This window comes from Halomonas flagellata (assembly GCF_022487945.1).
Classification (GTDB): Bacteria; Pseudomonadota; Gammaproteobacteria; order Pseudomonadales; family Halomonadaceae; genus Halomonas; species Halomonas flagellata.
On the sequence record NZ_JAKVPY010000029.1, the window covers coordinates 1 to 46779 of the forward strand.

Genomic DNA, 46779 nt, shown 5'->3' on the forward strand with positions numbered 1-46779 from the left:
CGGAACCGTAGACGAAGTAGGTGCCGCCCTGACTGGCGGTGCCCACGGTGAAGTTGTCCGGCCATTCGGAGCGGTCGGCGTGGGCCGAGGCCGCGACCAGCAGGGCGCCGGCCAGGGTGCCGGTGAGGATCCGTGAGGTTGCGTTGCGCATGGCGTGTCTCCTGTATGCGGTTGTGCTCTTGTCATTTGCCCGGGCCGTCGTGCCCCGGGGCTGCCTGCCGTCGTCCCCCAGTATGGTCACCGGTTGCGGGATTTGCCGCGATCCAGGCCGGGGTGGCATCAACACACATGACAAGGCAATGGCCATGCCTTCTTGTTGAAATATCTGGTATTTCATATGGTTATGATAATGTCATTCGACCTTGGTCGAGGCGACATTGGCGGGGCCGGGCCGGGATCTCGCACGGGGCAGCTGTAGCGGTGTGCGGATCTTCGCACAGCACCTCGCGCCGGGGCGCCGTCAGGCGTCGGTGTCGTGCCTAACACCGGCGAAGTGGTCGAGACCCGCGGCGGCAATCAGAAGACCCTGAAGGCGTGGAAGGACGAGCACGGCGCCGAAACCGTGGAAGAGTGGCTGGTCAGGACTGAAGCCTGAACTCAAGGAAGGATGAACCCAGCGCGGCAAGACGGCGCTGGGTCATGGTATGGGGGGAAGGAGGTTTCAATTGAATGGCTGCCTTCGGCCTAAAGCGATAAATCGCCTATAGCTAATATAATGCCAGAGCAAATCGTCTCTCGGCGCGCCAGGGCAAGACGTTCTGCTTGATTGAGCTATTAGACACAACAAACACTGAACGGTCTTGCAGGACCGACAGCATGAAGCGAACCGCGTTTAAGCGCCGTCCGCTTGCCGATTACGGGCGGCCAGTCGTTGATCTGATCGCGGGATGTACCGCCGTCGAGGACTGACGTCATTTCGTCGACCCGCACGCTGCCGTAGTCAGCTAGGGCGAGAGCAGGAATAAAGGTTAGAGCAGCTATCAACTTAGCTTTCTTGTGACCGTGCAGTGGCACACATCGCCGTCGATACTATCAATGCGAACAACAACTGGTCGATCCTCAGCCGGGTCTTCGGTAAACAGGAGCCAGCTATTGGAATCGAGCCCCCGGACATATTCCCTGCCCACCTCAGGCTCCTTCACCTGATCCGTGCCAATCTTTGTGGTCATGCCAACCTCAAGTCGTCTTATATCTTGCATGGACTTCTCCTATGTCAAAGAAAACAGAATTACCACCTGCCAAGGCGTCCGCTCTGGTTCATAATCTGCTTTACCTATACCATCAGGGTAGACTAACGTTCCCCATTCGGCCAAGAGCGGAACATCAGCGTTAGCTGATTATATGCTGTAAAGACCGGACGCAAAAAGTCTAGCGCAGTCTTTGCAGGTCCGAGTTGATTTTCCTCGTGATTAGTTACTACGGTGGGGCTCGCTTCGTCCATGAGGCCTGCCGAGCCACTGGAGTCTACTCCTCATTGCCCCGCGGCTTTAGCTCGGCGGGCTCCAGGCGCTGCGGATGACCATCGGGGCGAAAGAGTAACGACCTCGTCATCAGGGCCTGTCTCTGATTAGATACGTCTTTGGTGACACTCGTCCCTGACGACATGCATCCCCATCGACACCCCGGAGCCCGCTCATGTCTCGCGCTATCGACATTCCTGCCGCCGACGGCACCATCGACGCCCATGTCTTCACGCCCGGGGGCGCCGATGGCCCACTGCCAGCCGTGGTGCTGTTCACCGATATCGGCGGCCTGCGCCCCTGCTATCACGAGAAGGCCCAGCAGAACGCGGACAACGGCTATGCCGTGTTGATGCCCAACGTCTATTACCGCAATGCGAGCGGCCCCGTCGTGCCGGAGGGCAAGTCCTTCCGCGATCCGGATGTGCGTCCGACGCTGTTCGAGTATGCCGGCCACCTGACGCCCGAAGCGCAATCCCGAGATTTCGCCGCCCTCCTCGACTGCATCGATGGCGAGGCCGAGTTCGCGGATGGCAAGTTGGGCGTGGTCGGCTACTGCATGACTGGCGCCTTCGCGTTGCGCATGGCGGCCGAACACCCCGACCGCGTCGCCGCCGCGGCCGGCTTTCACTCGGCCCGGCTGGCGGGCGTGGACGACCCGTACAGCCCAGTCCACGTGGTCGGCACCGTCGAGGGGCGTGTCTATCTCGGCCACGCCGACAAGGATGAGCTGCTGCCCCCCGAGCAGATCGCCCGCATGGATGAGGCGCTGGCCAAGGCCGGCGTGCACTTCACCACGGAGCTCTACAAGGGTGCAGCCCACGGCTTCACGGCCAAGGACGCCCCCGCCTACGACGCGACCGCCGACGCCCTGCATCACAAGCGGCTCGCCATGTTCCTGGAAGAGACGCTGTAACGGGACCTTCCCCGCTTTTCATCAGCGGTCCCGCTGTATGGGGCCGCGATGGCGGGAGCAAAACCCGCCTTTGAGGAAGGTAAATGGGAACCTGTCCCCGATTACCCAACTTATACCTTCTCTCGGCCAGAAGCGGTCTTTCAGCAAGTCATGATGTAACGGAAAGTATGAGGCGCGGCTGAGAAACAGCCGTCGCGCCCCATGCTGGAGTTAGGCGTCTTGTTCTTGTTGCACCCCGAAGTTGGACTCACTCCTTTCCTTCCGACCGGCCGGACGGCTTGCCAGTGAAAACCGCCAACTGAGCGTCAAAAGCACGCATAAAGGCCGGCCGCGCTTCGCCGCGGGCGACATAGGCACAGAGGTTCGGATAGTCCTCAATCAAACTCGATCCGTTCAGCCTTCGCAGCACCTGCACCATTAGGAGGTCTCCAGCGCTAAATGCATCGTCGAGCCACTCAGCGCCCCCAAGTCGATTAGATAGCTCGTCCAGCCGGCCATGGATGCGATCCTCGAGGATAGGTAGACGCTGCTCATACCAAGCCTCGTCGTATTCCAAGTACCTGGCGATTTCACGCTGAACGATCGGTGGCTCCACCGTGCTGAGCGCAGCGAACATCCACGTAATCGCGCGCGCCCGGGCATTCGCATCATGTGGCAGGAGGCCTGGATGGCGCTCGGCGATATGGAACACGATCGCACCCGACTCGAACAAGGCGAGGTCGCCTTCTTCATAGGTCGGTATTTGTCCGAAAGGATGAAGCGCAAGATGAGTAGCTTCCTTCATTGCACTAAATGAAACCAGACGAACGTCATAAGGCTGGCCGACTTCCTCAAGAGCCCAGCGCACGGGCATGTCACGTGCCAGCCCCTGGCCGCGATCAGGCGACTGTTCAAAGGCAGTGATGGTCGGGATCATTCGAAAACTCCAGTTGCGCACATTGCTGCTGCCTTCATTAGTCGAATGCCGCAATACAAAATCGACAACTCCCACAGATAGCCAGCTGTGAGCCTAACGCTTGAGTTAAGCCGCGCCGCGAAGTGGCATCGGCTTGAACGCATTGTCTAGAGTTTCTCGTTCTACGATGGGCCAAGACGACCCAGAGACGAGATCGACCTCAACCTCGATGCGCCGCCTCAATCGCCGCGATGTCGATCTTTGTCATCTGCATCATCGCATCGAATGCGCGCTTGGCGGCAGCCGGATCGGGATCGGTGATCGCTTCTGTCAGGGCGATCGGCGTGATCTGCCAGGACAGTCCCCATTTGTCCTTGCACCAGCCGCACGCGCTCTCCTGGCCACCGTTGGCCACGATTGCATCCCAGTAGCGATCCGTTTCGGCTTGGTCAGCGGTTGCGACTTGAAACGAGAACGCTTCGTTGTGCTTGAACGCGGGGCCGCCGTTGAGCCCCAAGCACGGAATCCCCATCACGGTGAACCAGACAGTCAACACGTCCCCTTGCTTCCCCGACGGAAAGTCTCCCGGGGCGCGGTGCATGGTGCCGACGGACGAATTGGGGAAGGTCTTGGCGTAAAACCGCGCCGCCTCCTCGGCGTCGCCATCGTACCAAAGGCAAATCGTGTTCTTCGCGGGTTTTACCATATCACTCCTCCATTGAGATGAGCTGCCCGACACCGGGCCTGCAACGCCGAACTGTTCAGCATTTATTCGCCGTGCGGAGCATGGCGGATAAATGCCTGTTGGACCAAGCCGCCCATCAGGCGGCTATACAGCTTCTATAGGGTATTGTATTTGCCGGAGTGCGGCCTGAAGCATCAGGTCGCGTGCGCACGGATCTGTGGTGACGCGTTCGGGCGGCAGTGATGTGGGTCATGATCCCAGTCTCCTCCGGGCCCAATTTACCCCAACGTAGCGCGCCTGCTGGTCAAAATCCATCGCCGGGACGATCGCCGCCGCGGCCCGCGACCGGGCCGGATAGCCGATCCGGCGATCCGGCGATCCGGCGATCCGGCCGATTTCCAGCTCGATGACTGCCGTACGCAACGCCATCTCTCGGACGAAGGGCGGGCCCAGTCCCGCACCATGGGCGAGCTGTTCTGCGCGAACGGCATCACGTCGGCAAGGTTCCTCTGCCTTTCTGATCGATGATCATTGGCTAGCGCGAGCCGGCACCGGATGCGCCTGTTTCGCGCGGGCACCTTGCCGTTCCTCCCGCGCCTGGGATATCCGCGGCAGATTATCCTCGATCCAATCGGCGAGGAGGCGCACTTTCTCCGCCGCCTCGCGCCCCAATGGCGTGAGGCTATATTCCACGTGCGGCGGCACGACATCATAGGCGACGCGGTCGACCAGCCCGTCGCTCTCCAGGCATTGCAGTGTCTGCGCCAGCATCCGCTCGCTCACTCCATTGATCTTGCGCCTCAGTTCACTGAAACGCTGCATTCCAGATTCCAGCGCGATCAACGCCAGGATGCCCCGGCGGCTCGTGACGTGCTGCAGCACTTCACGGGCGGGGCAGGTCGCGGCCATCACATTACCGCGTCGCAGCTTTTCCGAAACCTTCATCACATCACCATGAAAGAAGACACTTACCAAAGTGCAAGTACCTGCTAATTAGTTCGCAAGGGTCACGGAATGGGCGTCTAGGTGAATTCCGGAGCCTTGACCATGAATCGTAGGGACATTCTTCAATTCACTGCAGCAGGCGCAGCCCTTGCCGTGCTCCCCGCACACGCCCAGTCTCAGGGAACTGCCGACGCGGGGCCCGATAACAAGGACGGCGCTGCCGCTGAATTCCTCCGATCACGGGATGCGCTATTTTCCGTGCCGGGTGGCTGATGATGATCTGGAGCGGCAGCATCGTCTCGGTCAACCGGGTGTCACCGACCTGACAGGTGCTGGCCGCAACCGAGCTGAACCAGCACGCTCAGATGAGTTCTGATCAGGGAAGCGCCTTGGCGATGCGGTCATACTAAAAATGGGGAGCTGTCTCTGAGGGGCCCCCAGATATTTTACTGATAAATCAGCATGTTGAGGGTGTTTAGGCGGTGAGCTGCCAGCGCTGGGAGGCCCTAGGGGGTCAGACCCCGGCAGTGTCGAATCCGCTCGCCATGTGCACGATGACCCGCCTGGCAACTCGGCTGGGGTCTGACCCCATAGGGGCGGGCCTCGGCGTCTTTATTCGGCGAATATGCCGCCATCATCGTGAAATTCGTGGGGCATTGCCCTTGGGGAGGGACGAATGCACTCTGATGCTCAGTGGCAGTGAACAGCGCCAGCTCTGTTATCCATGTGGCAACACTGCCCCGGGGGCGAGCTTTTGCGTCCCCCCTCCATGGGCAAGAGCTGTGCTACTAAAAACCAGTAGCGTTAATGCAAGAATAATTGTTTTCATAATCACCTCTCCGCACCCTGCTATTTGGTTCCGCCAGGAACAGGATAAATTAGTATCTAACGCCGCCCAGCACGCGCGGCTGCGGAATAGAGGCGAAGCCGCAGTGGAGTAGCCGTTGCCGTGATTGTTAACTACACACAGCCTCCTTGATAGATCGCACTCTCGGGTCAGCCAAAATTGCTCCTTTGAGTATCAAAATGTGAGCATTGACATGCTCTTTATATGATGCGTACTCACCCACAACCTCGTACGGAATAAGCAGCGCCTCAATGACATTAAAGCTCTCATCATAAATCACCGCAGCCAAGATATCAAAATCCCTTTCGGCGTACTTTCGGATCGCGCTGAGCTGCCGCGAATTGTTATGAGGGGTAACACGTCGCCCTTTTATCTGGAAACGCACCCCATCCTTGGCAATACCGTCATACCCTGCCTTAGAATTGGGCTGAAGCTCAAGGCCTAAAGCCGTTGAAACGAGCCACTCGGTATAATCACCAAGGGGATTATTCTGAGTTCTGACTACACTCCTGCGCTTGAGCTCATTGGTCGCGAATGCCTGCAACTGTAGAAGCTCTTTTACTGTCAATTCTTTGATGTTCACTCTATCTCCCATTCAGCTAACGCTCGGCACACGTGCCGGTTTGGAGCCGCTACGCGGCGGAAATCGTTCACCGCGCTGCTGCTTGTTAGCCAAATTAAGTGCTAGCTTTCCAATCTTGCATTCATTAGCTCTTCAACAATAGACCTAGCCTTTACAGCAGCCTGTAGATCTCCCAAGACGTGAGCCTGAACTATAGCCCCTTCTTTCAATGTTGCAATTGCTTCCGAAATTGTAATCACCGCCTTTTCATCAGAAAAAACCTTGGAGGCATGGCTTTTTATCAAACTAAGCATCGCTTTTTTATGACGGGCACACTGTTGATGTATTGGATGATTAAAGTCACTAAATTCAGCACTAACATTTATGAAATAGCAGCCGTAAAAAGGACAAACCTGTTTGTCCCGTTCATTAAACCAGTCATCAAGCGCGCCAAACATTTCATATAATGCTCCCTGTCCATCTGGTGCCTTCTGAGTACGCCCCTCAATCCAAGAGGAAAATTGTCGATCACGATAGTCAACAGTTGCAGCTACCAACTCTTCTTTGCTAGGAAAGGGCGTCATGAAACACAGCAAGGAAGTAGCAGCATTCCATGACGCCCGTACTTTCCACCTTAGTTATACGACGGTGGTAGCACGCCCCCGGTTATTCCTTCTGCCGCAAAGGAATCACATAGCTTGTTGGATACTCCCGATGCTTGTCTGTAATTGCGTCAGTGATGCCAAAATCAATGAACACTGCGCTAGCTACGATTTTGGCACCCACAGTGCTAGGTATTGACCCGAATGCCTCTCGACCATCCGACGATCTACAATTGTACCTCAACGGATCGTCTGACCTGCGCACGGCATAGATTGATGGAATCGTCGCCTCCCAAGCCCCGCGCTTGTTCTGCAACTGGCATTGACCGTTTGAACCGTCACTAAACGATAGTGCAACAGGTGTCATGGCATCATTCGTGATCGTTGCACAGCCCGTAGTGCCGATTGCGAATAGTACAGGAATCATCATTCTCATTGTTTTTCCCCAGTGTGGTCTTTAATTGATCCCTTGCTTAAGTAGAGCTTGTTTAGACTCGATTTTTCTCAAGGCTCCTCTTCCTGCATTACAGTGATTGGAAAGCATGCACGAATACTTGAATGCACGTGCATGCCGCATTTCCCGAGACATCCCCTGGGGTCGCCCCCAGTCACACCATGACCCCGGCTCTCGGGTTGAAATTTCCGAGCTGGAGGCACGCTACCGCCAGGCAGTACCACTTTACGTCGCTTCCTCGGCCATTTGGCCACGCCAATGTCTCCATGTGGAGACATCTAAATCCCACACCGAAACATCCAGTAACACTCAGGTTACCAAAGATACCTCCTGGTTGCGTAATCGAATACTGAGAAAAAAGTCGTAGGGGGTTGGTGCGCAAGGCTGGCAGAGAGCTGCCGTTGGGTGTGCTGCCCTTCGCCTGACGAATCGGCCTTTTGGACACCGTTGCCATGATCAGCCATCAGCCGGTCGCCTCCATCGTGAAAACCGCCCACTATGAGATGATCTGGAGCGGCAGCATCGTCTCGGTCAACCAGGTGTCACCGACCTGACGGGGTGCTGGCCGCAACCGAGCTGAACCAGCACGCTCAGATGAGTTCTGATCAGGGAAGAGCCTCGACGATGCGGTCATACTGGAAATGAGGGTCTCCTCATTCTCCACAGTCATTGACTCCGTGCCGGGTAAGCAGCGATGCAGGAGTATCAGGACCAGTGTCGGGCGATGGTGTCGTCTTCGCGTGGCCGCGGCATACCGCCGGCCACCGACGGCGCTGTCATCGCGCTGGTGCTGGCGTTACTGTCACCGGTGGCCGAGCCCGGGGAAAGCACCGAGATCGTCTGGCACGCTGCCCTGGAGGTAGCCACCGGAGAGGCCCACAGGGGTCCCTGGCGCATGAACGCGTCGGATTTCCGCTACGTGGATGACGCTTCGGTAGCGTTGCACGAAGACGGCATGGCAGCGGTCGTCTGGGCCGACCAGGCGCAGCAGGAGGTGTTCCTGCAGCGCTACGACCGCGCCGGCGAACCGCAACTCGATGCTCCGACCAACATATCGCGCAGCGCCGATACGTTCTCCTGGCTCCCGCGCGTGATCATGGCCGCCAACACACCGGACAGCGTTTACGTGCTCTGGCAGGAGATCATCTTCTCTGGTGGCACTCACGGCGGCGAGATCCTGTTCGCCCGTTCGCAAGACGGCGGCGCGTCGTTCAGTGTGCCGATCAATCTCTCCAACACGCAGAACGGAGCAGGCAAGGGACGGCTGACCACCCGGCGCTGGGACAACGGCAGCCTGGATCTGACGGAAGGGCCCGACGGGGAGGTCTGGGTGGCCTGGACGGAGTATGAAGGCAGGCTGCGGATCAGCCGTTCCAGCGATGGCGGCCGCACCTTCTCGGACCCGAAGCATATCGCCGGTGGTGGCGACCTCCCCGCCCGCGCGCCGAGTCTCGCCGTGGACGGCGACGGACGGGTACATCTGGCATGGACCGTCGGCGAGGACCCGACAGCCGATATTCGCTACACGATTTCCGACAGCCGGGGCGAGTCGTTCGAGGCGCCCCGTACCGTGGACGCGACCGGTGGACATGCGGACGCGCCGAAACTCGCGGTGGACGGCGACGATATCGTGCACCTGGTGTACGCCGAAAGTCCGGACGGCCCCTGGCAACGGGCGCATATTCGCTACACCCGGGCACGCGCCGGCGAGCGCTTCCGCGCGCCGGAGGACATTTCCAGCGCGCATGCCGAACGGTTCGCCAGCGTCGGCTTTCCGTCGCTGGCGGTTTCAGGCGCTAACCTGTATGTGCTCTGGGAGTTGTTCCCCCGTCCGGGCCATCGGTCCCGAGGGCTCGGCATGACGCGTTCAACGGATGGCGGTGAACACTTCGCTGCGCCGGAGATCGTGCCGCACAGCGGGGCGTCGGATCCGGGATTCAACGGCAGCCTGCAGGGGATGCTGATGCGCAAGCTTGCCGTGAGCGATGCCGGGGACATTGCCGTGGTGAACAGCACCTTCCAGCCAGGCGAGAGGAGTCTTGTGCGGTTGATTCGCGGACACCTCGAACGCTGACAGGATTCGACTGGCTCGAGCGCCGGAGTGTCTACCGGACCGGGAAAGCCCGGCTACTATCGATAGCGGGCGGCGGTGATGAACTGTGCAAACGACTCGCACCATACGATGACGGTGTTGTAACGCGCCGGATCCACCGATTCGGGCACGGCGACGAGGAAATTCTCGAAGGTCCTGACGTCGCCAACCCGCACCATGTGCTCCCTGAGACGCTCGAACTCTGCCTCGGTTTCGACGAACTCGGGCGAGAGGTACAGCTTGTAGTCTGGCCCCGGGGCGAGCTTGCCAACGAAGACGATGCTCTGGCGTCCAACCGACACGCGACCTTCCCCCCAGTGCAGCAGATCGCTGCCCTCGAGGTCACGCTGGAACTCCCCTGTGTATACGGCCTGCTGGCTGTGCGTCTCCAGCTCCTCCGGCGACGGAGGCGGCGGCGCGATCAGGATGGGTAGCGCGTAGATACCAATGGCGAACCCCACCGCCCCAACCAGCACATGCGAAACCACGAGGAATAGAATTTTTTTCATCAGCAAAGCCCTCAAACACCGTCAGCAATACAGTGCATCGCCTCGGTGTAGGCCAGATAGGCGGCGTGCATCTGGCCCCTCTCCTCCTTGGGCAGGCTCAGCATGACGGTCTCGTTCTGGTAGATCAGTAGCAGGTACTTCACCTTTCCTCGATATTTCTGAGCACAGGCTTGATGTCGATGATCGGTGTGCCGTCGATTGCCTCCATGGGCGCAACCCTCAGCCTCTGCCCGGCGACCTCCAGGACCGCAACCCGATGCAGCCCCACGGGGTTGGGGCGATCCGGCGAGCGTGTCGCGAAGACGCCAATCAACGACGCCTCGCGCCTCCGGCGTGGATGCACCTTGAGCACATCGCGGCGCGCGCGGTGAAGCCAGGTCAGAACGATAAGCTCGTCGCCGGCCGTGATGCCGTCAAGCCCTTCCGCCACCGGAGTGATAAGCTCCAGCCACGCCTCCGGAGCCCCTTCATCACCTTGGCGGGGCGCTTCCTTGCGACTGGTCAGCGGAGAACGTATCACCCCAATGGGTTCAAACGTGTAGCGGTTTTCGTTCATGTCCCGTCGCTGTTCAAGCGCCTCGCTACTTTCGTTGCCACGGTGGCGGAGATAGCACGGCGCCTCACCGCACTCCTCCTCCCACATTAGCGGGCGTACGGATCAGGTACCACGGCAATGCTGGATCGGCTGTCTACAAGCTAATAAAGCAATTACTAACAGGCAGAAACCGGCCAGAAGCGGCCATTGAGATTTTTCTGATCTAGAACGCTTGCAGCATGCGCGCCCTTGGAATGGAGCCTAGGGCGAAATGAAAAGGGCGTCGCTGTGCCTGCACTGGTTATACCTAGATTTCAGCTAAGACAGCGTGCCCGAATTGCTCAACTGCAAATACCCAGTCATTCACTGTGCGATGACCGATTGACGTAACACGATGGTTACCCCGGCCTACTGCATTGTCATCTTGGTCCGCACGATGGACTATCTGATGACGCCTTTTCATAACTAGATCTATTTTATTAAAATGTGGTCGAATATTTTCCACGTCAATCTGCACATTGGAAAGGAACGAGGCGACCTCATCTGTATTATTGTAGTTTGAGCGTTCCAAATAGCCGTTTATGGATGATTCAATTACCTCATCAACTGTTTGGCCTCTATGTGCAGACAATGCACCCAAATTAAACTTAGTTGCCGGAGCTGCGGAGACGAGTGGTATGCCCGAAAGCACCTCTGCAGGTGCCAAGGGAAGTTTCCAGTAAGCGATGCTTCGGAGGAGATCTTCCATCGATGCATGAAGCATTACAACCGCAGCACGAAGCACATCAGTTTTCGCATGCCCTCGTCTACCAGGGCCGTCTCCCATTAGATACTCGCTGTAGAGATCAACCAAGTTCCTAACTCGACTGATGTTCTGATCAAATCGAGATTCAATCGTCGCTTTCATGTAAATCCTTCCCGATATAACGCTTGGCTCTGCGACGTGCCGAAGCGCAGCGTAGGTTCGTCCGACAAAAGCCACTGGTCATCTCTGACTATCGGGTGAATAGTTTTGAAGCGTCACCCGCCGTTCTCTTAACTGCTGCCATTACAGATTGATGCTCACTATGAGCGACTAACAAACCACTGGGGCGATGGAAATTTGCTATACGGTCACCAGTGCCAACATCGTAAACTCTGACTGTTGAGAACCCGTTCAGACTACCCATTGTTTTATGGCTTGTAACTTTCCCCATCACCAAGACGTCATACCCACGCTCCCGTGAGACGGTCAATGCGATTTCAACGGGAGCCAAATTCCCCCCGCTTGCGATATCGGTGGATTCCTGTCTCAGAGCGCTACCCTGCACGATTCTATTATCAATGGAGCTCTCAAGTATGGACACAAAATAATCAGTGCTTTCCTCAACAAAAATTGGATTACCCTCAAACCTAGGAACAAAAATTATAGCATTTGATGGAATGTCAGACACCATTCGCTCTCGAACATTTACTATGGATGGGTTTGCACAAGCCTGAAGCAATATCAACGCGAGCAAAGAAACTAGTCGAAAAATTTTCATGCCACTCCTCATAGAAAATAGGAAAATAGACAGCGCCTTATATGATTGGAATAATATATGGATGATACTGGCCGGCCTTGTCAACTTTTCAATGCAAAATTCCATTACGCTTAAGTTCTCTTACTTTTTCTTCAATAGAGCGAGCCTGCATATGAATACCATAATTCAAAATATTCTCACAACGTTCAGAAAGCGGCATACTGCTCTGCGAGTCTGAAGCCCAAATAACAGCTGCTCTGCTGACATATCTATTTGGATCTTGCCCCCAGCGCCAGTCTTTAGATTCCTGGAGGTATTTGCTAAAAACGGCAGAAGAATGAAGAGCCTCATCGTTGATTAAATCTTTATTGGTTAACATGCAATAACTCGTTGTGAGCTCGGCATCAACAATGTCATCGATGAGATCATCAACTTCGCCAGCTTGAGCTGTCATTGCACACCAAGCAAATACTGATAGAATTACCTTTTTCACTATATTCTCCTTGTGCAGACAACACGGATAAATATGCGGACCTTATTTCCCGGAACTTCCGCTTTGGGTCGTTATGCAAAGTCCTCGGTTATGGAAAGCAGCTACCGCGATAGCAGCTCGGAGTGCGGCAGGAAGCGGAATGGTCGGCAGTAGGTCAGCGGCGAGCTTGACATAATTTTTGGGGTCTTCTGGAGGGGTAGTTCAACCTCAGGAGACCCTCATGAGCAAAGATACTCAATGGCCCGCCCCGGTCGGGCAGTCCGCCAGCATATCTATCCGCCATGTCGACGAAGAACTGCAGGACTACGACACGTACCTACGGGACCTGCGTGGGCTGTCGCCGGGTAGTCGGCAGCGCAGCTTGGGTGTGGTCCGCCGACTATTGCGGCAAAAGTTTGGTGATGGCGTCGTCGACATTGCCCGACTGCATCCAGACGATGTGCGCCAGTTTCTTGCCGACCAACTGGCCGCGCGCCGAACGCCTTCCAACGCATCCCTTTTGGCCTCGGGGCTGCGCAGCTACCTCCGTTACCGAAGCACTTGCGGCGATGCCGTCAGTCCACTGGCCGCTGTCATTTCGTCACCGGCGCACTGGAAGCTGGCGGTTTTGCCGCGTGCGTTGACGGTGGAAGAGGTCGAGCAACTCCTGAGCTCCTTCAGGTTTGCCCGACGGTGGCCGAAACGCGGGTATGCCATGGTTCGCTGCGCGCTGGACTTGGGGTTGCGGTCCGGAGAGATCGCCCGCTTGAAGATCGACGACATAGACTGGCAGGCCGGGACGGTAACGCTGAGGGGCACGAAGTCGTTTCGACAGGACATTCTTCCCCTGCCGGTCGAGACCGGGCAAGCGATTGCGGACTATCTGCAGCACGAGCGTCCTCCGAGCGCGAGTTCAGCCATCTTTGTCCGCCCTCAGGCGCCACGCGGTGAGCCCTGCACGGCAGTCGCGGTGCAGAAGATCATCACGCGTGCGTATCGGCGATCCGGCATCCCACATTCGGGGTCGCATGCATTGCGCCACACGTTCGCGTGCCGTCTTGTCGAGCACGGCTGTTCCCTCAAAGAAGTCGCCGATCTCCTGCACCACCGTTCGCTGACCACGGCTCAGATCTACGCCAAGCTCGACACGCCGCAACTCTCGACAGTGCCGCTTCCGTGGCCGGGGGGCGAGTCATGAGCGCGCACATCCGCCTGCAGACGAGAGTTGACGATTACCTGGCTGAGCGCCGTCGGCTGGGTTTCGACCTCCGCTCCCACGACACACTTCTCGCCGACTTTGTGAAGTTCGTTGCGGATCACCATCACCACGGTCCCTTGACCGTTGAGCTGATGGCCGATTGGGTGCGCACGGGTAAAGGGGGACTTGGCACACCGGAGACCTGGTATCGCCGAATGGAGAAGTTGCGCCGCTTCATCCGTTATCTGCGACAGTTCGAGCCGCAAACCGAGCTGCCTGACGCATCGATCTACGGTCCGGAGCCCGGTCGGGTGGCACCCCATATCTATCGTGAAGACGAGCTTGTCGAACTCTTGGCAGCGGCCCGCAAGCTCGGGCCACGCGGCAGCTTGCGCCCGGTGACCTTCGAGACCTTGTTTGGCCTGATGGCTTCGACTGGAGTGCGCATCTCCGAGGCCCTGCATCTGCGGGATGCCGACGTTGATCTCAGACGGGGGATCCTGATCGTTCGGCAGACCAAGTTTGCCAAGTCGCGCCAATTGCCTTTGCATCCGAGCACCAGCGAGGTGCTGGCGCACTACCGCCGGCAACGTATGCGGCAGGTGCCAACGCCAGCGGACACTTCCTTCTTCGTTGGCTGCCGGGGTCAGCAGCGGGGCCAACCGCTCCACGCTCGGCAGGTCCATCGTGTCTTCAATGGGTTACGCGATGGACTTGGCTGGGTCAATCGGGGGGCGCACGCCGCACCACGCCTTCATGATCTACGCCATACCTTTGCCGTCAGGCGCTTGATCCGCTGGTATCGCGCGGGCACCGATGTCGACCAGATGATGCTGGCTCTTTCGACCTACCTGGGTCACACCAAGATCTCTTACACGTACTGGTATCTCTCGGCGGTCCCGGAATTGATGACACTGGCCGGTGGCAAGTTCGAGCACTTCTTCGAGTCAGGAGGAGCCGACGATGAGTAAGCCCCCCAATCAGCCGCCGTCATTCGCCGCGCTTGTACAGGCCTACTTCGCCGAGTATCTGACCCAGCAACGAGCGCTCAGTCCGCAGACCGTCGCCGCCTACCGCGATGCTTTTGTGCTGTTCCTCGAGTTCGCACAGTCCCGACTGGGCAAGCTGCCCGTTGCGATCGCGCTTGCGGACATGACGCCAGAGTTGATCACGGCGTTCCTCAATCATCTTGAACAGCAGCGCCATAACTGTGTGCGCAGTCGTAACGCCCGCTTGGCTGCGTTGCGGTCATTCCTCAAGTTCGCCGGCCGCCGGGATGTGTCGTCCCTTCAGGTGGTCGAACATGCGCTTGTCATCCCCATGAAGCGTTTCGAGCGCCCCATGTTCGGCTATCTGTCCCGGGAGGAAATGCTGGCCGTGATCGACGCGCCCGATGAAACCTGGATCGGCCGCCGTGACCATGCGCTGTTCCTGCTGCTCTACAACACGGGCGCGCGCGTGTCCGAGATCACCGCCGTCAAGATCGGCGATGTGGTGCTGGAGGATCGTGCCGCGTGCGTTCATCTACTCGGCAAGGGCCGTAAACAGCGCAGCGTTCCACTGTGGCGTTCGACGGTCAGGACCCTACGCGCGTGGCTGCGGCAGAATCCTCAGCTCGAGGCAGAATCCCCGTTGCTGCCCAATCAGCACGGGCATGCGATGACGCGCACCAACGTCGCTCTCCGGCTGGCCTTGGCGGTGCAAGCCGCGACCCGGTCCCATCCGGATCTGGGAAAGCGCCAGATCTCGCCACACGTCATTCGGCATACTACAGCGATGCATCTCTTGCAGGCCGGCGTCGACATCAGCGTCATCGCTCTCTGGCTGGGCCACGAAAGCCCGGTGACGACCCATCAATACGTTGAGGCCGATCTGGCCATGAAGGAGCGTGCATTGGCCAGGACCCACGAACCCGACGCCAGAATCCAACGCTACCGGGCCCCTGACTCACTCATCGACTTCCTCAAGACCCTGTGATTATGGAAAGGCCGCTCCGCACACCAACCGCCGCGCTCCGCCGGTTGGTGTGCGGTGTCTCCCGCCACTTTCCATAATCGAGGACTTTGCATAACGACCCTTATGGAAAGCTTTCCATAAGGGTCGACTTCTGCCCTTCGACTGAGCCGACCTCCGCCGCAATCATTATTGGCTCTATCAAACGTGGGGAGCTTCCGCCATCGCGCAGCAGAGCTGCGCTCCTACGAACACCATCGCTACAACCAGAGTTGGGGCGCCTGCGGCGCCGATCGCCCGGCGGAGCCTGGCTTGTATGTTGAAAGTGACCAGACAAGGGCAGTCAATCGCGCAGCAGCGCTGTGCTTCTACGAACACCGTTGCCCTGCCAAGCGCGGGGCGGAATTTTCGATCAGGCACGCTACCGCCCAAGGGTGTCGCTCAGCAGCCCCCTCCCCTATTGGCGGTCGCAGGCCGCCGGCATGCCTTCATCGGGATAACATTAGAATCCGATTGGAAACATTCACTTACACTCAGCTTACTAAAGAATGCTTCGGCGTGCGTAGCCGAATCCTGAGAAAAAAGTCGTAGGTAGCTGGCACCTTTGGCTGAGCGCCGCTCAGGGCTCGAAGTGTTCCTCGCCGTTGATGCGCTGGCGCACCCGCGAGGTCTCGTAGTAGATCAGCTTGCGGGCGCGGTTCTGGTTGCCCAGGGGGCGGTGCTCGGGCAGGGCGTGCCAGGGGTTGATGGTCAGCTCGCGGGCCAGGCGGTCGCGCTCCGGGGTGTCGAATTCCTGGCGGGGGATGCGCAGCCGGGCCACGGGCACTTCCTCCGAGGTCCAGATCACCGAGGCGTCCTCGATGGGCATGGTCACAGGGTCTTCCTGGAACTGCAGGCGCAGCTCGAACACCACCTCGTCGACCTCGCCCAGGGTGCGCACCATGGCCCGGCGCAGGTAGTCGTCCGGGGCCGGCAGCGGCACCGCTGAGCGGCGCTCGAGCAGGGGCACGAAGCGGTACTTGATCGCCCTGCCCTTGCCGAACAGGTAGGGCACGCAGCTCCAGTAGTTCGCCTCGAAGGGGCTGCCGTGGGCCTTGGCGTAGAGCGCCTGGAGCAGCATGTCGAGGTAGTGGGAGTCGAAGGGGTTGAGGAAGTACCAGATCGGCAGGCCGGCGCCGATCAGCCGCTGCAGCTTGGCGTTCTCGTAGACGTCGGGGGTGGTGAAGGTCGGCGCGCTGATGCCCGAGAAGTCCTGGGTGTGGGCCTCGTCGTCTAGCAGCGTCTCGCCCAGCACGCCGAGCACCTTGACGCCGAGGCTGAGCACGCCGTTGTTGCGGATGTCCGGGGTCACCCGCGGCCCCGGGCCGCCGAAGCGCACCCAGGCCTCGTAGCGGCGCGCCTCGGCGAACAGCCCGCAGCGCAGCTCGTCGGGCAGCTCCAGCACCTCGAACTCGGCGGCGAGCAGGCCGTAGGTCTTGGTGTTGCCGGCGCGCTCGGCGGTGCCCTGGCGGTAGGTGCGCAGCAGGAAGTCGCTCATCTGCTCGGTGATACGCCGGGTGACCTCCTCCTCGCCGGGCAGGCGGCGCTCCTCGGCGATGGCCAGGTCGGCGTCGATGGCGTGCTTGCGCCGGCGCCGTAGGATCCACCCCTGCAGGGCGTCGGTGGCCGGTTGCTGGAGCAGCCGGTCGACGCCGTTGCGCAGCCGGGTGGCGCGCCGCGACAGCGAGACGCCGGTCTCCAGGGCGCGGTTGAGCGTGCGCCCGGTGCGCAGCCACCAGGTATCCGGCAGCAGGGTGGCCGGCGCGGCCGGGGCGCTGATGTCGGAGGTCAGCCGCCGCGGCGGTGCGGCCAGGTAGCGCAGCGCGCGCAGGCCCGGCACGAAGAAGTAGGCGCCGCCATGCACCTGCACGAAGCGCGGCAGGTCGTGGTAACGGCGGCGCACCGGCTCGCCCGGCACGGTGAAGGTCGCCCTGCCCTCGCCCCTTCCGCCGATCAGGGGATCGGTGTCGGCGTGCAGGCCGGCGAAGTTGGCGTTCTCGGCCCAGGTGTGCTGGACGAACTCGAACTGGCGGCTGATATCGGCGTTCAGGCACAGGAAGTGCAGGCCGCGCTCGCCGCCGTCGTTGCCGGCGGCGAGCAGGTCGTCCGGGGCCAGGCTATCTGCCAGCGGCGGCCCGTAGGGGCGGCCACGCCGCAGCAGGCGGTGGCGGCGGTTGATCGCCAGGGAGTCCTCGGTGCCGGGCTTGGGCGGCAGCATGTCGCGGGGGTTGGTGCGCCGGATATGGGCGCCCAGCGGGCACTTGAGCCCGTCGGCGTCCTCGTGATGGTAGCCGAAGTCGTTGTCGGTGCCCTCGCCCGCCGGGCGCTCGGGCGCCTTGACCAGCGGCTCGCCGTCGGGCCAGCGGCCGACCATCCTGGCCGCCAGCGCCAGCCGCGTCTCGCGGTCGGGCGTGGCGGCATCGAGCCACGACCAGAAGCGGTGGACGTCCTGGCCGAGCTGGCGGAACACCAGGTAGCTGCCGTTGCGCCCCAGGTCGTGCAGGTCGCTGTCCTCGGCCACCTCCGGCAGCAGGTTGTCGGGGTCCTCGATGGGGTCGACCAGCGGACGCATGGTGAGCTGGTCGCGGGCGTTGGGGTAGCCGAGGATGAACTCCCCCGGGGCGACCAACTGCCGCGGGTCGTGGCTCGCGCTGACCCCGGCGAGCTTGGGCTGGGAGATGCCGTCACGGAAGCCGAAATGCTCGCGACCGTCGGCCAGCGATCGGCTCTCCAGCGCCATGACCACCTCGATGCCGGCCGCGGCCAGGGCCTGGCGCTGGTCGGCCAGCAGGCCGTCGAGTGCCTCGGGGGTGGCGGCGTAGCCCATCAGCACGGCATGGATCGTCGCCCCCGCCGGACCGCCCCACTGCCAGCGCTCGGGGGCGCTGTCGCCCTCGTCGCCGAGGAGGCGGCTGCGCCGGGGTGAACCGGCGATGCCCTCGCGAAACTCCCGGGAGAAGCCCTTGAGCGCCTGCCACGAGAGTTCCAGGTGCTCCAGGCCGGCCCAGGTGAAGGCGAGGTGCAGGCGGTACCCACCCCCGGGGCGGCCCGCCGCGGCACTCTCGATGCCCGCCGCCACCTCGCCCACCCAGTCGCGGGCGCGCCCCGGCTCGCCGAAGGCCAGCATCAGGAAGCCGGCCTGGGGCAGCTCGCCGTAGCCGCTGAGCACGATGCCCTGGATATCGTCGAGCTCCAGCTCGCTGTCGCTGCGTGACATGCCTAGAACCTCTGCAACCAGGCGCGGCACTGCGCCTCGCTCATGGAGCCGGAGAGCCCGGCGCGGATGGCCGCGTTGTTGGCCAGGTTGACCGCCGTCAGCCCGGCCAGCGCCGGCGCCCGGTACCACACCGCCGTGGGCACCTGGTGGTCCCGGTAGTAGGCCTTGAAGGCCTGCTCGTCGGAGGCGCCGCCGAACAGCAGGAAGCGGGTGCGCGGCCAGCCCTCGCCGTTGCTGAACACCAGGTTGAGGCCGAAGGCGACGCGCTCGATGAAGTCGTCCTGGTAGCTCTCGGGGCTGCCGTCGAAGTTGCTGAAGAAGTACACCCGCTCGCCCTCGTCGATGATCACCCAGCGGGCGAAGTGGATGGTATCGATCTCGGCGAGCTTGCCGCGGTAGAAGACCCGCGAGGCGGCGAGCTGCAACAGCCACAGCGCCAGGTGCAGCACCACGCGCCGGAAGGGCCCCGCCTGGATATGGCCCACGGCGGAGAGCTGGTTGTGCACGCCGCGGTCCTCGTCGGTCTCCAGGGTCTGCACGTGCTCGTCCCGCGGGCGGCGGTTGTGGGGGGCGTTGGCCATCTCGTGCAGGCGCAACAGCAGCAGCGCCAGCAGGGTCAGCGGCAGCAGCAGGATGGCCAGCGCCAGCCCGGCCAGGGCGATGGCGCCCAGCAGCAGCCAGCCCCCGAGCCAGCGCCAGCGGTCGGGGCCGGGGGCGGGGGTGAGCGCCTCGCGCAGGTCGTCACGCTCGCCGACGAAGCGGATCAACGCCCGGCGCACCGTCGCGGGGGTAGTGTCCTGCCAGTCGCCCGCGTCCAGGTGGCGCTGCAGGGCCTCGTGCAGGCGCGCCTCCAGGCTCACCTGGGCCAGGCTGCGGCCCAGCGTATTGATGTAGAAGGCGCCCACCCGCTGGCGATGATCGGCGAGATAGGCGCGGGTCTGCGCCTCGGAGGCGTCATCGGGAAAGTCACGGCAGTGGGACAGCAGCTCGCGCAGGCCCGGCCCGCCGACCACGACGAGCTCGTGCAGGTGGGACTCGAGGTCGCCGTCGACATTGGTGGTCAACACCAGTTGGGGCGGGTAGCGGCGCCCGCCGCGGCGGTGGGCCTCGGGGAGCAGCACCAGCCGGGCGAAATGCACCCCTTCGAGGCGGGCGAAGGGCAAGACGGCGTTGCCGCCGGGGTCCGCGCGCAGCCGCTCGAGCAGGCCCTGCAGCGGGGCCTCGTGCCCGGGGCGCACGGCCATGACCAGGTTGAGGGCTGATTGGGTGATCATCGTTCCATCCTTAGACGTTGTCCGAAAACCGCCTGCGCTCGGTGCCCGGTCCGCCGCTCTTCCGATGCCGGCGTAACCCTTTCTTCCCGCAGTCTAGTCAGACTTGAACTTGACGTCCCCCTCCCTGCGCTGCTGTCGCTGCTCGGAAGTGGATTCCCTTGCGGGTGCCGGCCGATCGCTCGGCAGGCCGGTTCCTGCTGCTGACCGCCTACACGGTTCACTTCACAGGCGCAACGGGCGCGTCCCGCCCTGATAAGTGTGCGTGGGCACGCGCCAGTACATTGCGGGCGCCCACTACATCGGCATTGGTCGAATAGCCACAGGACTGACAGTGGAAACGCGCCTGGGTGACGCGGTTTCCTGCATCCACATGCTGACACTCGGGGCAGGTCTGGCTAGTGTGGCGCGGTGGCACCACCTCCAGCAACCCGCCGCGCCAGGCCTGCTTGTAGGCCAGTTGGCGGCGGAACTCGAACCAGCCCTGGTCAAGAATTGCCTTGTTGAGTCCTGCTTTCTGCTTGACGCGCTTGCCCGGTACCTCCTGGGTGCCCTTGGCAGAGGCCGTCATGTTGGCCACCTTCAAGTCCTCGATCGCAATCATGGCGTGGCTTTTGCTGAGTCGCGTCGAGAGCTGGTGCAGGGTGTCACAGCGGGCGCAGGCCGCCCGGTGATGCAGGCGGGCGATACGCGCCTTCTGCGTCTTCCAGTTCTGCGAGAACTTGGCCTTGTGCTTGAGTCGGCGCTGCGCCTTGGCGAGGCGCCGTTCGATATGCCGAAAGCTGTTGCGGCCGGCGTAGTGCTTGCCATCGGAGTCCGTGACGAAGTGCGCCACGCCCATATCCAGGCCGATGGCGGTGACGGCGGGGTGTGTCGGCACCTTCACCTCATACTCGATTAGGAAGCTGATAGACCAGTCGCCACCATCCAAGCCGACGGTGCAGTTCTTGATCTTGCCGACTGTCGGTGGCATCTCGCGGTTGAGCGCGAACTCGACCTGCCCACGCTCTGCCGTAGGAAGGAAGGGGCGTCGCTTGCGAGACTGCCGGGATTGGCGAAAGCCCACCCAGCCAAGCCCGGCCGGCAGCTTCACTTCCCGATGGCCCAGGGCGCAGTATTTGGGGAAGTTGACAAAGCGGATGCTGTCCCGCGACTTGCCCTTCTTCTTGAAGCTGGGCGGCTCGGCATCCAGTTCCGGGGCGAAATACCGCTGCCAGGCGGTATCCAGATCCCGTAGCTTCTGCTGAAGGTTGTCGGTGTAGGCCTCGGTGAGAAAGGCAAGATCGGGCTGACGCTTCCAGGCGGTCAGCCAGCCGGCCATCGTGTTGTAACGCGGTACAGACTCACCGCGCTCGCGGGTCGCTTGGCATTCCGCTAGCGCCTTGTTCCAGACGAATCGGGAATGACCGGCCAAGACGCGCAGCCTCGCCGCCTGCTCTGGCGTCGGGTCGAGGCGATACTTGAAGCCGATCTGGCGCTTCATGAGTGCTTCCACATGGGCAGCTGGATATATATCCAGGTTAGTGAATACCGCTACAGGCTGCAAGGTGAGCCTTGCGGCTCACGCCGTATTCACCCCACAGCTTGGTCGCTATAGGTACCCTGCGGCTTCAGGATGGCAGCGTAAGAAATCCGTTGACTATACTTCCTGCGTCTCATCGCCGATCGAGGAGGAAGCGCGCCCGGAGCCCCGCTCCCCGGCGCGCTTCCCCAGGGAGGATTACCGGCATGTCACCTTCGCTTCCATGCGCCCCGCCACCCGTCACAGGGTCCCCTTCTTTCCACCCCTCGCTACGGCACCACGGCCGACACGGCCTCGCCGCCATGGCCCTGCTGGCATGGCTGGCGGCCCCCGGCGCCGGGCTCGCCGCCGACGAGGCAGTCGCGCCCCACCCCGAGGCCGACAAGCCCTCCTGGCTGGACACCTGGTCATCGCTACGCGCCTGCAAGCGCCTGGTGGCCGGCGGCCTGCGCGAGGTGCCCGACGACCGGGCCGACCGCTTCCTCGGCAAGGTGCAGGAGGACACCGCCCTGTGCCGCGGCGGCAAACGCGCCCTGGAGGCCCTGCGCCGCGACACCCCCTGGGTCGACTGGCAGCACTACTGGGCCACCGGCGACGGTGCCTCGCGCAACGCCAACTACGACGACGGCTGGATTCGCCCCCTGGTCGGCGGGCTCGGCGAGCGGGTGCACCTCAACCCCAACGACCGCGGCATCGACGGCGCCCTGATGGACCTGGAGTACCAGCGGGTCGAGCTGATCAAGTTCAACCTCTTCGACAACGCCACCTACCGCGACTATGTGCAGGGCCGGGATGGCGCCCCCGGCACCACCCTGACCCGGTGGGACGCCATGCGCCTGCCGCCGGAGCACCCCGAGTACCGGGCCGTGGGCGGCGACGGCGAGCAGCGGTGCCGGGGCGAGCTGATCCGCCACCGCACCCTGACCGGCATCTGCAATGACCTGCGCAACCCCCTGATGGGCTCGACCGGCACCCTGTTCGCCCGCAACGTCGAGTTCGACGAGACCTTCCCCGACGCGGGCCACACCGACCTGGCCCGGGCCCGCCACGGCGACCGGCTCGACCTGATGACCCCCGACCCCCAGCGCATCAGCCGGGAGCTGTTCACCCGCGAGCAGTCGCGGCCCGAGCTATGCAACCAGGGCCGCGGGCTGCCCGGCCACTCGGCCGAGGCGCACTGCGACTATCACCAGGCCCCCTTCTTCAACGTGCTGGCGGCCTTCTGGATCCAGTTCATGACCCACGACTGGTTCTCGCACCTGGACGAGGGTGCCAACGACGCCTCGACGCTGCAGTCGGCGGGGTGCGACCTGCCTGCCGACGAGGCCGCCGGCCTCGGCTGCCGCCCCGATGACGCCTTCCAGCCCAGCCTGGTCGCCCAGAGCGACGCCCCCCAGGCCTTCGAGCACCAGGGCGAGCGCTACCTGACACGCGCCCACCGCACCTTCAATAACAACGTCACCGCCTGGTGGGACGCCTCGCAGATCTACGGCTACGACGAGGTGAGCGCCAGCCGCGTCAAGCGCGATCCCGAGGACCCCGCCCGCCTGCAGCTGGTGGCGGAGGAGCCCGGCGAGCAAGGCTATCTGCCGCGCTTCGGCCACGGCTGCGACGTCGCGCCCGACGACGAAGATTGCGACCGCATCCACCCCGCCTGGGCCGGCCAGGAGGCCACCGCCTTCCCCGACAACTGGACCGTCGGCCTGGCCTTCTACCACAACGTCTTCGCCCGCGAGCACAACGCCTTCGTCGACGCCTTCCGCGAGCAGGCCGCCGCCACCCCGGACGCCGACTCGGGGCTGCGCGACCCGGCCGAGCCGGCGCGGGTGATCCGCTACCGGGACGTCACCGACGACGAGCTCTTCGAGGCCGCGCGCCTGGTGGTCGCGGCGATGATCGCCAAGATCCACACCATCGAGTGGACCCCCCAACTGCTCTACGACGAGCCGCTCTACCGTGGCATGAACTCCAACTGGAGCGGGCTCTTCCACGAGCACGCCTTCGTCGAGAGCGCCCTGTCGCGGGTGCTCGACCGGCTGCGCGACGCCGACGACGACCGCCATGCCAACGCCTGGTACTCGGTGCTGGCCGCCGGCCCCGGCATCTTCGGCTTGGGCAGCGAACGCTACGCGGATGGCTCGCTGTTCGCGAAGCTGCGCGGTGGGCGCGAGGACATCTGGTCGCTGGAGAACCCGGACCACGTCAACGGCGGCATCAACCACTTCGGCTCGCCGTTCAACTTCCCCGAGGAGTTTATCACCGTCTATCGCCTCCACCCGCTGGTCCCCGACCTGCTCGAGGTGCGCGACCTCGACGCGCCGGACCGGGTCCACAAGAAGGTGCCGGCGCTGGAGGGGTTCCGTGCCGGCGCCAGCGACCTGCTGCACGACGAGGGCCTCGCCGACTGGGCCCTGAGCATGGGCCGCCAGCGCCTGGGCCTGCTGACCCTGGGCAACCACGGCCAGTTCCTGCAGAACCTGGACATGCCGCACCTGGGCACCGACACCGGCAAGCTGGACATCGCCGCGCTGGACATCATCCGCGACCGCGAACGCGGCGTGCCACGCTTCAACGAGTTCCGCCGCCAGTACGGCCTCAAGCAGTTGACCGGCTTCGACGACTTCATCGACACCAGTCTGCCGGAAGACTCCGCCGAGCGCCGGCGCCAGGAGGCGCTGGTGGCGAAGATGCGCGAGGTGTACGGCCAGCACGTCTGCGATGCCGACAAGATCATCTCCCACGCCCAGCGCGACGCCGCGGGCCGCTACCCCGACGACTGCCTGGGCCACCCCGACGGCACCCTGGTGGACAACATCGAGGACGTCGACGCCGTGGTCGGCTGGCTCGCCGAGCCGGTGCGCCCCCACGGCTTCGCCATCTCCGAGACCCAGTTCGTGGTGTTCATTCTCAACGCCTCGCGTCGCCTGTTCAGCGACCGCTTCTTCACCTCGAGCTTCCGCCCCGAGTTCTACACCCAACTGGGCCACGACTGGGTGATGCACAACGGCCCCGACGGCGTGGTGATGGAGACGGCCACCAGCAACGGCCACCGCCAGCCGGTCTCGCCGCTGAAGCGGGTGCTGCAGCGCACGGTGCCGGAACTCGCCGCGGAGCTCGACCCGGTGGTCAATGTCTTCGACCCCTGGGCGCGGGAGCGCGGCGACTACTATTCGCTGGAGTGGGCGCCCCGCCCGGGGGCCGAGAACGATGATGCCTTCGCCCGCTAAGCGCGCCGCCGGGGCACTGGCCCTCGCCCTCTGGCTCGGGCTGGTCGCCGGCTGCAGCGACGACCCCGGGCTCGCCCTGGGCGAGGAGCGCATCGACCCCGAGGAGGCGGCCCTCGAGCGGGCCATGACGGCGCGGATCCTCGAGATCGGCCAGCGCCACCGGGCGGCCGGCGAGGCCATCCCGCGCTTCAACCAGCCCAAGACGGTGGCCTGCGCCCGCGCCACCTTCGAGATTCCGCCCCACACGGGCGAGCTGGCCCGGGGACTGTTCGCCGAGCCCGGCGAGTACGCGGCCCTGCTGCGTTTCGCCAATGCCACCCGGCAGGACGACCGCGAGAAGGACCTGCGCGGCCTGTCGGTGCGCCTCGCCGGCGTGAAGGGTGCCGAGGGCGTCGACGGCACGCGCGGCCGCCAGGACTTCCTGTTCAACAGCCACCCGGCGCTGTTCGCCGGCACCCCCGAGGACTTCCACCGCTTCGTCTCGGCGGTGGCCGATGACCGCCTCTGGTGGTACTTCCTCAACCCCTTGGCGCCGCAGCCGAAGTCGCTGTGGATCGCGCTGCGTGCCCGCAGCCAGCCCGACAGCCCCCTCGCGATCGGCTACTACAGCACCACCCCCTATCGCTACGGCGACGACGAGACCTCGGCGGTGAAGTATGCCGTGCGCCCCTGTGACGGCACCGGCGGGGCGGCGGCGAACGGCGATGGCGCGGACGGCGACGACCCCGACTACCTGCGCCACGCCATGGCCGCGCAGCTGGCCGAGGGCGAGGCCTGCCTGACCTTCATGGTGCAGTTCCAGACCGACCCCGACAGCATGCCCATCGAGGACGCCTCGGTGACCTGGGACGAGGACGCCTCGCCCTTCCGGCCGGTGGCGCGGCTCACCCTGCCGCCCCAGGAGATCGACGACCCGGACGCCCTGGCGCGCTGCGAGTCGCTGGTCTTCAACCCCTGGAACACCCACCCGGCCCACCGCCCCCTGGGCGGCATCAACCGCTTGCGTCGCGACATCTACCAGGCCGCGGGCGAGCTGCGCACCACCCACAACGCGACGCTCTCGGCCCCCGAGACGCCCTGACGGCAAGGAGCAAATGCGATGAGCACCACCGTGCAGCAATGGCTGGACATGCCCCGGGAGCAGCTTGACGACCTCTACCGGCGGGCCGAGCCGGGCGCGATCCCCAACGGCGACACCCGCGGCACGCCCATCGTCACCGGCAGCCCCCTCGCCCGGGCCTACGCCCACTTCGCCCGCCTGTTCGCCTGGCAGGGCAAGGTGTTCGACATGTTCGCCGAGGACGGCTCGGCCGGGGTGCTGGTCAACAAGGTCACCCCGCTGAGCCTGAGCTTCGTGGTCGCCAAGGTCTATCGGGCGCCGAGCTGGATGGACGACCGGGAGACCATCGTCATCGACTACTCGAGCACCTCCTTCTTCTTCAGGGCCGTGCGCGACGAGATCCGCGAGGTCGAGCCCGGGGTCTACCTGGGCAAGGTGTGGCTGGGCAAGACCCGCATCCTGGACTTCGCCCTGGAGTACAAGGCCTAGACTGTCTGCGCTCGGTCATCATCTGCCCCGGCAGGGAGGGACGCCATGGACCAGTATCTCAAGGTCGTATTTCCCACCCGGCGCCACGTGTGGATCGACGGCGCGCCAGCGGGCTGGACCAACAAGGTGTGCCAGGTCGAGACGGGCCATCACGTGGTGACGCTCAGTCCCACCCACCCGAACTTCCAGCCCGAGCAGTTCGACCTGCTGGTCACGGGCACGCGCCCGGATGCCCCCCTGATCCTCGAATTCACCCGCAAGGACGCAGGTACATGAGACACGTCACCCTCGCCTGGATGCTGGCGGCGACTCTGCCGCTGATGCCGCTCGCCGGCTGCGCCGCCTTTCCCGAGACCCGACCGCTGGAGCGGGTCGATGCCGCGACGGGCTACCGCTACGCCAACCTGGCGGACGCCGGCCAGGACGAGGACCTGTTCGTGATCCTCACCTTCTCCGGCGGCGGCACCCGCGCCGCGGCGCTCGCCCATGGCGTCCTGGAGCGCCTGCGCGACGCCTGGGTGGAGATCGACGGCGAGCGGCGCAACCTGCTCGACGAGGTCGACGTCATCTCCTCGGTGTCGGGGGGCAGCTTCACGGCGGCCTATTACGGCCTGCATGGCGACGCCCTCTTCGATCCCGAGGGGCGCTTTCACCGCAACTTCCTCTACCGGGACGTCGAGGCCAGGCTAAAGGGCCAGCTGTTCAACCCCTACAACTGGGCGCGGCTGGCATCAAAGACCTTCGGCCGGATCGACATCGCCGACGAGGTCTACCAGGACCTGCTGTTCGACGACGCCGACTTCGGCGACCTGACGGCCCGGGGCCGCAAGCCCTTCCTGCTGATCAACGCCACCGACATGGCCAAGGGGTCGCGGTTCACCTTCGTGCAGTCCCAGTTCGACCCCATGTGCGCCGACCTGGACCGCGTGACCCTCTCCCGCGCCGTGGCGGCCTCCTCCAACTTCCCGGTGGCGTTCACGCCCCTGGCCCTGAACAGCTACCCCGGCCGGTGCGACTACCGGGAGCCGGCCTGGGTCGCGGCCGGCCTGCGCGACCTGGAGGCGAATCCGCGGCGCTACTACCGGGCCCGCAGCCTGCGCGACTATCAGGCGCCCGAGCGGCGCTACGTGCATCTCCTGGACGGCGGCGTCGCCGACAACATCGGCCTGCGCTACCCGCTGACTGCCATCCGCTCCACCGACGTGCCCTGGAGCGTGCTGCGCAAGATCAACCTGGAGCAGATCGACAAGCTGGTGGTCATCGTCGTCGACGCCAAGACCCAGCAGGTGCCGGACTTCGACACCTCGCCCCGGGCGCCAGGGCTGACCCAGGTGGTGAGCAACATCGCCACCACGCCCATGGCCAACTACTCCTTCGATACGGTCGAGCTGCTGCGCCAGACCCTGCGCACCCGAGCCGACGCCCAGCAGGTCTCCCGGGAGACCGCCCCACCCGACGAGGCGCTGCACCGGGTCGAGCTGTATCGCATCTACGTCGGCTTCGACCAGCTCCAGGACGAGGCGCAGCGGGAGCGCTTCCTGAGCCTGCCCACCACCTTTCGCCTGCCCGCCGGGGAGGTCGATGACCTGCGCCGGATCGGCGGCGTCCTGCTGGAGCGCTCGCCCTGCTTTCAGTCGCTGGTCGGCGGCCACTACGACGAACCGGCCTGCGTCCAGGGCGTGCCCTCGCCCTCCCCCGGCGCGGCGCCTTCGTCCTGAGCGAGAAGCGGGCCGGAATCGACAGGCCCCGCCGGAACGGCTCAGCGCTGGTCACGCAGCCGGAAGACGTTCGAGCCCTGGACACGGTGCATGAGGATCTCCACCAGCAGGGTGCGATGCGGCTGGAAGAAGTCCGCCAGCAAGGCCACATCGAGGTGAAGGTCATCAATGTCCTCATCGGCGAAGGTGCGAAAGCCGACGGGGGTCTGTGCCTCTGCTCGTGTATCCAGCATGGGCTCGGCGGTGATCGACATGCCCAGATCGGTGCCGGCCCGGGTCACCTCCTCGTGCAGCCTGGCCGTGTCGATGTAGAAGCTGCGATAGGCGTTGTCGTCCCGATAAGCATGCACTTTCTGAATGGCCTTCCCGTGGATGGCCCTTGCCAGGGCACCACCATCCCGACGGTCGTCGCGAGGATCGTAGAACTCGATCATGTAGTCGGTGACCGGCACCCCGAACTGGTCGGCGACCAGCACCAGGGTGTTCTGGAAGCCGGCCTTGCCCCGACGCCCCCCCGGGGCACGGGTCAGGTCCAGATTGGCCCGTTCGCAGTCATCGCAGAAGGCCTCGAAATCCGCGTCCTCGACAGTCAGCGCCCGGGCGATGAGCGAAAGCGCCTCCTGCTGGCCCTGGCCAAGCCGGCTGGCAGCGGCGTCGAGCTTGATGGTGGAGTGGTTGAGCCCGTCGAGGATACGAAAGGCCGTCCGTCCCACGGAAAGTCGCCATCCTGCCATCCGCGGCACCGTGACCCGCCGCCCGTCACGTTCCTGCTCGTCGAAGGCGATGTGCCCCATGGCGCAGTTCAGGTTGGCGGTCGAGATCCGCACCGTGCCGTCACCCCCCTCCTCGTTGGCCACCGAGCGGATGCCGCCATAGCCCGTGTTACCCACCAGGACGGTACAAAGCGTTCGGCCGGGCGCGTACATGCCGATGCCGTCATCGGTGAAGCGGTCGCGCAGGGCCAGCCCCCAGGTGAAGGGGCTGGCCAGTTCCAGCCCTTTCAGGAGCCGGGCTCCGGTCTCGAACACCGATTGGCCATCCTGGCGATTGAAGAAGCCGTTGGCGACGCGCCCCAGCATGGAGCGGCCGATGTGCGCCAAGGGCGACCCGAAGTTGGCCGGGGCGAGCATCACCAGGTGCTTGACCGGGGAGGCATCGGGCGGGAAGTGACGCGACAACCAGTCGCGAATCACCAGGCCCCCAGTGGAATGCACGATGACGTCCACGCTGGCCACTTCACGGGGCAACCGGTGCTCCGTCCAGGCCCGTTCCAGGGCGGCCTGGAGGTCGTCGAAGCGCAGGGCGTCATCCTTGGAGAGGTAGTCGCCGATGGCGACCCGGTAGATCTGGATGTCGGCCAGTTGTCGCCTCAAGTGGCGAGCCAGGTTGTCGAGGGAATCGCCGGTATCGTTCCAGCCATGCAGCATGATCAGTGGGCGCTCGGCCATGTGCTTGCCTCCCTGTCGGTGGCCGCCCTGCCCATGCCGGGCGGGCGCCTCGTCTCGTCCGGGCCGGCGCCTAGACGCCAGTTTCCCTACAGATTAGTCGAGATCGCGCCACTCCCGGAGGGCCCGACGAGGCGTCACATGCAGGTGACGCGAAGCGCTAGCCGGGCCGGATGTCGTCCCGGCGGGGCAAGGTGGGGCTGGGCAAGACCCGCATCCCGGGCTTCCCCCTGGAATACAAAATCTTGGTTATGTCTGAAAGTCGACGAGCGATGGTCAGGGCTAGGCCCGTTCCCTACGGGCCCACGCATTTCCCACATCCGTGTGGGTCACAAGGCAAAAATCGGCGACAAATCGTCAGGATTGACGATTTGGGAAGCTCCGCTGCTCGAAGAGCGAGCGACAGGGATGCCGCGAGTCCAAAGCGGAGTTTACGGGGTGTAAATGAGTACTTTGAGCTGATTTTTAACGCCGTATGGCCGAGCGCAGGAACTTTCCGGCCTGGACAAAGCCGTGAAGGATTTTTTCGCTTCAACTTCGGAATAAGCAAGTCATCTTATGATTTAAGCCCCTCTTTGCTGTGGTTTTGAAATAGTTCTTACTATAGATAGCATCCGGGCGCCAACAGGCGCCCGGCACAACATTTACATATTGTTTTTACGCCACTCTGCAACGTCGTTTTCGACCTTACCCTTGTCGAAGTCGTTAGCCGCCGTTATGAAGCGTGGCTCAAGGAATGAGCTCACATCATGGTTCTCACTGAGCTCATCAACACGAATCATCTCAGCTTGGACTTTTTCCCAGGAATCCGGACGAAGTTCACCAAATCGCTCAGTAACGGGGTAGTTGAGAGGCATCGCACCATCAAGGTAGTTTTGACCGAATTCAGGGTTTTGCCACTCCTCAGGCACGGCCTCGGCCATCATAGAAGCAATAACTTCTTCATCGACAGAAGTAACATAGGCACCTTTAGACCAAGCTCTCAAAAACCCCTCATAGAGGTCGCCCATTTCCTCAATTTTATCTTCAAGGACCACGAAAGAGTTAGCTGGAGTTTCAGCCATTTCTTTTGGAGTGATATCAAGGAGGGTGAGGCCATTCGCCTGCAGAGCAATCCAGTCAGGCAATGCTCCGGCAATAGCTGTTACCTGCTCTTTCTTAAGAGCATTCGCTAATGTTGGTCCTCCATCACCTAGTACCACCATGTCTACATCATCAAGACTATGGCCAACGTGATTTAGTGTCATGGCAAGTGTGGCACGATCACGGTCGGTTACGAGCCCTACCGTAGTCCCAACCAGGTCCTCGATACCGTTAACATCAAGGTTATCAGAAGTAACAACGCCTTCAGGTGCTGTCTGTTGCGCTTCGTAAATGACTTTAAGGGTAGTGCCAGCATCGACAGCCTGGTAGGTCTGAGGACCGTCTAGCATAGCGATGTCAGCATTTCCATTCGACAGGAAAGATACATAAGGCACAGTAGTTGCAGACGGCAGAAGGTTAACCTTAACACCTTCATCTTTGAAATAGCCTAGTGCCTCACCGACCACCAGCGGGTAGAAAAGGTTGGATCTCGGCGTGGGCATAATTAGGTCTATTTCGGTAACTTCTTGAGCTGTAACAGTGGAGCTTACAGCGATAGTGCTACAGAGTGCAGCTGTTAGTATGAGCGGCTTACGGATCATGGTTAGCACCTCTTTGGTTTATTGCTCTGCTTATGCGTTGCGTTTTGCTGCAACAGCTTGGAATGGTGAACCGGTGTTATTATTTTTTTTCTTGTAATTTTCATATTTACGTTTGCTTATTTCATTTAAGCGTTCGTCATGGCGCCAGTAGACAATTTTATTGTCAGCCCATTCTGTAATGGCGAAAAGGATAAGCCCCATTAAGGTTAAAAGAAGAAGCGCAGCAAATGAAGCCGACATGTTCAATGCAAATGTAAATCTTTGCATGAGCACACCTAAACCTTGACTTGCTGAGATAAACTCACCAACAATCGCGCCAATAAGCGCCATGGACACAGCAGTCTTAAGCCCAGCCATGATCATTGGCATAGCATTAGGGAGCATAGCCTTCAGAAAAATTTGACGTTTACTCGCACGAAGTGATCGAAACATCTCTAGCACATCGGAGTCGACATCGAGAAGTCCTGTTAAAGTATTAACAAAGGGAGGGAAAAAGCAGACCAGGGCTGCAATGCCGATCATGGGTGTAGTACCAAAGCCGAGCCAAGCGATTATGACTGGCGCCAATGCGATTCGTGGCGTAACTTGAAGAGCAACGATATATGGCGATATGTAACGCCGAAAAGGAGTGGACAGTGCTGCTGCTATGGCCAATGAAACACCAAAAATAGATCCAATGATAAATCCAACAACTGCCTCATAGAGAGTTATACCAAAATGGCTCCATACTAAGCCGCTACTAATAGCTATATCCCAAGTAGCTGCAACTATTGAAGAAGGAGAAGGAAGAACCAGAGGATCTATCCAGTTTATAGCGACCAAAGCTTCCCAAACGAGCATTAAAGAAACTAGCAGTGCTATATGACGCACGCTGCGGCTAGCTACAGTGCCTTTTTTATCACTGTTTAGAGTATTGGAGCCCATTACTAAACCTCCTCAACGCCGAGTATGGAACGAACATGACCGATCATGTCATTAAACTCTGGATCCCGCATCAGGCTGATATCACGGGGCCGACCAAACGGCACCTTGACAACATCTGCGAGACGGCCAGGTCGTGGCGTCATCACCATTACATAATCGGCAAGGAAGATAGCTTCTGCAATGTTGTGAGTTACAAACACAGCCGTCGCATTTACTTCCCTAACAATACGGGAAAGCTCGATATTAAGGCGCTCACGGGTGAACTCATCGAGCGCACCAAATGGCTCGTCTAGCAGTAGAATATCAGCACCTATATTGAGTAATCGTGCTAGTGCAACACGTTGTTGCATACCGCCAGAGAGTTGGGTTGGAAAGTTAAAACAAAAATCGTCTAGCCCTGTTAGCCGGAGGAGGTCCATAGCCCGCTCGGCATCATCCTCGGTTGGCTTACGCTTGAGCTGAGTGGGTAATAATACGTTATCTAGTGAAGTTTTCCATGGCAGCAATGTTGGCCGCTGAAACATCACACCAACATCTTCTCGGGGGTCTTCTACCTCTCGCCCGTGAACAGTTAGCGAACCAGAAGTCTTAGGAATCAGCCCAGCCATCATGCGTAAAAGTGTAGATTTTCCGCAGCCACTGGGACCAACAATGGAAACGAAAGACCCGGCCGGAATTTCGAAGTTGGCGCCCTCTACTGCAACCACATCACCAAAGCATTTTTCTACCGCACGACCCTGTATAGCAATGTTCGCTTCAAATGATTCTGGTTTATCTAACGGCTCTGCTTGTGCTTGTAACACGGCGATTTCTCCTGTTGTATTTATGATATTGCCGCGTCGAACCATAGCTGGCTCAACGCTTCTCCCTAGTTTAGACGGCGTTTGGATACATTATCTCGATACCAATCGAAATCCGGACGCTCATCAGTAGATACCATGACACTTTTAACATCAAAGTGCTCATCAAAAGATTCTGTTCCGCCTTCACGACCTATACCTGAGAGTTTGACTCCTCCCCAAGGGGAAGCTGGATCAAGTCGATGATGATCATTGATCCAGACAATGCCGCAGTTGAGTTTGGCAGAAACTCGGTGGGCACGATGCACGTCGCGAGTACGGACCGCTCCGGCAAGGCCGAAAGGGGAGTCATTAGCAATCCTAAGTGCCTCCTCCTCTGTCTCAAAAGGAGTAATACTAGTAAACGGACCGAATACTTCTTCTTGAAAAATTGTCATCGTGGGTGTGACATCAGCGAATACAGTTGGTTCGACAAAGTAACCTTTTTCTAACCCTGGCGCATCCGGAATCCGGCCACCAGCTACTAGTCTCGCGCCATCCTGATGCCCAGCTTCAATATATTTCATTATACGCTGACGTTGTTTCTCGGATATAACAGGTCCGAGTTGCGTGCCAGGTTCCGAAGGATCCCCAATACGAATGGAAGTTGTTTTTTTCGCCAACTTTTCAACAAATTCGTTATAAATGCTTTTATGTACAATGTGCCGACTACCACAAATACAAGTCTGTCCAGCTCCGACGAAGGCGCTAAAGGCTGCATAGTTGACGGCTTGGTCTACATCAAAATCATCAAACACTAATACGGGGGTTTTCCCACCTAATTCTAATGTTTGACTTGCAAAGTTTTTTGCAGCAAGGCTGCCGGCAATTTGGCCAGCCTCTGTGCCGCCGGTCAGCACTAGTTTATTAAGACCTGGGTGAGAGGAAAGCGCTTTTCCAGTCGTATGACCTAGACCTGTTACAACATTAAACACTCCTGACGGAAGGCCTGCATCGCTAAATATTTCAGCAAGCTTGAAAGTAGTCAGAGGAGTATATTCCGATGGTTTAACTACAGTAACGCAACCAGAAGCCAAGACTGGTGCCAAGCTCTTACAAAGGATCATAAGCGGATGGTTGAAGGGGGTGCAGTTACCCACCACCCCAAGCGGAGTACGTAGCGTATAGTTAAGGTAATCCCCCTCTACAGGAATTACAGAATCTCTACGTGCCAGCGCTAGACCAGCATTATAGCGAAAAAAATCCGGTAGACGGCTGACCTGGGCTCGTGTCTCATTTATAGGACGGCCATTATTAACTGTTTCTAATTGGTAGAGTTCATCTATACGCTCTTCCATCGCATCAGCTAACTTATTCACTAGTCGGGCTCTGGCCCGTACTGATAAGCCGCCCCATTCAGGACTCTCGAACGCTCGTCGCGCGCTTTTCATGGCTCTATCAACATCCTCTTCTTGAGCATGTTGGATACAAGCGATTACCTCACCTGTAGAAGGGTTTCTTACCTCAATAAGTTCATCTGAAGTTGCGTCAACCTCTCTACCGTCGATGTAAAGGCCTCGAATAGGAATCTGCTGGTCCAATCCAACGGGCGTTTCAGTGTTAATAGTTTCCATAATATTTGTTAACTCCTTATCAATGACGCATACTAAGGGATAATCATATTCCACTCTAGCGCTTTTATTACCCTTTTCTCTGCTTCTTCGACATGGCTTCTAGCAAGACGACATGCTAGTCGACCATTTCTATCTTGCATAGCATCAATAATTTCGCAATGCTCGTTTACCAACTCTTGGGGTTCGCGCCCCTGTATCACGCTGAGGCTTAGATATATCAAACGCCCCATATGGTCTATAAGCGTGCGCGAAGTTTGAGCCATACGGGCATTGCCAGAGCATGCTGCTACCGCTGAATGAAAGTCGTTGTTGTATTTAATAAAGTCGTCGGCAATATTTTCTGTACTAGTAAACTGTCGAAACTGGTCGAGTCTCTTCAAGTCAGTATCGCTTGCGTGCCGGACAGCCTCCTTAATGCAACCGCTTTCCATAACAGTTCGGAACACAAACATATCTTTTGCATCCGCTAATGAAATTGGTGTCACTCGGTATCCCTGCCTTGGCTCGACAGACACCAGCCCCTCCCTCTCAAGTTTCTGCAAAGCATCCCGCACAGGCGATTTGCTTACCTCAAAACGGGTCGCGAGCTCTTTCTCCCGCAGCTCTTCCCCAGGCCTGAGGCTGCAGCTCAGGATCTCTCTCCGAAGCGTCTTATGCACCTGTTCACGGATCAGGCCTGTCTTGGGTTCTGCTGAGCTTGGTGTGCTATGTAGTGCTTCCATGGCTTTCGTGATATCTCAGGAACTGTGACCTTGAGTATAGACACATATCTTGCGCCATGTCTAGCTTTCTTTATCATGCTGATATATATGGTTTATTACCGTAGTGGCCAACAGGTAGACACGTTACGTGAGATTCTTGATGTATTTTTTATGTGGATTTTTGATCTCTGGTATCCTAGATTGCCATGGGGCGACTCGTTCTGATGTTGCCGATAGACACGACCGAGGACCACAATGTCAACAATCAAGACCGGAAATGGGGTAACGATTGAGTATGCTCAGGTTGGGCAGGGGCACGACCTTGTGATGCTGCACTCGTTACTGACAGATAGAAGCGCTTACGATCGCGTACTACCTGCGCTTGTACACAATTACCGAGTGACGCTATTTAGCCTTCCTGGCTTCGGTGCCTCCTCCCCTGTCGAGTGGGGAATCTGGAACTATGCTGATTGGATCGCTATTGCCTTCGAAGCCCTCAACCTACCGCAAGATACTGATGTGGTTGGTAATGGCTTCGGCGGTTTTGTAGCTAGCGCCTTTGCAGCGAGATACGGGCAGCGCTGCGGACGCTTACTATTAGCGGATACTGGGGCAAAATTCCCTGAAGCAGGGCGGGACGCTTTCCGCAGTATGGCGGCTATGGTTGAGCAGGGGGGAATGGAAGCCGTTTTAGAAGCCTCTGCTCGTCGCCTTTTTACAGAGGACTATATCGAGGCTAATCCTGAATTGGTAAATGCATGCCGCTCGGTGCTACTCCGCACTGATCCCCAAGCTTTCATCACTGCTTGCCAGACTTTGGCTAGTCTCGATCTTAGATCTTCACTTCCAGAAGTTCGTAATGAGGCACTAGTTATTGCCGGTGAGTACGATGTTGCGACTCCACCTCCCATATGCCAAGAATTAGCCGAATATTTGCCAAATGCTCGTTATCATGAGATTTCCGACTGCGCCCATGCTCCTCAGATTCAAAAACCCCAACAGTTCCTGGAGCTTATTGAGACTTTTTTTTAAACAACCAAGTTATATATAAGATATTTTTAATATTGCAGCTTCTTATCCTGGCGTAGCAAGATCTTATGCCAGCCTTAGAATAACAAGCAAGTTATTGGAGAGATTGATGGATGCCAACAAGAATGACGTGACAACATTGAAGCATTTTATTGCAGGCGAGCCTGACATCACGGGAGAGAGTTTTAGTGACGTTTATGATCCAACTACAGGGAGAGTCATTGGACGTGTCCCAATGGCAGGTCGCGATACGGTAGAGCGTGCAATTTCCAGCGCAGCAGCAGCCCTTTCTAATTGGTCTAACCAAACACCACTACGCCGTGCCCGCGTGATGTTCCGCTTTAGGGATCTTCTTGAGCGCCACGCTGATGAGCTTGCAGCGCTTATAACCAAGGAGCACGGAAAAGTATTGTCAGATGCACGCGGTGAAGTTACCCGTGGCATAGAAGTAGTTGAGTTCGCATGTGGGATACCCCATTTACAGAAAGGAGAGTTCTCCGAGCAGGTCGGTAACGGCATTGACAGTTATTCCATGCGTCAGCCATTAGGCGTATGTGTGGGGATTACCCCTTTCAATTTTCCGACCATGGTCCCGATGTGGATGTTTCCCATTGCCATAGCTTGCGGAAATACTTTTGTACTCAAGCCTTCGGAACGAGACCCTTCTGCAAGTCTTTTGATGGCTGAATTGTTACATGAGGCTGGGCTGCCTGCTGGGGTCTTTAACGTAGTGCAGGGTGACAAAGAGGCGGTAGATATACTTATTTCCGACCCACGTGTCGAGGCAATCAGCTTTGTGGGCTCAACCCCTATTGCCGAATATATTTATTCCACGGGTGCCGCCCATGGTATGCGCGTGCAGGCACTAGGTGGTGCGAAGAACCATTCGATAGTCATGCCTGATGCCGACCTGGATTTGGCCGTCAATAACGTGGTTGGAGCAGCTTATGGCTCGGCTGGTGAACGTTGCATGGCAATCTCAGTCGCTGTGGCAGTGGGCGATATTGGAGATGCACTAACCAAGAAACTTGCTGAGCGCACCCGTCTGTTAAAGGTAGGTCCAGGAACAGCTCCGGATATAGAAATGGGGCCGTTGGTTACTCGGCAGCATTACGAACGAGTCAGCAACTACGTTAGCATTGGTGTAAGCGAAGGGGCTGAGCTTGTGGTTGATGGACGTGATTGTCACATAGAGGGTCATGAGAAAGGGTTCTTCTTAGGTGGTTGCCTTTTCGATAACGTCAAGCCTTCTATGCGCATTTACAAAGAAGAGATTTTTGGTCCAGTTCTGGCAATTGTACGTGTTCCGGACATGGAGAGTGCAATTCAACTCATCAATGAAAACGAATTTGCCAATGGCACGACAATTTTTACCCGCAATGGAAACGCCGCTCGTGAGTTTGTACGGCGCATTCAGGTTGGCATGGTAGGTGTCAATGTACCTGTTCCGGTACCCATGGCCTTCCATAGCTTCGGCGGTTGGAAGCGCTCCTTGTTTGGTGATCATGGCGTGCACGGCATGGAAGGGGTCCGCTTCTATACACGTCAAAAGACCGTAACAGCTCGCTGGCCTAATGACATTCCCGAGGCGAATGCCTTTATGATGCCAACCAATTAATAAAATTTAACAATCATTGTATGTAAGGGCGCATATTGATTTTTTAATCATGCGCCCTCGTCGTAAAAATACCACGGGGTCGCTTAAAAGATTTTCATAAAATAAATTAGCATTTATCCAACGTCTAACCAATATCTACGAAGGAGCTACAATCTTGGATATCACATGGTGGTTGGCTTACCTAGCCTTGGGCAGTTTCGTTGGCCTAATGGCAGGCCTGCTTGGTATCGGCGGCGGTGGAATCATGGTACCGGTCCTGACATCGTTGTTTGTCTTTCAAGGTATCCCCCATGAGCACATAGCCCACCTAGCCTTAGGCACGTCGATGGCTGCCATTATACCTTCCGCAGCGGCTAGCTTGTGGTCCCATCACCGTCATGGTGCGGTACATTGGAATATCGTACGCTTTATCACGCCGGGCATCTTAGCTGGCACCTTCCTCGCCACCTTTGTCGCCGCATTCGTACCCACCCGTGGGTTGGCGCTTTTCTTTGCCTTTTTTATGGCCTTGATGTCTCTTCAGATGGTAGTCAATATCAAACCCAAGCCCTCCCGAGGGTTGCCGGGACCTGTCGGAGTTGCCAGCGTTGGGCTGGGGATTGGCGGTGTCTCTGCGCTGGTGGCAATCGGTGGAGGCTCCTTAACGGTGCCATTTCTGACTTGGTGTAATATTAAGGTGACCCATGCTATAGGCACGTCGGCGGCTATTGGTCTTCCTATAGCGCTAGCAGGCGCACTGGGCTACACCCTCAATGGCTGGGGCGACGATGGCTTGCCTGCCGTTGCCTTGGGTTATGTCTATTTACCTGCCCTACTGCTTATGGCCCCATTCAGTATTTTTACTGCTCCCATTGGGGCAAAGCTTGCCCACCTCTTGCCAGTAACTATCCTTAAGCGGGTTTTTGCCTTTATGTTGTTAGCCTTAGCAATCCAGATGCTAGCCGCTGTATTTTAATAACCACTCATTCTATTGTAATAAAATATGGCTTTAAATAAGTGTAATTTTAAGTATGACCATCTCTCTAGGGATGGGCGCTCTCCGAGATCTTTTCTAAATCGCACGAAATGGAGGCTACTTGGCCGGAGCTCTCTACCTGGATTAAGGGAAGTCTCGCGTTAGCGGACATAAGCGTTTTATCCATAATGGATCTGCCCCAGTGGCTCCCCAACGGCAGCATAGTCAAGCGTGGTAACAGTCGCATTGAGGGCTCTCATAGCACCCAGCAGCGCTAGCGGCTGGCTTAGCCAGCGTAACGCCTTTTTCTGGGCAAGATCATTCGTAGCGTCCTGCCATACCTCACCTATGCTGCTACGGCATATGTTAGATTGGAACATTATACTTTCTGACAAAACCTTGTGTCTCTCCGGGGATCGCCCGGCAGATAGGCACCGGTCACGATGCGGTAGGCCTCGGAGGTGTTGTCACCGGGGATGCCGTCGACGCGCAGGAAGATGCCGGGGAAGGTGTTCAGCCAGCGCTGCAGGTTCTCGGCACGCTTGGCATCGGCCGCGCGGCGGGTGCTGTGGCGCGATACCAGCGGCTCGGGCTCGGCGGGCTCCGCATCCGTGGCGGCATAGAGGGTGACGCGGGGCTGGTCGGTGAAGTCCACCAGCCCCTTCTCGGCCATGCGCCGCAGCACCACCGCCGCGCCGCACTGCCTGGAGACCGCGGTATCGGACCAGCGGCCGTCGGCCACGTACTTGCCCCGCTCGTAGTGCTCGGAGAAGCTCCAGAGATAGGGCGACAGCACTTCCGGGTGGTGGCGCCGATAGCCCCAGCCGTTGTACTTCTCGAGCTGGAAGAGCGTGCCCGCCAGGCTCCAGTCCGTGCGCTCGCCCAGCCGCTTGAGCGCCATGGCGTCGGCGGCGCTCTCCTCCCAGGTGAAGGGCGGTGAGCCCTGCGTGGGGCGCCCGGCGGGCACCTGGACGGTGCGTGCGGTGAGCGGGTCGCCGTTGTGCAGGTGGCAGTTGAAATTACCGCCGGACTCCATGTTGTGGACCAGGGCGACGAAGCACCAGGGCACGCCCCGGCGCGCCGCCACGGCCTCGTAGCGCGAACGATGCTGGATGAGCTTGTCGATGGTGCGCTCGACCTGCGCCATGCGCTCGGGGCGAATGCGACAGCTCTCGAATAGCCGCTCATACTCGCGGCGCAGCCCCGCGTTCAATGTGATCGCCATGGGACCTCCCGGAGCGGGCTCCCAGTCCGACACACCGCAAGCCCGGAGCCCTGGGGCTTAATGGATCAGCGCTTCGTGGATCAGCGCTTCATGGATCAGCATAGTCCAGCCGGCTGGCACGAAGGGCGCGAGCCGGGTCAGGGCGACGCCGGAAACAGCCGCTTCGGCACCAGCCACAGGAAGAGCAGCATGCCGAACAGCTCCACCAGCGACTGGAAGACCACCACGACCACCGCCGCCTCGAGGCCGGCCGGCAGCGCCAGCGCCAGCGGCAGGACCACGAAGGAGTTGCGCGAGCCGAAGCTGAAGGCCAGCACCCGGCCCTGGGCGACCGTCAGCCGGAAGGCCCGCGCCATGATACGCGCCAGCAGTGCCGTGATGACCAGGAAGGCCACGAACACCGGCAGCAGCCAGCCGATCAGCCCCGGGGAACCGACCACCTGATCGACCTGCCCCGCCGCCACCGCGAACAGCACCAGCGCCAGCAACGGGATCGGCAGCCAGCCCAGCCCCTCGATCAGCCGCCGGCGCCCCGCCGCCCGCTCGGCCCAGCGCTCGGAGAGGAAGGCCGCCGCCAGCGGCAACAGGATCAACCCGCCGAAGGCCAGCAGCAGCTCCCGCTGGATCAGGCCGGCCAGTCCCGCCTGGCCCAGGAACAGCCAGAGGTAGAGCGGCAGCAGGGCGAGCTGCAGCAGCAGGCTCAGCGGCGTGAAGGCGATGGCGGTGGGGGTGTCGCCCCCGCCGAGGTGGGTGAAGGAGAGAAACCAGTCGGTACAGGGCACCAGCAGCACCAGCAGCACCCCCAGCCGCAGCGCCGGGTCCGCCGGCAGCCACTGCACCAGGCCCCAGACGATCAGCGGGATCACCAGGAAGTTGCCGAGCACCGCCGCGGCGAGAAAGCGAGCATTCACCAACCGACGATGCAGCCCCACCAGGGGCACCTGGGTGAAGGTCACATAGAGCAGCAGGGCCAGCAGCGGCCAGAGCAGGGCGTCGAGCACGCCGACCCTGCCCGGTGAGTGAGTGCCCACCGCCAGGCCGGCGAGGATCGCCGCCAGGTAGAGGAAGACCTGGTACTTCTCGAGCCGGTCACGCATCGACGGCGCGTTTCAGCATGATGCTCATGGCGTACCTCCCCCGCCACACCACGAATTTCTCGACGATGGCGGCATGTTCGCCGAAAAAAGCCGAGGCCCGCCCCTGACGAATCCCCACGTTTTTCTCGACGTTGATAGCTTGTTCGCCGAAAAAGGCGCCGAAGCTGCCCCTATGGGGTCAGACCCCAGCCAAGCCGCGAAGCCCGTCATGGTGCGTCTTGCGAGCGGATTCGACGCCGCCGGGGTCTGACCCCATAGGGACCGGCAGCGCTGGCAGCCTCCCACTCACCCATGTCCAATACATTGATAATGCTGAAATATTTCTGGGGAGGCCTCAGGGCCTGACCCCCTGGGGCCTCCCAGCACTGATAATCCATCGCCGGATCGACCTCAACCAGCCGATGTTTCCGCTTCCAGCGTATCCCCCACCCGGATCGTCCGGCCCTCGCCGGCCAGCAGGGTGGCGTTGTGACCGAAGTAGGCCCCCGGCGCCAGGCTCATGCCGGCCAACGTCTGTAAGGGCTCCTTCGGCTCGAGCGCTTCCCCCGTGCGCTGATCGAGGGTGATGATCTTGCAGCGCTGGCAGGGCTTGCGCATGCCCAGTCGATAGCCATCGCCGGCCAGGGATTCCCAACCGTGCTCGGCGAAGGGGACACTGCCCTCGACGACGATATTGGGCCGGAAACGGGCCATGGGTACCACGCCCGCGCCCTTGGCCTCGAGCACCTCGTTGAGGACTGCCAGCGACGACTCGGCCGTCACCAGGAACGGAAAGCCATCGGCGTAGGCGGTATGTGCCTGTTCGCCCTGCTGGTAGCGCGGGTCCACGCGGCGCTGCTGATCCGGCGCGAAGCGCACCAGCCGCAGGCCGCTGCCCTTCCAGTCACCCAGCACCCGGCCCAGCCAGTCGGCGGCCTCGGCGCCTTCGTCGAGGCCCTGGCACTGGTCCTCCCAGACATGGGTGGTGATCCGCGGCTGGTCGTCCCGCGCCAGCGCGATCCGCAGCGGCGGGACCTCGGGGTGTTCCAGCACCAGGGCGTCGGCGTCGAGGCGCACCGCCACCTGGGCCATGCGCGGCAGCTGGCGCTGGGTGACGAAGCGGCCGACATCGTCGACGACCATCCAGTGACGATCGAGGGCGAGCCCGCGTGGGCCCAGCGTCGCCTGCTCGAGGGCGATGCCGCGCAGCGACTTGACCGGATAGATGTTGAGCTGGGTGATGCGCATCCTCGACTCCCTGGACCGTCACTGAACCCGTTGAATTTTATCATGGATCCAATCCACGAATGAGCGGACCTTGCCCACTTCCGCCATATGCTCGGGGTAGGCCATGTAATAGGCGTCCCGGCTTTTCAAGCGGAAGCCCCAGGGAATGACCAGCTTGCCCTCCTCGAGCTCCTCCTGGGCAAGAAAGTGGGGAAGCAAGGCGACGCCACAGCCCGCCTGGGCGGCTCTCAACGCCATATAGAAGGAATCGAACCGCGGGCCATGATAGCTGTGTTCGGTATACTGCTGCTGGGCCTCGAACCAGTCATGCCAGGCCTCCGGGCGAGTCGCGCTCTGCAGCAGCACCAGTCGGGTCAAGTCCAGCGGCTCATCGATGGCCACCCCGTTCAGGATGGCGGGAGCGCAGACCGGCACCATCTCCTCATCCAGTATCTTGATGCATTCCGTTCTCGGCCAGGCCCCATGGCCAAAGAAGAACACCACCTCGACCCGCTCCTCCTCCATGTCGAAGGGCTCGGATCGATTGACGATGTTCAGGTTGATATCGGGATGGCGATAGCGAAAGCCATTGAGACGCGGAATCAGCCAGCGTGCCCCGAAGGTCGGCAAGGTAGCCACGTTCAGGACATCGGACTTGCCACCATATGACTGCATGTAGCGCGTCGACATCTCCACATGGGCGAGGATCTTGCGCGCCTCGTTGAGATACACCGCCCCTTCCGGCGTCAGGTGCAGGCGCCGCCGTACGCGCCTGAAGAGGGGATGCTGGAGCATCGACTCCAGTTGGGCGACCTGCTTGCTCACCGCGCTCTGGGTCAGGCTCAGCTCGTCGGCGGCCCGCGTGAAGCTCAGGTGCCTGGCGGCCGCGTCGAAACACTGCAGGCCGGCAAGGGAAGGGAGGTGCGGTCGACTCATGATGGCCACCCAGGGGTCATGAACATATGGAATGATGTTTGGATTAAACATCGTTTGCTGGCGCTTCACCACCCTAGTGATACTGCATTCACATGATCCACTGACGACCACGATAGGAGAAAGAATGATCGACGCTATCATGCAGCGCCTCGGCGTTGCCTCCGAGCAGTATCAGCAGGGCGACCTGGTGGTCACCACCCCCATTGACGGCAGTGTCATCGGCCGCCTCACGCCCGCCACCCCCGACCAGGTCGACGCCGCCATCGACGCCGCCCAGCAGGCCTTCCTGGCCTGGCGCGAGGTCCCCGCCCCGCGCCGCGGCGAGCTGGTCCGGCTATTCGGCGACCAGCTGCGTCGCCACAAGGAGGATCTCGGTGCGCTGGTCACCTGGGAGTGCGGCAAGATCCTCCAGGAGGGCCTCGGCGAAGTTCAGGAGATGATCGACATCTGCGACCTGGCCGTGGGCCAGTCGCGTCAGCTCTTCGGCTTGACCATCGCCTCCGAGCGCCCCGGCCACCACATGCGCGAGTCCTGGCACCCGCTGGGCCCGGTAGGCCTGATCACCGCCTTCAACTTCCCGGTCGCCCCCTGGGCCTGGAACGCCGCCCTGGCGCTGGTCTGCGGCGACAGCCTGCTGTGGAAGCCTTCCGAGAAGACGCCGCTCACCGCCCTGGCCTGCCAGGCGCTGCTGGAACGCGCCATGGCCGAGTTCGGCGATGACGCTCCCGAGCATCTCAGTCAGGTGATCATCGGTGAGCACGAGCCTGGCGAACGGCTGGTCAACGACCCCCGCGTGCCCCTGATCAGCGCCACCGGCAGCACCCGCATGGGCCGCGAAGTCGGTCCCCGTGTCGCCGCGCGCTTCGGGCGCAGCATCCTCGAGCTGGGTGGCAACAACGGCATGATCCTGACCCCCAGTGCCGACCTCGACATGGCCGTGCGTGCCATCCTGTTCTCGGCGGTGGGCACCGCCGGCCAGCGCTGCACCACCCTGCGCCGACTGGTGGTTCATGAGTCCATCCGTGGGGAGGTCGTCGAGCGCCTGAAACAGGCCTACGCCGGCATCTCCATCGGCAACCCCCTGGAGGGCAGCCTGGTCGGCCCGCTGATCGACCGCCAGGCCTTCGATGCCATGCAGGCGGTGCTGACCCAGGCCCGCGAGCAGGGCGCCAAGGTGTTCGGCGGCGAGCGCCAGTTGGGCGAGCAACACCCCGAGGGGTATTACGTGGCACCGGCCATCGTCGAAGTCGAGGCCCAGGACGAGCTGGTCAGGAACGAGACCTTCGCGCCGATCCTCTACGTGCTCGGCTACCGCGACCTCGACGAGGCCATCGCCCTGAACAACGACGTGCCCCAGGGGCTGTCGTCGTGCATCTTCACCACCGACGTCCGCGAGGCCGAGACCTTCGTCTCCGCCGTCGGCAGCGACTGTGGCATCGCCAACGTCAACATCGGCCCCAGTGGCGCCGAGATCGGCGGCGCCTTCGGTGGCGAGAAGGAGACCGGTGGCGGCCGCGAGTCGGGCTCCGATGTGTGGAAGACCTACATGCGTCGCCAGACCAACACCGTCAACTACTCCAGGGAGCTGCCCCTGGCCCAGGGCATCAAGTTCGACTGATACCACCGGGGCGAACGGGTCGCCGCCCCTGGCAGCGGCCTATTGGCGGACACACACCCTCTCGGGGAAATACCAATGTCAAAGCCTCTGGCAAGAGAGCAGTGACGTAGCCGCTCGACGAGGCCTTCGGCAACCGGTCCAGGCACGGGAGTCATCATGGAAGAGCGTTGTCTTTGGCATGACACGTCGCCGGCCCCCCCCTTGAAGCTGGCCCCGCTGCTGGGCGACCACACCGCCGAGGTGGCGGTCATCGGTGGCGGCATCACCGGGCTCAGTACCGCGCTGCATCTCGCCGAGATGGGCGTCGGCGTGACCCTGATCGAGGCAGGCGACATACCCACCGGCGCCTCGGGACGCAACGTCGGCCTGGTCAACGCGGGACTGTGGATTCCGCCGGATGACATCCTCGAGGCCCTGGGCGAGGAGATCGGCGAGCGCGCCAACGCGGTGCTCGGCGGCGCGCCCGCGGATGTCTTTTCGCTGATCGAGCGCCACGGCATCGATTGCCAGGCGACCCGCACCGGTTCCCTGCACCTGGCCCACAATGGCAAGGGCGAGCAGGAACTCGTGCGCCGCGCCGAGCAGTGGCTGCGACGCGGCGCCCCCGTGGAGCTGCTCGAGGACGACGCCTGCCGACAACGCGTGGGCACCCGGCGCATCCGCCGCGCCCTGCTCGACCACCGGGCCGGCACCCTGAACCCCACCGCCTACACTCGGGGCCTGGCGCGCGCCGCCAAGGAGGCCGGCGCCCACCTGCATACCCACACTGCCGCCACCGCCGTCGCCAGCGAGGGGGATGACTGGCGGGTGACGACCGACAACGGCAGCGTCCCCAGGCCACTCTTGTAGGGTTTGACCTTGCCGTTCAGGTTCAGGGCCGCCAGGGTGCGCCCGTGAAAGCCGTCATCGAAGGCAAAGAAGGAATATTCGGCTCAGCGCCATCATCGAGAAATTCGTCGGGAGGCCGCAGGGCCCGCCAACGTTGGCAGAGTAGCGCGGCGGCCTTCCCAAACGCGAGCCGGTCGCCGATCACCGGAACGCTGCCGCGGCGACCGAAACGATCAGGCCCGGGTGACGTAGCGCAGGATCTCGACCACCTGGTCGGTGGTGGTGGCCCAGGCCATGGCCGCGGCGTCGACCTCCTTGAGCGGATGGATGATCTCCTCGCCGTGCAGGGTGACGTAGGGCTTGCCCAGGGCCGCGCAGTAGCCGGCGTCGAAGGCCGCGTTCCACTGCTTGTACTTGTCGCCGAAGCGCACCACCACCAGGTCGCTCTGCTCGATCAGCGTCTTGGTGCGAATGGCATTGACCTTGGACGACTTGTGGTCGCGCCAGAACGGCTGACTCTCCTCGCCCAGGTGGTCGCCGGCGGCGTCACTGGCGTCGTGGTCGGTCACCGCCGAGGTGAAGACGATGTCCAGGCCGGCGGCCTCGGCGCCGCGGCGGATCTCGTCGCGCCAGTCGGTGTGGATCTCGCCGGAGAGATAGACGTAAAAGCTCATGTGGGGGCTCCAGATGATGAATGGGAGGCGACATGATAGCCCATCGCCTCGTGTTTACGGAAATTGCTTCCATGTTCATGGCTACACCACCGGCACTGCCCGGCACCGCGCGGAATCTCGTCGCGGCGGCCATCAGAAGAAGGTCAGGCCGACCTGGAACAGCCGCTCCACGTCGCGCAGGCGGCGCTTGTCGATCACGAACAGGATCACGTGGTCGCCGGACTCCACCACCACGTCGTCGTGGGCGATCAGCAC

The 46779-nt window shown here is 60.9% G+C and carries 44 protein-coding genes and 2 pseudogenes; 17 read left to right on the forward strand and 29 right to left on the reverse strand.

Going from position 1 to position 46779, the window contains the following annotated elements; genetic code table 11:
- Positions 1-151 (reverse strand): annotated as a pseudogene (locus MKP05_RS18525) (TAXI family TRAP transporter solute-binding subunit); the annotation flags it as partial.
- 327 nt (positions 152-478) lie between these two features.
- Here MKP05_RS18525 and MKP05_RS18530 point away from each other — a divergent pair.
- Positions 479-595 (forward strand): annotated as a pseudogene (locus MKP05_RS18530) (H-NS histone); the annotation flags it as partial.
- Positions 596-980: 385 nt separating this feature from the next.
- On the opposite strand, the gene MKP05_RS18535 reads toward MKP05_RS18530, so the two are convergent.
- A complete protein-coding gene (locus MKP05_RS18535) occupies positions 981-1199 on the reverse strand; it encodes a hypothetical protein (RefSeq protein ID WP_027962492.1) in 219 nt (72 codons plus the stop codon).
- A 436-nt stretch (positions 1200-1635) separates the two neighbouring features.
- Between MKP05_RS18535 and MKP05_RS18540 the strand changes: the two genes are divergently transcribed.
- On the forward strand, positions 1636-2376 hold the full coding sequence (locus MKP05_RS18540) for a dienelactone hydrolase family protein (RefSeq protein WP_240569624.1): 741 nt from the start codon (positions 1636-1638) through the stop codon (positions 2374-2376).
- 247 nt (positions 2377-2623) lie between these two features.
- On the opposite strand, the gene MKP05_RS18545 is transcribed toward MKP05_RS18540, so the two are convergent.
- From MKP05_RS18545 to MKP05_RS18560, 4 genes are all read right to left on the reverse strand, one after another.
- On the reverse strand, positions 2624-3292 hold the full coding sequence (locus MKP05_RS18545; protein WP_240569625.1) for a glutathione S-transferase family protein: 669 nt from the start codon (positions 3290-3292) through the stop codon (positions 2624-2626).
- A 199-nt stretch (positions 3293-3491) separates the two neighbouring features.
- Positions 3492-3977 (reverse strand): VOC family protein, encoded by a 486-nt coding sequence (locus MKP05_RS18550; RefSeq protein ID WP_240569626.1) that lies wholly within the window; start codon positions 3975-3977, stop codon positions 3492-3494.
- Positions 3978-4205: 228 nt separating this feature from the next.
- Positions 4206-4379 (reverse strand): hypothetical protein, encoded by a 174-nt coding sequence (locus MKP05_RS18555; protein ID WP_240569627.1) that lies wholly within the window; start codon positions 4377-4379, stop codon positions 4206-4208.
- A 105-nt stretch (positions 4380-4484) separates the two neighbouring features.
- The gene (locus MKP05_RS18560) at positions 4485-4901 is read right to left on the reverse strand and encodes a winged helix-turn-helix transcriptional regulator (RefSeq protein ID WP_240569628.1); all 417 of its coding nucleotides are present in this window, start codon (positions 4899-4901) and stop codon (positions 4485-4487) included.
- A 102-nt stretch (positions 4902-5003) separates the two neighbouring features.
- Here MKP05_RS18560 and MKP05_RS21980 point away from each other — a divergent pair, with 102 nt between their 5' ends.
- Positions 5004-5174 carry a twin-arginine translocation signal domain-containing protein gene (locus tag MKP05_RS21980; RefSeq protein ID WP_369127983.1) on the forward strand — a complete coding sequence of 57 codons (171 nt, stop codon included), beginning with the start codon at positions 5004-5006 and terminating at the stop codon, positions 5172-5174.
- 683 nt (positions 5175-5857) lie between these two features.
- Here MKP05_RS21980 and MKP05_RS18565 read toward each other — a convergent pair.
- Together MKP05_RS18565 and MKP05_RS18570 are read right to left on the reverse strand one after the other, a co-directional pair.
- Entirely contained in the window at positions 5858-6331 is a 474-nt protein-coding gene (locus tag MKP05_RS18565) for a DUF6998 domain-containing protein (protein WP_240569629.1), read from the reverse strand.
- 101 nt (positions 6332-6432) lie between these two features.
- On the reverse strand, positions 6433-6894 hold the full coding sequence (locus tag MKP05_RS18570) for a TetR/AcrR family transcriptional regulator (protein ID WP_240569630.1): 462 nt from the start codon (positions 6892-6894) through the stop codon (positions 6433-6435).
- Between the two features lie 1166 nt (positions 6895-8060).
- On the opposite strand from MKP05_RS18570, the gene MKP05_RS18575 reads away from it, so the two are divergent.
- The gene (locus MKP05_RS18575) at positions 8061-9440 is read left to right on the forward strand and encodes a sialidase family protein (protein ID WP_240569631.1); all 1380 of its coding nucleotides are present in this window, start codon (positions 8061-8063) and stop codon (positions 9438-9440) included.
- A 56-nt stretch (positions 9441-9496) separates the two neighbouring features.
- On the opposite strand, the gene MKP05_RS18580 is transcribed toward MKP05_RS18575, so the two are convergent.
- From MKP05_RS18580 to MKP05_RS18600, 6 genes are all read right to left on the reverse strand, one after another.
- Complete coding sequence (locus tag MKP05_RS18580; RefSeq protein WP_240569632.1) at positions 9497-9967, reverse strand: DM13 domain-containing protein; 471 nt, start codon at positions 9965-9967, stop codon at positions 9497-9499.
- Between the two features lie 11 nt (positions 9968-9978).
- Entirely contained in the window at positions 9979-10110 is a 132-nt protein-coding gene (locus MKP05_RS21835; RefSeq protein WP_276316680.1) for a YciI family protein, read from the reverse strand.
- Complete coding sequence (gene tsaA, locus MKP05_RS18585) at positions 10107-10523, reverse strand: tRNA (N6-threonylcarbamoyladenosine(37)-N6)-methyltransferase TrmO (RefSeq protein ID WP_240569633.1); 417 nt, start codon at positions 10521-10523, stop codon at positions 10107-10109. Before tsaA ends, MKP05_RS21835 begins: the two co-directional genes overlap by 4 nt.
- 286 nt (positions 10524-10809) lie before the next feature.
- Entirely contained in the window at positions 10810-11409 is a 600-nt protein-coding gene (locus MKP05_RS18590; protein WP_240569634.1) for a hypothetical protein, read from the reverse strand.
- Positions 11410-11497: 88 nt separating this feature from the next.
- Positions 11498-12025: a hypothetical protein gene (locus MKP05_RS18595; protein ID WP_240569635.1), complete on the reverse strand. Its 528-nt coding sequence runs from the start codon at positions 12023-12025 to the stop codon at positions 11498-11500.
- 88 nt (positions 12026-12113) lie between these two features.
- Complete coding sequence (locus MKP05_RS18600) at positions 12114-12497, reverse strand: hypothetical protein (protein ID WP_240569636.1); 384 nt, start codon at positions 12495-12497, stop codon at positions 12114-12116.
- Positions 12498-12717: 220 nt separating this feature from the next.
- On the opposite strand from MKP05_RS18600, the gene MKP05_RS18605 reads away from it, so the two are divergent.
- Genes MKP05_RS18605 through MKP05_RS18615 form a run of 3 tightly spaced genes read left to right on the forward strand, consistent with a single transcriptional unit; the run spans position 12718 to position 15651 of the window.
- The gene (locus MKP05_RS18605) at positions 12718-13674 is read left to right on the forward strand and encodes a tyrosine-type recombinase/integrase (protein ID WP_240569637.1); all 957 of its coding nucleotides are present in this window, start codon (positions 12718-12720) and stop codon (positions 13672-13674) included.
- Positions 13671-14645, forward strand: coding sequence for a tyrosine-type recombinase/integrase (locus tag MKP05_RS18610; RefSeq protein ID WP_240569638.1), 975 nt, complete (start codon positions 13671-13673; stop codon positions 14643-14645). Before MKP05_RS18605 ends, MKP05_RS18610 begins: the two co-directional genes overlap by 4 nt.
- The gene (locus MKP05_RS18615) at positions 14638-15651 is read left to right on the forward strand and encodes a tyrosine-type recombinase/integrase (RefSeq protein WP_240569639.1); all 1014 of its coding nucleotides are present in this window, start codon (positions 14638-14640) and stop codon (positions 15649-15651) included. Before MKP05_RS18610 ends, MKP05_RS18615 begins: the two co-directional genes overlap by 8 nt.
- Before the next feature lie 595 nt (positions 15652-16246).
- On the opposite strand, the gene MKP05_RS18620 is transcribed toward MKP05_RS18615, so the two are convergent.
- The 3 genes from MKP05_RS18620 to MKP05_RS18630 form a co-directional block, all read right to left on the reverse strand.
- Complete coding sequence (locus MKP05_RS18620) at positions 16247-18883, reverse strand: Dyp-type peroxidase (protein ID WP_240569640.1); 2637 nt, start codon at positions 18881-18883, stop codon at positions 16247-16249.
- A 2-nt stretch (positions 18884-18885) separates the two neighbouring features.
- The gene (locus MKP05_RS18625; RefSeq protein WP_240569641.1) at positions 18886-20157 is read right to left on the reverse strand and encodes a hypothetical protein; all 1272 of its coding nucleotides are present in this window, start codon (positions 20155-20157) and stop codon (positions 18886-18888) included.
- Between the two features lie 217 nt (positions 20158-20374).
- Positions 20375-21637, reverse strand: a complete 1263-nt coding sequence (locus MKP05_RS18630; protein WP_240569642.1) for an RNA-guided endonuclease InsQ/TnpB family protein — start codon at positions 21635-21637, stop codon at positions 20375-20377.
- A gap of 341 nt (positions 21638-21978) precedes the next feature.
- On the opposite strand from MKP05_RS18630, the gene MKP05_RS18635 reads away from it, so the two are divergent.
- The 5 genes from MKP05_RS18635 to MKP05_RS18655 are packed head-to-tail and all read left to right on the forward strand — an operon-like array spanning position 21979 to position 28170.
- Positions 21979-24903, forward strand: coding sequence for a peroxidase family protein (locus MKP05_RS18635; protein WP_240569643.1), 2925 nt, complete (start codon positions 21979-21981; stop codon positions 24901-24903).
- Positions 24887-25984 (forward strand): catalase family protein, encoded by a 1098-nt coding sequence (locus tag MKP05_RS18640; RefSeq protein ID WP_240569644.1) that lies wholly within the window; start codon positions 24887-24889, stop codon positions 25982-25984. The genes MKP05_RS18635 and MKP05_RS18640 overlap by 17 nt, the downstream gene beginning before the upstream one ends.
- A gap of 18 nt (positions 25985-26002) precedes the next feature.
- A complete protein-coding gene (locus MKP05_RS18645) occupies positions 26003-26452 on the forward strand; it encodes a hypothetical protein (RefSeq protein WP_240569645.1) in 450 nt (149 codons plus the stop codon).
- A gap of 45 nt (positions 26453-26497) precedes the next feature.
- Positions 26498-26728 carry a hypothetical protein gene (locus MKP05_RS18650; RefSeq protein WP_110285498.1) on the forward strand — a complete coding sequence of 77 codons (231 nt, stop codon included), beginning with the start codon at positions 26498-26500 and terminating at the stop codon, positions 26726-26728.
- Positions 26725-28170, forward strand: coding sequence for a patatin-like phospholipase family protein (locus MKP05_RS18655; protein ID WP_240569646.1), 1446 nt, complete (start codon positions 26725-26727; stop codon positions 28168-28170). The genes MKP05_RS18650 and MKP05_RS18655 overlap by 4 nt, the downstream gene beginning before the upstream one ends.
- Before the next feature lie 41 nt (positions 28171-28211).
- Here MKP05_RS18655 and MKP05_RS18660 read toward each other — a convergent pair whose 3' ends face one another.
- The 6 genes from MKP05_RS18660 to MKP05_RS18685 form a co-directional block, all read right to left on the reverse strand.
- Entirely contained in the window at positions 28212-29618 is a 1407-nt protein-coding gene (locus tag MKP05_RS18660; protein WP_240569647.1) for an esterase/lipase family protein, read from the reverse strand.
- Positions 29619-30259: 641 nt separating this feature from the next.
- Complete coding sequence (locus MKP05_RS18665; RefSeq protein ID WP_240569648.1) at positions 30260-31300, reverse strand: ABC transporter substrate-binding protein; 1041 nt, start codon at positions 31298-31300, stop codon at positions 30260-30262.
- Positions 31301-31330: 30 nt separating this feature from the next.
- Positions 31331-32224, reverse strand: a complete 894-nt coding sequence (locus tag MKP05_RS18670) for an ABC transporter permease (RefSeq protein ID WP_240569649.1) — start codon at positions 32222-32224, stop codon at positions 31331-31333.
- A 2-nt stretch (positions 32225-32226) separates the two neighbouring features.
- A complete protein-coding gene (locus MKP05_RS18675) occupies positions 32227-33027 on the reverse strand; it encodes an ABC transporter ATP-binding protein (RefSeq protein ID WP_240569650.1) in 801 nt (266 codons plus the stop codon).
- A gap of 65 nt (positions 33028-33092) precedes the next feature.
- Positions 33093-34691: an aldehyde dehydrogenase gene (locus tag MKP05_RS18680; protein WP_240569651.1), complete on the reverse strand. Its 1599-nt coding sequence runs from the start codon at positions 34689-34691 to the stop codon at positions 33093-33095.
- Positions 34670-35359: a GntR family transcriptional regulator gene (locus MKP05_RS18685; RefSeq protein ID WP_240569652.1), complete on the reverse strand. Its 690-nt coding sequence runs from the start codon at positions 35357-35359 to the stop codon at positions 34670-34672. Before MKP05_RS18685 ends, MKP05_RS18680 begins: the two co-directional genes overlap by 22 nt.
- Before the next feature lie 234 nt (positions 35360-35593).
- Between MKP05_RS18685 and MKP05_RS18690 the strand changes: the two genes are divergently transcribed.
- The 3 genes from MKP05_RS18690 (at position 35594) to MKP05_RS18700 (ending at position 38940) form a co-directional block, all read left to right on the forward strand.
- The gene (locus tag MKP05_RS18690; RefSeq protein WP_240569653.1) at positions 35594-36370 is read left to right on the forward strand and encodes an alpha/beta fold hydrolase; all 777 of its coding nucleotides are present in this window, start codon (positions 35594-35596) and stop codon (positions 36368-36370) included.
- 127 nt (positions 36371-36497) lie between these two features.
- Positions 36498-37985 (forward strand): CoA-acylating methylmalonate-semialdehyde dehydrogenase, encoded by a 1488-nt coding sequence (locus tag MKP05_RS18695; RefSeq protein ID WP_240569661.1) that lies wholly within the window; start codon positions 36498-36500, stop codon positions 37983-37985.
- A 154-nt stretch (positions 37986-38139) separates the two neighbouring features.
- On the forward strand, positions 38140-38940 hold the full coding sequence (locus tag MKP05_RS18700) for a sulfite exporter TauE/SafE family protein (RefSeq protein WP_240569654.1): 801 nt from the start codon (positions 38140-38142) through the stop codon (positions 38938-38940).
- 379 nt (positions 38941-39319) lie between these two features.
- Here MKP05_RS18700 and MKP05_RS18705 read toward each other — a convergent pair whose 3' ends face one another.
- The 5 genes from MKP05_RS18705 to gcvA form a co-directional block, all read right to left on the reverse strand.
- Positions 39320-40165 (reverse strand): hypothetical protein, encoded by an 846-nt coding sequence (locus MKP05_RS18705; protein ID WP_240569655.1) that lies wholly within the window; start codon positions 40163-40165, stop codon positions 39320-39322.
- Between the two features lie 137 nt (positions 40166-40302).
- Positions 40303-41262, reverse strand: coding sequence for an arsenic resistance protein (locus MKP05_RS18710; protein ID WP_240569656.1), 960 nt, complete (start codon positions 41260-41262; stop codon positions 40303-40305).
- Positions 41255-41380, reverse strand: coding sequence for a hypothetical protein (locus MKP05_RS21840; RefSeq protein WP_276316683.1), 126 nt, complete (start codon positions 41378-41380; stop codon positions 41255-41257). The genes MKP05_RS18710 and MKP05_RS21840 overlap by 8 nt, the downstream gene beginning before the upstream one ends.
- A 272-nt stretch (positions 41381-41652) precedes the next feature.
- Positions 41653-42489: an MOSC domain-containing protein gene (locus MKP05_RS18715; protein WP_240569657.1), complete on the reverse strand. Its 837-nt coding sequence runs from the start codon at positions 42487-42489 to the stop codon at positions 41653-41655.
- Positions 42490-42507: 18 nt separating this feature from the next.
- Positions 42508-43404, reverse strand: coding sequence for a transcriptional regulator GcvA (gcvA, locus tag MKP05_RS18720; protein ID WP_240569658.1), 897 nt, complete (start codon positions 43402-43404; stop codon positions 42508-42510).
- 124 nt (positions 43405-43528) lie between these two features.
- On the opposite strand from gcvA, the gene amaB reads away from it, so the two are divergent.
- Both amaB and MKP05_RS18730 read left to right on the forward strand, forming a co-directional pair.
- A complete protein-coding gene (amaB, locus tag MKP05_RS18725; RefSeq protein WP_240569659.1) occupies positions 43529-45022 on the forward strand; it encodes an L-piperidine-6-carboxylate dehydrogenase in 1494 nt (497 codons plus the stop codon).
- A gap of 156 nt (positions 45023-45178) precedes the next feature.
- Positions 45179-45871, forward strand: coding sequence for an NAD(P)/FAD-dependent oxidoreductase (locus MKP05_RS18730; protein ID WP_240569660.1), 693 nt, complete (start codon positions 45179-45181; stop codon positions 45869-45871).
- A gap of 212 nt (positions 45872-46083) precedes the next feature.
- On the opposite strand, the gene MKP05_RS18735 is transcribed toward MKP05_RS18730, so the two are convergent.
- Positions 46084-46524 carry a YtoQ family protein gene (locus tag MKP05_RS18735; RefSeq protein ID WP_110285508.1) on the reverse strand — a complete coding sequence of 147 codons (441 nt, stop codon included), beginning with the start codon at positions 46522-46524 and terminating at the stop codon, positions 46084-46086.
- Positions 46525-46779 lie beyond the last annotated feature (255 nt).

Coding starts and splice junctions, on each gene's coding strand:
- MKP05_RS18535 (WP_027962492.1), bottom strand. CDS start 1,199: ATGCAAGATATAAGACGACTTGAGGTTGGCATGACCACAAAGATTGGC.
- MKP05_RS18540 (WP_240569624.1), top strand. CDS start 1,636: ATGTCTCGCGCTATCGACATTCCTGCCGCCGACGGCACCATCGACGCC.
- MKP05_RS18545 (WP_240569625.1), bottom strand. CDS start 3,292: ATGATCCCGACCATCACTGCCTTTGAACAGTCGCCTGATCGCGGCCAG.
- MKP05_RS18550 (WP_240569626.1), bottom strand. CDS start 3,977: ATGGTAAAACCCGCGAAGAACACGATTTGCCTTTGGTACGATGGCGAC.
- MKP05_RS18560 (WP_240569628.1), bottom strand. CDS start 4,901: ATGAAGGTTTCGGAAAAGCTGCGACGCGGTAATGTGATGGCCGCGACC.
- MKP05_RS21980 (WP_369127983.1), top strand. CDS start 5,004: ATGAATCGTAGGGACATTCTTCAATTCACTGCAGCAGGCGCAGCCCTT.
- MKP05_RS18570 (WP_240569630.1), bottom strand. CDS start 6,894: ATGACGCCCTTTCCTAGCAAAGAAGAGTTGGTAGCTGCAACTGTTGAC.
- MKP05_RS18575 (WP_240569631.1), top strand. CDS start 8,061: ATGCAGGAGTATCAGGACCAGTGTCGGGCGATGGTGTCGTCTTCGCGT.
- MKP05_RS18580 (WP_240569632.1), bottom strand. CDS start 9,967: ATGAAAAAAATTCTATTCCTCGTGGTTTCGCATGTGCTGGTTGGGGCG.
- tsaA (WP_240569633.1), bottom strand. CDS start 10,523: ATGAACGAAAACCGCTACACGTTTGAACCCATTGGGGTGATACGTTCT.
- MKP05_RS18590 (WP_240569634.1), bottom strand. CDS start 11,409: ATGAAAGCGACGATTGAATCTCGATTTGATCAGAACATCAGTCGAGTT.
- MKP05_RS18595 (WP_240569635.1), bottom strand. CDS start 12,025: ATGAAAATTTTTCGACTAGTTTCTTTGCTCGCGTTGATATTGCTTCAG.
- MKP05_RS18605 (WP_240569637.1), top strand. CDS start 12,718: ATGAGCAAAGATACTCAATGGCCCGCCCCGGTCGGGCAGTCCGCCAGC.
- MKP05_RS18610 (WP_240569638.1), top strand. CDS start 13,671: ATGAGCGCGCACATCCGCCTGCAGACGAGAGTTGACGATTACCTGGCT.
- MKP05_RS18615 (WP_240569639.1), top strand. CDS start 14,638: ATGAGTAAGCCCCCCAATCAGCCGCCGTCATTCGCCGCGCTTGTACAG.
- MKP05_RS18620 (WP_240569640.1), bottom strand. CDS start 18,883: ATGTCACGCAGCGACAGCGAGCTGGAGCTCGACGATATCCAGGGCATC.
- MKP05_RS18625 (WP_240569641.1), bottom strand. CDS start 20,157: ATGATCACCCAATCAGCCCTCAACCTGGTCATGGCCGTGCGCCCCGGG.
- MKP05_RS18630 (WP_240569642.1), bottom strand. CDS start 21,637: ATGAAGCGCCAGATCGGCTTCAAGTATCGCCTCGACCCGACGCCAGAG.
- MKP05_RS18635 (WP_240569643.1), top strand. CDS start 21,979: ATGGCCCTGCTGGCATGGCTGGCGGCCCCCGGCGCCGGGCTCGCCGCC.
- MKP05_RS18640 (WP_240569644.1), top strand. CDS start 24,887: ATGCCTTCGCCCGCTAAGCGCGCCGCCGGGGCACTGGCCCTCGCCCTC.
- MKP05_RS18645 (WP_240569645.1), top strand. CDS start 26,003: ATGAGCACCACCGTGCAGCAATGGCTGGACATGCCCCGGGAGCAGCTT.
- MKP05_RS18650 (WP_110285498.1), top strand. CDS start 26,498: ATGGACCAGTATCTCAAGGTCGTATTTCCCACCCGGCGCCACGTGTGG.
- MKP05_RS18655 (WP_240569646.1), top strand. CDS start 26,725: ATGAGACACGTCACCCTCGCCTGGATGCTGGCGGCGACTCTGCCGCTG.
- MKP05_RS18660 (WP_240569647.1), bottom strand. CDS start 29,618: ATGGCCGAGCGCCCACTGATCATGCTGCATGGCTGGAACGATACCGGC.
- MKP05_RS18665 (WP_240569648.1), bottom strand. CDS start 31,300: ATGATCCGTAAGCCGCTCATACTAACAGCTGCACTCTGTAGCACTATC.
- MKP05_RS18670 (WP_240569649.1), bottom strand. CDS start 32,224: ATGGGCTCCAATACTCTAAACAGTGATAAAAAAGGCACTGTAGCTAGC.
- MKP05_RS18685 (WP_240569652.1), bottom strand. CDS start 35,359: ATGGAAGCACTACATAGCACACCAAGCTCAGCAGAACCCAAGACAGGC.
- MKP05_RS18690 (WP_240569653.1), top strand. CDS start 35,594: ATGTCAACAATCAAGACCGGAAATGGGGTAACGATTGAGTATGCTCAG.
- MKP05_RS18705 (WP_240569655.1), bottom strand. CDS start 40,165: ATGGCGATCACATTGAACGCGGGGCTGCGCCGCGAGTATGAGCGGCTA.
- MKP05_RS18710 (WP_240569656.1), bottom strand. CDS start 41,262: ATGCGTGACCGGCTCGAGAAGTACCAGGTCTTCCTCTACCTGGCGGCG.
- MKP05_RS18715 (WP_240569657.1), bottom strand. CDS start 42,489: ATGCGCATCACCCAGCTCAACATCTATCCGGTCAAGTCGCTGCGCGGC.
- gcvA (WP_240569658.1), bottom strand. CDS start 43,404: ATGAGTCGACCGCACCTCCCTTCCCTTGCCGGCCTGCAGTGTTTCGAC.
- amaB (WP_240569659.1), top strand. CDS start 43,529: ATGATCGACGCTATCATGCAGCGCCTCGGCGTTGCCTCCGAGCAGTAT.
- MKP05_RS18730 (WP_240569660.1), top strand. CDS start 45,179: ATGGAAGAGCGTTGTCTTTGGCATGACACGTCGCCGGCCCCCCCCTTG.
- MKP05_RS18735 (WP_110285508.1), bottom strand. CDS start 46,524: ATGAGCTTTTACGTCTATCTCTCCGGCGAGATCCACACCGACTGGCGC.